Source organism: Kaistella gelatinilytica, from assembly GCF_015679325.1.
Classification (GTDB): domain Bacteria; phylum Bacteroidota; class Bacteroidia; order Flavobacteriales; family Weeksellaceae; genus Kaistella; species Kaistella gelatinilytica.
In genome coordinates this window covers 746,923-797,125 of record NZ_JADPVI010000002.1, presented here as the reverse complement: position 1 = coordinate 797,125, position 50,203 = coordinate 746,923, and the positions used below count along the sequence as shown (strand labels likewise).

Genomic DNA, 50,203 nt, shown 5'->3' with positions numbered 1-50,203 from the left:
TTGCGATTCTTCCGCACTATTGCCAATACGATGTTATCTGCATTCTATTTTATTTGTAATGTATGACTTTGTCAATTTCCAGGGGATTGTTGTATTTGCGAATAATAGATTGCATACTTTTTACTAGAGTATTCAATTCTTCAATATTATGTGCTTCTTTGCCCCCAATATTGATTTTTAAATCCGTATTATTTTTGAAACTTTCCCTTTCAAATGCGAAAGGATCGTTGTAAAAATTTAATAATAGTTTTCTTTTTTGTTGTTCATTTATTGGTATCGCTTTATTTCCAAAATTGCTTTCCACAAAGCTTTCTGTTGAAATATTTTCTTTTAAATTTTGATTTTTTACCAATTTGTAAATAAAATTTTGTTTGTCGTCCATAATTTCAAATATCAATCCTGGCAATCCGCAAAATTTGTAAGGACCTTCATTAAAGGGAATGTCTTTATTAAACCAGGCAATCCATTTTCTTCCTCCAAAATTTCCGGTTGCCTTTTGAAGTGTATATCCGTTTTCGCTTTTTGTTTCTCGAAGAATATTCCATGTTATAGGATCACTGGTAATGAACGAATAATATTCAAATTTTATATTAATGAAATTTTCATTTTTTGATGTTCCGTTTTTTCGCTTAACAATTTGTCCTGTCATATCTACGTATCTATTATCAAGATTTCCGAACTTATTATTCAGTGAATCAGTGACTAGCAGATCTCTTCCATAGAATTTAGTATCCAATTGTCCAATATCTAAAACCATGTACGATTTTTGATATTCAATTTCCGTTGAGTCCATTTTTAGTTTAAGTTCGTAAATGTAACGATTAGTTTGCGCTCCTAAAATACTTGTTGCGAGTAAAAGAATAAGGGTAAGAAATTTCATTTATGATATTTTAATTTTAGATTGCAGATAACGGTTGGGTATTTCTGTTGGCGGGATTTTTTATAAATGGTCTTTGTAAATATAACAAATTGATCAATTAACAAAAATCTTTATGATAGAAACTTCCGACCCGCTAATAGAAATACCGTGTTACCAGCAGTACTTTTAGTCAATGATTCCAATTTCTAAAACTTTAATTTTTTTCCACTTTCCATTTATAAACTGAAATAAAACTGTTTCTAAATATTCTGAGTTTTGAATTTTTACAATTGCTAAATTAAGTCCTTTATTGAAAATAGGTTGATTAATAAACAGAACACATTTGTATTTTGAAAGAGTGTTTTTCCAACTTTTATCTTGTGCTTCATCAGTATTAGCAGTTGTGTCAATTTTAATTACTTTTTTATTTGCTAGTAAATTTTCTTTCCAATAAAATTTTTCGCGAGAGATTAATTGATTTTCTATGAAAGTTGAATCATTTTCCTTTAAGTTTCGCAAGAAATAATTTAACTCGCTTTCATCAATATTTTCATATATAAATCGTTTTGTTTCAAGAATATTTGGACATGATTTATAAACGCGATTTTCAATTAATGCACTATTTATAAAGTTGTAAATGATTTTTTCACTGACCGGATTTTGAATTATCTCTGCTTGAAATTTAGATTCATTCTTTTTACATCCAACAAAGAAGATGAAAACTATAAAAATGATGACTTTGAACTTCATACGATTTTATGATAGTATTGCTGGTAACGGTTGGGTATTTCTGTTGGCGGGGACTTTTTATAACAAGCCTTTGTAAATATAACAAATTGAACAATTAGCAAAAATCTTAATGATAGAAACTTCCGCCCCGCTAATAGAAATACCGTGTTAGCGATTGCCTTTTATTTACAGATCTCAATTTTCATCATCTGGCTCATCTAATTCAGGTGTTGCCATTACTCTCGATATTGTCCAAATTGTTCCTTTGCCTTTCCATGCTTTAGTTGCCCAAATTATTCCTATGACAAGTCCTAAAGTTGCTATTATAACTCCTAATACAAGTCGAGTAGAAGTTTGGTTAGGAAAATAAATAAAAGATCCAATACAAATTCCAATTAAAAAAGGTGATGCTACTATTTGTAACCAACCAATCGATTCAGTGATAAGTTCGAAGAATTTAGACATTTATTTGTTTTAATTTATTCAAAGGTTTTATTACTTAACCTGGTTTTAAGGTAGTCGCTAACGGTTGGGTATTTCTGTTGGTGGGGACTTTTTTTAAGAAGTCTTTGTAAATATAACAAATTGAACAATTAGCGAAAACTTTTATGATAGGAACTTCCGACCCGCTAATAGAAATACCTTGTTAGTAGCCGTTTTTATTTTATGTTATTTCTATAAAAATAACCAATGAAATTCTGTTTTAAGATTTGTTTTTGTTTCCGCGATAATTTTGTTTTTTGATAAAATGTTTCTTTAGACTCACAGTTTTTAAACGCATTAAATTCATCCGTTTGATTATTTTCCGAAATCTTATTTATGATAATCTGTAGTAAGGAACGGTCAGAATTTTTATCAAATTCTGGCAATAAAATATCTGTGGTAAAATACGAAGTTGTTCCCTTTGTGTAAAGGACTCTCTTGGATAAAATTTTATATAGTACTATTTTGTTTTCGTATTTGAGAGAATCAAACACGATTTCTTTACAGTCAATTGTCAAACTAACTTTTTGAGAGTAAACATTTATATTTAAAAGAAATATAAAAATTCCAAAAATCTGTTTTATATTTTTTTTCAAATCGTGAATTGTCGCTGGTTTTTAAAATGGCTACTAACGTCCGGGGATTTCTGCAGGCGGGGTTTAATATAACTGCGTTATCTATTTACGAATATAGTGATAATATCTAAAATCGTGGATTAAAAACTTCGTCCCCGCTTGTAGAAATCTTGTGTTAGCTGCAGTATTTCTTCTCCAAAAAGTTTTTAGTTAGACAGAAATTTTTATTCAGGTTGATAATTTTTAGAAAGGGTAGAAGTTTACCTCATTGAGTTAAGTTAGATTTAAATTTCTCCAATAAATTCCAAAATTCAAGGAAAAGTTTTCCAGTGTGGGTTTTTCCGTGATTCACAGTAAATTTCCATTCCTATAAATCTCCGCACGAAAATTACAGTCCATTCTTACAGGTGAGATTTCAGTAATTCTCAAGAATTTCGTAAAAAAATCCGATCTTAAAACTCAAAAAAAATTGGCTAAAAAAGCGGTGTGGAAATATTGCAGCTAACGGTTGGGTATTTATGCAGGCGGGCTAAAAATACGAAAACTTTATACTTGCTAAAAACTTAATTAATGGCTAAAATCTTCGATGAAAACTTCAGACCCGCTTGTATAAATACCTTGTTAGCGGTTCGTTCTTTTATCCTCCGCATTTTACATTGTATTAAATTCACCCGAATATTTCGTTGGATAAATAACCTCATAAAACCAGTCATCATTATCCACCAAAACTCTTCTACCTATTAAAACATTTTTGTCTAAATTATTTTGTTGCAAAACTTCACGAACAACTTGTAATGATTTATCAATGTCCGTTACAGTATAAAGCATATTTCCACCGCCTGGTCCTAAGTCACTAGCGAACCATTCCCCAAGTTTTTTATTTTCAAGAGCCTTACTCAATTTATCTTCAATTTCTTGTCGTTTGTCAAGTAGTTGCATTTCGTCCTTGAAACCTATAGGCTGAATTTGAACAAATAAAACTTCATTGCCTTTGAAAGTTGTCCAGTTGTACGTGCGGAGTAATTCAGTTTTTTTATTGTCAAGTTGTTGCTTCGTCAACTGTTGAAGAGAAGTAAAAGTCTGTTTGCCACTTTCAGGAGTTGATATGTTTAACTCATATAAATGCAAGTCAAACTTACCATTGCCATTTTTCAATGCTCTTGCAACATTAATGATATTGTCTGACTTTTTGTATAAACTGAAAATTTCTTTGTCCGCAACCAAAGTTGATTTCGTTTGTCCTTCAATTTGCTTGTTTGAGTTTTGATTGCAACTTGTCAAGCCAACAAATATTAGAAGTCCTAATGTGAATACTTTAAATGTCATTTTTATTTCTGTCGTTTATGTTCTGGTGGTCGTCCTTAGAATGACCGCTAACGGTTGGGTATTTCTGTTGGCGGGGACTTTTTATAACAAGTCTTTGTAAATATAACAAATTGAACAATTAGCGAAAGTCTTGATGACATAAACTTCCGCCCCGCTAATAGAAATACCTTGTTGGCAGAAGTTTTTTATTTATTTCCCGAGAAGATATTGATTATTCCTTTCCTAAAATTCGAATCTTTTTCTGATATTACAATATAGTCTTCATTCGTATTGATCATTAAAAAAAATTCGATATCATCTTTTGTTTTTTCAGTTGACACAATTTTTAATATTAGAACATCTTTGGAAGTTAGGTCTACTTTTCTGCGATTTTGATTGTAGCATTCAAAAGTAAAATTTTGAGGGATCTTATGAACCTGCATTTTTTGTTTTAATATTTCCGTAAATGCCTTAACAAAATTATCAGTTTCTTTTCCGATATTTGAAAAAACCAAAGGATATGAAACTGCTATTTCTTTTTCAAATACTTTATTGACTTTAATTTGAAAACCTACAATTTTCCCTTTATAAATTCCTTTTATTAAAAAGATGATTTCATCATCAATTTCATTTTTTGCGACTATATTAATTTTAATATCTGTAGTTGAAAATATATTTTCAGAAATTTTAATTTGTTCTACTTTACTGCTATTATCTACAATGTTTTTAGTGCACGAAAATATTACAAAATATAAGATAATTAAATATTGTAAAATTTTCATATATGATGTTTTAGTTTTTAAAATTTCTGCCAACTTACTTATATGCTCAACTTTATCGCAATTTATTGAGCAAATATAACAATATGCTGTTGTGTTTGCTCAACTATAGTTGAGTTTTATTTTTTTTATAAATCATCAAAAGGACTTTTAATATGCTGTAAATTTTTCGTGCTTACGTGCGTGTAGATTTCCGTGGTTCTACTGCTGTTATGTCCTAATAATTCTTGAATATATCTTAAATCTGTTCCGCTTTCTAACAGATGCGTAGCGTAACTGTGTCTAAGCCAGTGCAGCGTTACAGGTTTATTGATATTTGCTAATTTAATACTTTTCTTCAGAACCTCCTCCAAACTTCTTTCAGAATATCTAAAACCTTTTTGATGCCCTTCAAACAGAAAATTTGTTGGTTTGTATTCTTTGTAATAGATCCGCAGTAAGTCCAAAATTTTCGGAGATAGTGGCGTTATTCGATCCTTCTTTCCTTTAGACTGTCTTATAATAACAATGTTTCTTTTAGAGTCTATATCCAAAGGTTTTAAGTTGAGTAACTCGCTTCTGCGCAAACCACAACTGTAAATCAAACTCAACATCATTTTATGTTTGATGTTGCTGTGCGCGTTCAGAATAGATTTTACTTCTTCTTTGCTTAAAACATTGGGCAAGATTTTTGGTGTTTTCGGGCGGTGAATTTTTTCAATTTCTATTTTAGTTTCACGAATGGTTTTAAAATACAATTTTACAGCACTCGTTATTTGATTTTGATAGGAAGCAGAAAAATTATTTTTTAAAATATATTCCGTATTAAAATAGAGGACATCATCGTTTGTAATTTCTGAAATATTCTTTTTTCTGAAAAAAATAAAAAAAGAACGAAGTCCGGCAGAATAGGTTTTTATAGTATTTTGGCTATACCTTTTCGAAGAGAGCCACTGTATAAATATTTTAATTTGCTCAATACCATCATTGGAAGGAAGCGTATCTTCTTGTTGAATGATTTTAAACCGCTCCCTGTTTTCAAACGTATCCGGAATGTGCCAAAGCTTTTTTTGGGCGCTCCAGCGTGCATCCCCAATTAGTCTTATTTTGCGAATCAGTTCTTGATCCTTCTCGAATTCCACAGCAATTCTATCTAAATTATTGTGTTTAATTAGTTTTGCTTTCCAAATCATAGCAGGTTGATTTTGAGTAATAAAGATAACTAATGTAAAATAAAGTGACTGGAATGATAGCCGCGATCGAAACGGCATCCTTTTTTGAAGAGGAACGAGGAGAAAAAGACCTGCCCGTCGGCAGACAGGTACAGTGGGGAGCGGGACTGGTTTTGTAAGAAGCGAAAATCCTGTTGCTCCTAATAAAAACAGCAAGACTTGCCAACAAACTAAAAAGCACTGAAAAATCAATGCTTTTTATCCTTTCACTTTACTTTTTTCCCCTTAACCCGGGACAGGTTTTATGATAAAAAAAGTCCGGGAGATTTCCCCGGACTTTCTATTTTTTAAACGACTCCTTGAGCCAGCATTGCTTCTGCTACTTTCACGAAGCCCGCAATGTTTGCGCCTTTCACGTAATTTACATAGCCGTCTTCTTCTTTTCCGTAATCTCTGCACGCTTTGTGAATGCCGATCATAATTTCTTTTAATCGGGCATCAACTTCTTCTGAGGACCAGTTCAAACGAATTGAGTTCTGTGTCATTTCTAATCCAGAAGTGGCAACTCCACCTGCATTTGATGCTTTTCCCGGGGAGAATAAAACTTTGCTGTCCAGGAAATAGTTGATCGCATCCAGCGTTGAAGGCATATTTGCAGCTTCAGTTACACAGATCACGCCGTTCTCAACCAATTTCTGCGCATCCTCCAGGAATAATTCATTTTGCGTTGCGGCAGGAATTGCTACATCACATTTTACACCCCAAGGTCTTTCTCCTGCATGAAATTCAGCAGTCGGATATTTTTTTACATAATCTTCAGCTCTGTTGTTTCCGGAAGAACGAAGCTCTAATAAATAATCTATTTTTTCACCGGTAATACCGTCTTTGTCGTAGATGTAACCATCTGGTCCTGAAATGGTAATTGCTTTACCACCCAATTCTTCTACTTTTTTGACAACGCCCCAGGCAACATTTCCAAACCCGGAAACAGAAACGGTTTTTCCTTTAAAGGTTTCACCAATTGTTTTCAACATTTGCTCAGCGAAATATACAACACCATAACCTGTAGCTTCCGGTCTGATCAATGAACCACCGTAAGCCAAACCTTTTCCGGTCAATACTCCTGTAAATTCGTTGCGTATTCTTTTATACTGTCCGAATAAATAACCGATTTCTCTTGCTCCAACTCCGATATCTCCTGCTGGAACGTCGGTTTCCGGACCAATATGTTTGCACAATTCTGTCATGAAAGCCTGGCAAAAACGCATCACTTCCATATCCGATTTTCCCTGAGGATCGAAATCTGAACCTCCTTTTCCACCGCCCATTGGAAGTGTGGTCAAAGAGTTTTTGAAAGTTTGCTCAAAAGCCAAAAATTTAAGAACTGATAAATTGACGGTCGGATGAAAACGAATTCCACCTTTGTAAGGTCCGATCGCAGAGTTCATCTGAATTCTGAATCCTCTGTTAACTTGAATTTCGCCTTTATCATCAACCCAGGAAACGCGGAAAATAATAGTCCTTTCCGGTTCTGCCATTCTTTCCAGCAGTTTCATGCCATTATATTGTGGCTTGTTTGCAATAAAAGGAATCACAGTGACTGCAACTTCTTTTACAGCCTGAAGAAACTCGGGCTCGTTAGGATTTTTAGCTTCAATTTTAGCAATGAATTCTTCAATTTTTTGCTCTACATTATAGTGCTCCATAGAATGGTGATTATTATTGTTAACAAATTTAATTTTTTTTTCAAAACTTACAAGTAAAAATTTGTAATTTGATAAAATATTAATAAAATTCAACTTTATTTTTATTAAATCGATAATTTTAACACTTATCGTATTAATTATTGAATGTTAAGTGAATATTAATAGATTTTTAAAAACGAATAAATGCTAAATGGCAAGATATTGTCTTCCCGAAAGTGCTTTGATGTAACCCGAAATTTCCAGTTGCAGTAAATCTGGCAATATTTTATAGGTAGCGGTTTCAATTTTTTCAGAGAGCTCATCCAAAGAGATGGGTTGGGTTTTATCAATCGCGTTTAAGATATTTTGCTGACTCTCCGATAGATGGATCCGTACTTCGGATCGTGGGAAAAGTTCACCCGTTTTTTCAGAATCGCCATGAAAACCAAGTTGTTCAGACATCGCAGAAATCATAGAAATAACGCCCGCTTTATTCTGAAATATCAACTGGTTGCAGCCCTGACTGTATTTATCTGAGATTCTTCCCGGCAATGCAAACACTTCCCGATTATAATTGAGGGCAAAAGTTGCGGTACTGATGGAGCCACCGCCAAAAGCAGTTTCTACAACGATCGTTGCCGGAGATAATCCTGCAATAACCCGGTTTCTCTGGATGAAATTTTCGCGATCAGGTTTTTGAGAAGAATTAAATTCTGAAAAGAGGACGCCGTTTTCTTCCAGTATTTTTTCGGCTAGTTTTTTATTTTTGGAAGGGTAGAGGGTGTGAAATCCATGCGCTAAAACTGCCACGGTAGGGATATTATTTGTAAGGGATATTTGGTGGACTTCTGTATCAACTCCTAAAGCCAAACCACTTACGGTGATTATATTTTTGTTTTTCACCTCCTCTAAAAAATCTTGAATGAAGTGTTTTCCATAAGAAGTAATATTTCTGGTTCCGACTAAACTGAGTGGTTTTAAAGAAGGATCATAGATTCCTTTTTGATAGAGAATTGCGGGTGCATCGTCACACTCGTTCAAAAAAGCAGGCAGATCATTTTGATGGCGAAGATTAATTTTGATGTTATTTTTCTCGCAGAATTTTAGTTCTTTCTCCGCAAAATCTAAATGGTCGGGATTGCCAATTTCCAGAGAAATTTTTTTGCCAATTCCGTATATATTTTTTAAACCTGATTTTGAAAGATCCCATACTTCTTTTGCAGAACCCACTTCACCAACCAGTTTACGGAAAATAATATCGCCGATCAAAGGGCAATGTCGAAGAGCAACAGAATAAAGCGTTTCTTCCGAAAACATGGTTAATTTTTATCAAATTTATAGAAAATTAATCATTTCTTTCGAATTTCATCTAAGTGATCCCACAGATCTTCTTTTTTACGGTAAGGTAATTCTAAGAAGTCGTCTGGATGATTTTCTTTGTATTCCTGCCACAATTTATCATCCTTTTCACTGTAATAATTCGGGAATTCCCAAATGAAATGGATATTTTTCTCCCCATTTTTTCGGAAAACGAAAGCGATAATAACTCCTACCACGGCGCCGGAAAGATGCGATTGCCAGGAAATTCTGCTTGGTTCCGGGAGATGAGAAAATAATTCTTCGGGTACCACGCCCCAGATCAAACTTCCATAATATAAAGCGACGACAAGCGAAACAGTAAGCAATTTCATATTCCACCGGAAAATCCCACTGAAAAAAAGGAAAAATGCCAAAGTGTAAACAATTCCACTTGCGCCAATAATGCAGACATGGTTAATTTCGCCCGTAAAAATATCAACAGGCGGAAGAAGCCAGACCAAAAAGGCCGAAACAAACCAACCCAGAAAAAATACCTTTTTACCAATAAATGGATAAAACTGGAAAAGAAGAAAGATGAGGACGAAAATAGGAACGGAATTTCCAAATATATGTTCAAGACTGCCGTGCAGAAAAGGAGAAAGGAAGATGCCTTTTAATCCAGCCGGATTGAGGGGAATAATTGCGCCACTGCAACCTTCAAACCAGCCGACATGCTGCAGAAGAAATCCGATCCACATGGCCGAAACCATTGCTGCTGCGTATAAAACTGCTTTAAAACTGAGGGATTCCTTAAACATAAATACAATTTTGTCAAAACTGTTGCCAAAAAAATTAATAAGTAAATATGGCTATAACTTTTTAATTGAAGTTAAGAATTCAGACAAAAAGTTCTAATTGTTTGCATTTAATTTTAGAGATTTCAGGGTTTATCATAACTTTGTACGCTATGAGAAAGTTTTTTTTAATCGCTATTTTTTTAATTACTTCGGGAAATTTTTTAGCGCAAATCCGTACAAACACTTTAAAGGAAATCGATTCTATTTCTCAGAAAAGGTGGGATTCTGTTGCGTTGGATCTTGACAGTTTGGCGAATCCAAAGTTGGTGAACTTTGACATCCATTTTAAAGATACCATCGTTATTCGCGATAAAATAGTCATGGCAGATCTTACGGAAAGCATTCCCATCACGCCCTACAACATTATGAAGTTGACCACCGCAAAAAGATGGTTCTATTTCGGACAAAATAATTTTGTTTTTAATCAGTCTTCTTTCTCTAACTGGAATTCTGGGGGAAATAATAATATTGGCATCATCGGAAAAATAAACTATAATTTTAGTTATAAAAATGGCAAGCATTTTCTGGATAACACGCTTCAGCTTGGGTACGGTTTTGTAGCCTCGCAAGGGGAGCAATCCAGAAAAACCGAAGATTACATTAACCTCATGACCAACTATGGTTATGATATCGGGAAGAATTTTTACCTCTCCACAGGTTTTCAGTTTTTATCGCAGTTTTCTCCCGGTTATAATTTTTCCACAACACCGAATCCGACTTTTGAAGACCGTATTTCCCGTTTTATGGCACCGGGATATTTGAACGCAGGTTTGGGTATATCGTATAATCCAAATGAAAATTTTCAGGTGATTTTCAGACCGATCAATGGTAAGTTTACTTTTGTGCTCGATCCTTATCTGCAAAAAGAAGGAAAATATGGGTTGGAACATGATGGGCAAAGTGTTCGTGCAGAGTTAGGTGCTTTGGTGAATATTCTCTACCGAATTAATATTTATAAGGACATTAATCTGGTGAACAGGATCAACTTCTTTAGCAGTTATACAAATCAACCTCTAAATGTTGATGTTTCCTATAATGGAACACTGAACTTTCGATTCAATAAATTTATTTCTACGGTCGTAAGTTTAGATCTGCTTTACGATCATGATCAGATCGAGAAACTTCAATTGAAGCAAACGTTGGGAATTGGCTTTTCCTACAATTTTGGTTATGAAAACAGGGAGAAGAATAAAAAACTGATCAAGCCTTTTATCACGAATTAATGGGAGGTAGCGAAGATTTAAAAGTTGTTTTTCTTAATTCCTAAAAATTGGTGGCACGTGAATTGAGACTTTGTTCATCATAACTTAATATTATGAAAAAGTTTTTTTTATCAGCAATTATTTTAGGTGCTTTCTCTTTTGGATATTCACAATCAACGTATTATAATGATTATTCGAACAGTGTAAACACGATGAATTGGGAATCGGTTGCCTCAAGTTTGGTTCTCAACGCCACTCAGAAACAGCAGTTATCGAATTTGAACAACCAGTATCCAACCTACGATTCCTGGAATGCAAAATATGCAAATCAGCCGGAAAAATGGTCGAGTGATCGATACAGTTCGATGCAGAGGATTTTGGGTAATGATAAATACAAAAAATTCAAAAATAAATATTACAAAGGTCAAAATCCTGTAGCCGTTTACAATAAAAACAAGCACCACGATTCGAGAAAGAAACATATGGAGCATAAATCCAAACACAGAAACGAATCTTACAAAGCGAGAGATTACGAAAAAAGTAAAAAACGTGGAGATGGAAGTCACCTTTGGGTGAAAGGTCACAGATAATGTGCTTCGTTTCTAATAAATAGAAAAAACCGACTCAGGATAGAACTTGAGTCGGTTTTTTAGTGTTTGATTGTTACACAGCGAATTTCAATTTGAAAATATTTGAATTGGTCTTCAGAAGAAACGCGATCTCACCAAAAAATTTCAATAATTATACACTCCAGAATTCACGGTCGAGACTTCGATACTGAATGGCTTCTGAAATATGAGAGGAATTGAGCGTTTCGGTAAGTTCCAGATCTGCGATCGTACGGGAAACTTTTAGAATTCGATCATAAGCCCGCGCAGAAAGATTCAACTTTTCCATGGCGATTTTGATGAGGTTTTTTGAAGTTTCATCGAGTTCACAAAATTTTTCTATTTCTTTCGGACCCATTTGAGCGTTGTAGTGGATTTCTGTGTCCTTATATCTTTCGGTCTGAATTTCGCGTGCTTTCAAAACCCGGTTTCTTATCCCATCGCTTGTTTCCCCTTTTCTTTTGTCGGCAAGTTGTTCAAATTCTACTTTCTGAACTTCGATGTGAATATCGATCCGATCCAGAAGCGGTCCTGACAATTTGTTCATATACCGCTGCATTTCAAACTGTGAAGAAGTATTGTTCGGGTCATCAGGAAAATAACCACTCGGACTTGGATTCATGCTTGCGACCAGCATAAAACTCGCGGGATAATTCACGGTGAATTTTGCGCGGGAAATGGTGACTTCGCGATCCTCCAAAGGTTGACGCATGACTTCTAAAACCGTTCTTTTAAATTCGGGCATTTCATCTAAAAACAAAACACCGTTGTGCGCCAGGGAAATCTCTCCCGGTTGCGGGTAACTTCCTCCGCCAACGAGCGCAACATCGGAAATCGTATGATGCGGACTGCGAAAAGGTCGAACCGTCATCAAAGAAGTTTCTGTACCAATTTTCCCCGCAACAGAATGAATCTTGGTTGTTTCTAAAGCTTCTTTCATGGTTAATGGCGGCAAAATACTTGGAAGTCTTTTCGCGAGCATTGTTTTTCCACTTCCGGGCGGTCCGATGAGAATGATGTTATGTCCTCCTGCAGCCGCAACTTCCATGGCTCGTTTCGCGGTTTCCTGCCCTTTAACTTCAGAAAAATCAAAAGGGAAAAAGTTTATTTTGTCTTGAAATTCTTTTCGAGTATCCAAAATCGTTCTTTCCAAAGGAATATCTTCATTAAAGAAATCAATGACTTCTTTTATATTTTCGATGCCGTAAACTTCGAGTTGATCTACGATCGCTGCTTCCCGAATATTTTGTTTTGGTAAGATAATTCCTTTGAAACCTTCTTCTCTGGCTTTGATGGCGATGGGTAAAACTCCTTTGATGGGCAATAAGCCTCCATCTAAGGACAATTCTCCCATAATAATATATTCACCGATATGTTCAGCTTTTATCTGATCAGAAGCCGCTAAAATACCCAAAGCGATACTAAGGTCGTAGGCAGAACCTTCTTTGCGCAGATCTGCAGGAGCCATGTTGATGGTGATTTTTTTGCCCGGGATTTTGAAACCTACATTTTTGAGCGCGGCAGAAATTCGGTAACTGCTTTCCTTAATGGCATTGTCTGGTAAACCGACCAAATGATAGCCAACGCCGGAAGTATCCACATTTACCTCAATCGTAATTGTTTGTGCTGAAACTCCAAAAATGGCACTTCCATAAACTTTTACTAACATAATCTGTGTTTAATGAATAAAAGTAGGGAAATTTGGCGGATTGATAGAAAATTTATTTGAGTTGATCAGTTCTGTCATCAAAGATCCACATCAACACTGGTTTTGAAGCTTTCTGCAGCATTGGGTCAACTACTTTAAAACTTGCATTAGAAATAGTGGGACAACCCCAACCTTCGGGAGTTCCATTAGGAAAGACCTCTTCATCAGAAACGGCTTCCCAGGAATGAAAAACGATAAATCTTTTTAGTGCATTACTATTTGATTCCTCCAGACCATGCATCAAATATTTAATGTTCACACCCCACTCACTGTAGGCTCTTGCTCCAATTTTGTATTTTCCGAGGGAAGAACGGTGACTGTCTTCTACGTTGCTGAAAGTCGGATTATCTTTTGTGGTAGAAGTGCTCCAGGCATTATCTCCACAACCGTGACCTACTAAGAAACGATGGGTTATTTCATTTTTTTTAAAATCCCAGACGAAGAATCTCTTTTTTCCAGAGTGAATTTCCATATCAATCAGAATGCAGAAATCCTCACTCATTTTATTTTTTTTACAGAATTCTAAAGCTTCGGTCGCTCTTGATGTATAAGTTTTCACCATTGTTTTCGATAATGGAGCAATTACTTTACTTGATTTTTTAATTGAGTTTTCCTTGGTTTTATTGCAACTCAATGTCAATATAAAAAGGGCGAAGATGCAAATTATGGAGGAAATTTTACAGAGCATAAAGGATTGAATTTGGAATTGAAAATATATGAAATTTTCACAGATCATTTTTTGGAATTTATATTGAATTTCATTTGGTAAAAACCATTTTGTTTGGATTATTATATTTTAGGTCTGACTATTGCGTACCAATTACTGACTTTAGCGAATTAAGCAAAATTCGGTCGAAAACAACAAATACATAAAATTTAAAACCTTTAAAATGAAATTTAATATCATCATAAATAGTGCTTCAACCATCGAAGAAATCAAAGATTACTGGAAAAATGAAGATTATACCAACCTTTTAGAATTGTTTAATTTCCCAGATGCAAATACCATCAAACCGGAAAATTTGAGAGAAATGCTCTTTATGGCAATCACCGATTTTGAACCCAATGAAGCGGCGAAAATACTGCTGACTTATAAATTATCAGCGTTTTTAAATGAAGGGCAGATCGATCAAATGTCCAATGATATGTTACTGGATAAAATTTCTGAGGAGTACCCGGAGATCGATCTCCATTATGATCTGTTTAATATCAACCAATTGTTATTTAAAGCCTACAATGGCAAATTTCCCAATGCGAAAGCAACAATCGTTAATTTTACAATGAGCGCTGTCGATAAATTTGATGGAGAAATAACAAAAGAAATAGTTTTAAAATCGCTCGATCGCGGAATTTCCGACAGCAATATTATCAAACGACTATTTTCTGAGAAGATGTCTACAGATCTTTCCTTTGAAGAAGCTGAAAATATTTTATGGAAATTAGACAAGATCAAAGACGGTGAGTTTACCTTAATTACTTCAGAATACTGGTTAAATAAAGACGAAATTATCGGAGCAGAATTTGAAGGAGAATGTTTGCTGGCAGAAAGTAATGAAGGGTAAGATTTCAACTTAAATTTAAAAAAAATATAAAAAAAACTCCTCAATTTCTTGAGGAGTTTTGGGTGGGCCCTGAGGGATTCGAACCCCCGACCCTCTGGGTGTAAACCAGATGCTCTGAACCAACTGAGCTAAGAGCCCGATACCGTATTTGATTTCTCAAATTTTGGTTCGGCAAATGTACAAAAATTTTCTACTTCTCCAAATTTTTTTCTAAAAATTCTCCCACGACGAAGTTGCTGCCACCAATAAAAATCATTTCATGCTTTTTAACATTCTGTTTAGCAGAAAGATAAGCCTCCTGAACTTTATCAAAAATTTTATAATTTATTTTCGATTTTTTTAATAAATCTTCATAATCTCGTGGATGACGACCGCGATTGTTATTAGGTTTGGCAAAATAGTAAGTGGAATCGGAGGGAAGGATCTGTAAAACTTCATCAATTTTTTTATCATTCACAAAGCCCAAGATAATATGTTTGAATTTTGGGATTGAATTCAGTTGTGCAAAAACTTCTTTTAAACCTGCCTGATTATGAGCGGTATCGCAAATTGTTAGGGGCTCAGATGAAAATTCATACCAGCGGCCAATGAAATTGGTATTTTTTTGAACTTTTAAAAGGCCTTCCTCGATATCTTGAGTAGAAATTTCAATTCCGAGATTTTGCAATTGCTGGATGATTGCCAGAACCACTTTAATATTTTTTTTCTGATAATTTCCTTTTAAATCTGAATTTAATGTTGTTTGAAGGCCAGTTGCATCAATAAATGTTGAATTCATCTTTATTGCCTTTTCTTTAAAAATATTTTTGACAACATCATTCTCATCACCTGAAATTACGGGCACGTTTTGCTTGATAATCCCCGCTTTTTCTCCCGCGATTTCTTCAATAGTATTTCCCAGTAAATCCTGGTGATCAAGAGCGATATTGGTTATTGCCGAAAGGAGCGGAGTAATGATATTGGTGGAATCTAATCTGCCACCTAAACCGACTTCTATGATGGCATAATCAACATTCTTTTGGTAAAAGTATTCGAAGGCCATGATGGTCGTAAATTCGAAAAAGGAAGGCGTAATTTCTTTTGGGAGTTTTTTTAGCTTTTGAATGAATTGATAAACAAATTCTTTATCGCAATTGATACCGTTTATTTTTATTCTTTCTGTAAAGTCGATAAGATGAGGTGAATTGTACAACCCAATTTTGTAACCCGCTTCCTGCAAAACCGACGCAAGCATATTACTGGTAGAACCTTTGCCGTTGGTTCCGCCGATATGGATGGTTTTTAAATGATCTTGCGGATTACCGAAAAACGCACAGAGTTTGATGATATTTTCGAGTCCAGGTTTGTAGGCTTGTGCGCCATCATTTTGGTAATTGGGAATTTGACTAAAAAGCCATTCTACTTCTTTTTGGTATTCCTGATTGGTCATGGTGCAAAATTCTCAAAAGTTTTTGAGATAGCGAAGAAATTGAGTTGTTAATTTTAATCTGGGGAAGAAACGAAAACTGCGCCCCTGATCGAACGGCATGTTTGAGCTCTTTTTATAATTTTTTCTCAGAAAAATTATAAAAAAGCGAGTAGTGAAAGCAGGAAATGTGCGCCCAAATACAAGTGACCAATTTAGAAAGTGATCTGGTAAACGCCTGTTGATGAAGTGTTTGCTTTCTCCGCTTTTACATATCGTTTTACCCACGCCACCGAATTTGTAGCCACACAGGCATCGGAAACGCCACCCAAACGACGGGCTGAAATCACGTTTCCGGCTTTATCGACGGTGTAAGAAATACTGATCGTGCCGCTCGCGGAACAATTGTGCGTAGGTTGCGCGCCGCCACGACCCATGGTTCCCGGAATAAAGCCAATCAATTTTCGGTCAACACCAATTTTGCTGTCACCGTTACTATCGCCGCCAAGAGGATCTCCCGCGTTTCCAGTGGTGCCGTTTGTTCCCTGACTTCCGGTTTTTGTGCCTCTTCCTTTGATCAAATTACCGATTGCTGCGGTTCCTTTTCCATCGCCGTTTCCTGTTTTAGAATTGGGCGTGGTCGCTTTCGCAGCTGTAGTTTTAGAAGGAGTTGATTTAGCGGGAGTTGCTTTAGTAGCCGTTTTTGTCGTTTTCGATATCTTTTCTACTTTCGGTGCGGAAACCTTGGTATTGTTTCCGGTAAGAAGTTTTTCCTTAACTACGGGTTTTGCGGGTTCTACTTTCGGTTCTGGCTGGGTTTCGGGTACTGCTTCTGGAACGGTTTCCGGAACTACGGTTTCTGTATTCGCAGCCAAACTTCCTTCCTGATTTGCTGGCTCTTCTAACTGAGCACCGTTTTTCTCATCCCCAAAATTGATGAGCATTGTGGTAATTTCCTCTGGCTTTTCTGTAATCTTCGTGAATTTATAATAGAAAATCCCTAAAAAAATCAACAGCGAAACAAGGAAAGTAAAAAATGCACTTTTCCTTCTGTCCTTTTCCTGATTTTTTTTATGTTGAATCGTATAATCCATATTGTTCTTAAAATCCTTTAATTAAAGAATTAAAGCAAAATTTTAATTGTCTTCCTGAGTTGTCGCAATGGCTAAATTGAAATGGTGTGTTTCTGCGATTCCCATTACAAAAACAACGTCTTTGTGTTTCGAATTTCCATCGGCGCGAATGGTAAAAGAAGGGTTTGTCTCTCCTTTCAAAGCATTCACCAATTGATTTTCGAGTTGTTCTTTTGGAATCTCCTTATCGTTTACAAAATATTTGCCATCTTCTTTGATGGTTACTGTTGAAGGGTCCTGAACAGTTGGATTGGTAGCATCAGCTTTCGGAAGTTTTACATCAATGGCACTTTGGCTGATGGCGGAACTTGTGATCATAAAAAAGATCAGCAACAGAAAAATAATATCTGTCATTGAAGCCATGCTGAACTCGGCGTTGACTCTGTTTCTGCGTTTTAATTCCATTACAAAGGTTTATTTAAAGCATCCAAAAATTCATTCACGTGGGTTTGAATTTTCAAAACCAGACGATCGACATTCGTTACCAAAATGTTGTAGAAAAAATAGGCTGGAATACCGATGAACAAACCAACTGCCGTTGTTGCCATTGCCGTATAAATCCCGGAAGCAAGCAATTTCGGACTCACCGCACCGGTTACGTTTGAGATTTCGAAGAAAGCCATGATCATTCCAACTACGGTTCCCAGAAATCCTAACATCGGCGCCGCTCCGGAAGCTGAAGCTAAAATGTTCAGATTCTTTTCCAGTTTTGAAACTTCAAGTTGTCCCTGGTTTTGCATCGCGTTGGAAATGTCGGAAATGGGTCTTCCAATTCTCGCCAAACCTTTCTCGATCATTCTGGCTTCAGGCGAATCGATTGTTTTACAATAATCAACTGCAGTTTGTATTTTACCTTCCTGAACGAAATCTTTGATGTTTTCGAGGAAATTTGGCGTGGCTTTCGAAGCTCTTTTAATAAAGAAATATCTTTCTAAAAAGATATAAAGGGCTAAAATTCCTAAAAGAAAAATAGCGATCATGATTATATTTCCGACAATTCCGCCACTGAAAAGAATTTCCCAAAGAGAGAATACATGTTTTTCGGTAGTCGTGGTAATAACTGAAGTTGGTGTTTGTAAAAACATTTTTTAGTTTTTGATATTAAAATTGAACGGCGAAATTACCTTAATAGTATAGATTTTAAGGCGATTCTCGAATTTGTAATGAATTTGCGGAAATTAATCTTCTTCTACTTCAATAACATCGGGTTTGAAATGACATTTCATTTTGAAGGGAATTGGTTCACCCGAATCTGTGTAAAAATCATCAATGGTCCCTTTCCAGAAAAGTTGCAGTTCACCTTCAGCATTTCTGTCAAAAGATAATTCACTGTCGTAAAGATAAGCATCTTCATCATCGAAAAGATCTACTTCGGTGTAGTGGTCGTCGGAAGTATCCGTAATTTCGAAAGTTTTTCCGACAAGTTCCTCTTCTTCAATCGGGAACTCAATAATATTCAATGACAGTTGAGGGAAATTGTACTGTAAAGAATCATCATCAACATGGTCTAAAGAATCATCGGTAATGATTTCAACTTCCAGAAAATGTTTTTTGTTGCTGTAAACTGCTTTGCAGTAAGTGCTCTTGATGTGATATTTAAGGGTTTCTTCAGGGTGGTAGATTTTTAAAATCCCTTTCATTTTTTAAGAAAAATAGTTAAGTAATTTGTTTTGAACTGGTTCAACAAAGATAAAAAATTGATTGATTGCGCAAAGTGTTTTGGGATATTTTTAAAGAAGTTAAGGCAAAAAACGTACAATCAATAATGTTTCCAAACAATCCGCGTTTCGAATCTAATTAAGATGGAAACTTTAGTCAAAATAATTTAAATTAGCTTTCTCAAAATATACGCATGAAAAACATCCTTTATAAAACGCTTTTCGGATTGCTGATCTTTGCAAGTGTGCTCTCCTGCAAAAAGTCTGATTCTCCCGTCACCAAAATTACTCCCGTCGATCTAGATTCTATTGCAGCTAATTATTATGAGCAGTATTTAAAATTATATCCCCTTGAAGCAACGGCTCAAGGTGATTTAAGATACAATGATCAGTTGCCCATCAATATTGATAAAGATTTCATTTCCGGAGAAATTACCTTTTATAATTCGGTTCAGAATCAACTGAAAAAAGTAGATTATAAATCACTGAGTGATAATGATAAAACCGTTTATGATGTTCTGGATTATACTTTGAAAGATAAAATTGAACGGTACGCTTATCACCCGGAATACATTCCTTTTACCCAGTTTAGCGGACTTCCTCTCGATTTTCCTTTGCTTGGAAGTGGACAGGGAAATCAACCTTTCAAAACTGAAAAAGATTACAGCGACTGGTTGAAAAGAACTGAAAATTTTCCAGCGTGGATGGATGCCGCCATTGATAACTTTAAAGAAGGAATGACGAACCAATATGTTTTGCCCAGAAAATTGGTAGCGAAAATGGTCGTACAAATGAAATCTGAAGAGATCACCACCTCAGATTTTAGCAAAAATATATTTTACGGACCGGTCAATAATTTTCCGAAAAACTTCACTGCAGCTCAAAAAGAAAAATTTACGAAGGAGTTTAAGACGATGATTACGAAAATCATTATTCCGTCTTATACGAAAATGGGTGCTTTTTTAGAAACAGAATATTTACCAAAAGCAAGAGCTACCGATGGTATTAATGGTTTGCCTAAAGGAAACGAGGTTTATGCCTACTTTGCAAAAAGCTGGACTACTACTGCAAAAACCCCGAAAGAAATCAATCAAATTGGTTTGGATCAGGTGGCAATGCTGCGTGGCGAAATGGAAAAAGTAAAACAACAATTAGGTTTCAGTGGTTCGTTGGAAGAATTTTTGATCCACTTAAAATCTGATCCGAAAGCCATGCCTTACAAAACCGACAATGAAGTAATAAGTGCTTTCAACGGGATTTTAACCAAGATCACTCCGAAATTAAAAACCATGTTCAGCGTGACGCCAAAAACGCCTTTTGAGATCCGACAAACAGAAAAGTTTCGGGAGAACACAGCAAGTGCGGAATATATGCCTGGAACTCCGGACGGGAAAAGACCCGGGATATTTTACATTCCGCTTCCTGATCCTACCAAATTTAATGTGACTTCCGGCATGGAATCTCTCTTTTTACACGAAGCAATTCCCGGTCACCATTACCAGGTTTCTCTGCAACAGGAAAATACGAAGCTTCCGAAATTTATGCGTTTCGGCTGGTTCGGAGCTTACGGTGAAGGTTGGGCGCATTATTGCGAAACACTCGGTCCAGAACTAGGGCTTTACACCGATCCTTATCAAAAAATGGGTTATTTGAGCGATCAAATGTTGCGTGCAGTTCGACTTGTTGTAGATACAGGTTTGCATACGGGAAAGATGAACAGAGAAGAGGCGATCGCTTACTTTTTAAAGAATATTTCATATGATGAACAGGGTGCAACCGCCGAAGTAGAAAGATATATGGCAACTCCGGGTCAAGCGCTTTCTTATAAAATTGGCGCATTGAAAATCAGGGAATTGAGAGATTTGTATCAAAAAGATCTTGGAGCAAAATTCAACCTCGCTAAGTTTCATGATGAGATTTTAAATCAAGGTTGCCTTCCTTTAGATGTATTAGATCGCAAAATGGAAAACTGGGCAAAAAGACAGTAATTATTTTAAAAAATAGTAGAAGCAGATCCGTTGAGTTACTCAGCGGATTTTTTTTAATCGTACAGCTGTTCAGCAGTATTATTAAAGATCATAAACCGAAGCTGATCATTACCGATCCACTCATGTCGGGTTACAATAGGCGAACTTTAACAAAGGAATTAAAAGGAAATTCCGAGACAGAAAACATCAAAATTATGACGATGTCTGTACATCCTGATGAAAAAAAGCTGAGTGAGAAAGCCGGTGTCGATGATTTTTTAACCAAACCATCTGAAATTGATGATCTCGTGAGTAAAGTAGAATTTCTGTCGAAATAATTTAATTTTTACTTCCCGATTCGATGCTTGTTACTTCTTTTTTTATCAGTCAATAAACAGCATTTTTTGCAAAAACTCTCTCTCTTTATTTCCTCTCGCCGGAGAATATTCTCTGCCATAAAAAATAATTTGAAGGTGTAATTTGTTCCAGGTTTCTCGCGGAAAAAGTTTCTTCGCATCATTTTCAGTTTCGACCACATTTTTTCCGGATGTTAATTTCCACTGCGTCATCAACCGGTGAATGTGAGTGTCAACGGGGAAAGCAGGAACACCAAATGCCTGACTCATCACCACGGAAGCAGTTTTGTGACCAACTCCGGGAAGATCTTCGAGTTCTTCAAAAGTCTGCGGCACAATACCGTCATGTCTTTCTACCAGAAGTTCTGCCATTTTTTTTAGATTCTTCGCTTTGGTATTCGCAAGACCAATTTCTTTAATTAAAAATCTAATTTCCTCCACTTCCAGATCTTTCATTTTGAAAGGATCACCTGCAACTTCAAAAAGTTTTGGTGAAATCTGGTTCACTTTTTTATCGGTCGTTTGCGCCGAAAGTGCAACCGCAACCAGCAATGTAAATGGATCATGATGATCAAGCGGGATCGGAACTTCGGGATATAATTTTTCCAGTTCGGTTATTACAATTTTAGCTCTTTGCTTTTTTGTCATTTTAAAAGTAAATTTGAACAAAATTAAACATTATGTTGAAAGTAGGCGATAAATTACCAGAATTCGAAAGTGTAAATCAAGACGGAGAAACTGTGAAGTCAACCGATTTTTCAGGAAATAAATTGATCATTTTCTTTTATCCAAGAGCAAATACACCCGGTTGTACTGCAGAAGCTTGCGACTTAAACGACCATATTTCAATTCTTAAAAAAGAAGGCTATCAATTGTTGGGAGTTTCCGCTGATCCTGTAAAAGCTCAAAAGAAATTTCATGAGAAATTCGGCTTTCAGTATCCGTTAATTGCGGATGAAAAGAAAGAGATTCTGGAAAAATTTGGAGTTTGGCAACTGAAAAAATTCATGGGTAAAGAATTCATGGGAATTGTGCGAACCACTTTTATTTTTGATGAAAATGGAACTTGTATTCGTGTGATCGATAAAGTAAAAACGAAAGAAGCGGCAAGTCAAATTTTAGAAAATTAATCACAATTTTTTTAACCACAAAAGTCACAAAAGTTTTAAAGTAAAAATTTTCCTGTCGAAAGTTCAGAGAGGATGTGCGCAATCCACGAAATTTGCGAGAAATAGAATTAAAATTCTTCGACTTTGTTAACTCAACATTCTCTGCGCTTTTTTCACGCCTTCTACCAAAATATCAATTTCCTCCATCGTATTATAGACGGCGAAACTCGCACGAACTGTTCCAGCGATATTGAAAAATTCCATGATGGGTTGCGTACAATGATGACCCGTTCTTACCGCAATCCCGAGTTTATCGAGGATCATTCCGACGTCAGACGCGATCCCAATTCCTTCCAAATTAAAGGAAACAACGCCAGTTCTATTGGCTTTTTCCCCATAAATTTTGAGACCTTCAATTTCTAATAATTTTTTCTGCGCGTAATCAAGCAAAGCACTTTCGTGAGATTGAATATTTGATTGACCTATTTGATCCATGAAATCGATCGCTGCTCCCAAAGCGATATTCCCACCTACATTTGGGGTTCCGGCTTCAAATTTAAAAGGTAGATCTGCATAAGTAGTTTTTTCAAAAGAACACGTTGCGATCATTTCTCCGCCACCATGAAAAGGCTGAATTTTTCTCAAAATTTCTTCCTTGCCATAAAGAATTCCCGTTCCCATCGGCGCGTAAATTTTATGTCCGGAAAACACGAAGAAATCGCAATCCATTTTTTGAACATCGATTTTGAAATGGGGCACAGATTGAGCACCATCAATAACTATCATTGCATCGGAATTCGCTCGGGTTTTCGCAATAATTTCTTCTATAGAATTGATCACTCCCAAAGCATTTGAAACCTGATTTACAGAAACGATCTTTGTTTTTTCACTTAAATTTTTATCAAGAAAATCGAGTTGAAGTATTCCGTTTTCATCCATCGGAATTACTTTCAGTTTTGCGCCTGTTCTTTCACAAAGCATTTGCCACGGAACAATATTCGAGTGATGCTCTAAATAGGAAATAATGATCTCATCATCTTTCTTGATCAAATTCGTGATTGCATAAGCGATGAGGTTAATTCCTTCCGTTGTTCCTTTTGTAAAAATAACTTCGAAATCATTTTTCGCATTGATGAATTTTTGAACTTTTCGTCGGGAAACTTCCATTTCCTCGGTCGCTAACTGACTCAAAGTGTGGATCCCGCGATGAACATTCGCGTTGATTTCAGAATAATATTTTTCCCAACTTTTCAGCACGGACATAGGTTTTTGAGAAGTTGCGGCGTTATCGAGGTAAACCAGATCCTTACCGTTTACTTTTTGAGAAAGAATAGGAAATTGGCTGCGAATATTTTGAATGTCGAACATGTTTCTTATTTAGAATCCCTCAAATTTACGGAATTTTAAATTGAATAATCCACACCAAAAAACTTTTACTAATATAGAAGAAGACTATTAAATAACAGCGGTTTGTCGCTCTTTAATTATAATTTTTCACCACTTCATCCACATAGAGCTCGACTTGTTTTGGACGGTGCTTCTCATCGAAAGTTTCCCTTTTATCCATTCCTGTGCGTACGATGATCATTTGTTTTTCTGGAATGATGATGATATATTGTCCATAAATTCCCCGGAAATAATAATGCTTGATCGATGAATCGTTATTGATCCAGAGACCCATTCCATAAGCTTCTTTTGACAATTTGGTAGGAGTTCGCATTTCTTCTATGAAATTTGAATTCAGGATTTGCTTACCATTAAATTTACCATCATTTAAAAAGAGCTGGCCGAGTTTCGCAAAATCTCTTGAACTTGAATTGAGACAGCAGAAGGTTTTTTCCATGCCGAAATCATCAGTGTTCCACTCTGCATTTTGTTCCATTCCAAGTGGTTGCCATAAGTTATCAGAGGCATATTCCGCTATCGTTTTATTGACTGATTTTCTCAAGGCAAAACCCAAAAGCTGCGTTGCACCTGATTGATATTCGAACTTCGTTCCGGGTTGATCTTTAAATCCACGCAGAAGAACTGCTTCTTCCAAGGATTTGCCGTAATACGCTTTCGCATTGGGAAGAAAAGGATTGTTGTAATCTTCATTCCAGTTTAATCCGGCTTCCATTTCTGCTAAATTATTGAGCGTCAAATATTTTCCGAATTGTACGTTATCATAATTTTGAAAAAAAGCAGAGAATTTCTCATCAAAGCCTTTGATCTTTTTCTGCTCGATCGCTTTTCCTACAAGCATTACGGTCACGGCTTTTGCCATTGAGAAAGAATTGGTTTTGGAGTTTTGATTATAACCGTCCCAATATTCCTCATGCAAGAGTCTTCCGTTTTTTATAACTAAAAAAGAAGCCGTTTTTGATTTCTTTAAATCTTCAACTAAAGCTTTCGGCAAAGCGTTTTTATTATAAGCGGAGTCTTTTTCCCAAGGGATAGATTGTCCTTTTGCAACAGTATGTGAGGAAAAATAAGTGCCGTCATTAATGTTGGAACCCGTTTCTCCGCGCAAATAAGTTTCGCGAATTCCTTTGAACAAATAACTATAGCCGAACGTATAAGAAAGTGCAATTAACGCAGCCGATACTACTAAGACTCCTTTCAGAAATTTTCTAAACATTTCAAATCTTTGAAACAAATTTAATCATATTAATGGAAATGTCTAAAAAGAAAAAAGTTCCAGATTTCTCCAGAACTTTTAGTAAAGGTATTTCGTAAAACCTTAAATCTTAGAAAGCAAGTTTCTAAAATTCGTTTTCTCGTCGATAATTCTGCGCAGATCTGCAACAGCAACTCTTTCCTGTTTCATCGTATCCCGATCTCTTAAAGTCACCGTATTTTCAGTTAAAGAATCGTGGTCGATCGTAATACAGAAAGGTGTGCCGATCGCATCCTGACGTCTGTACCTTTTTCCAATGGCATCTTTTTCTTCGTAAAATAGATTGAAATCAAATTTCAGATCATCAAAAATAGTTTGCGCATATTCTGCTAAACCATCTTTTTTCATCAATGGTAAGATCGCCGCTTTATATGGAGCTAAAGCTGGAGGAAGGGAAAGTACTGTTCTTTCCGAACCGTCTTCTAAAACTTCATCTTTCAAACAGTTAGAAAAAATCGCCAGGAATAATCGATCTAAACCAACCGAAGTTTCTACCACATAAGGAACGTAGTTTTCATTTCTTTCGGAATCAAAATACTGTAGTTTACGACCGGAATGTTTTTCATGTGCACTTAGATCAAAGTCTGTTCGGGAGTGAATTCCTTCCAATTCCTTAAAGCCAAAAGGGAATTTAAATTCAATATCAGCCGCAGCATTTGCATAATGCGCCAATTTTTCATGGTCATGGAATTTATAGTTTTCTGCGCCTAATCCTAAAGCCAAGTGCCAGTTCAAACGTTTTTCTTTCCAGGTTTCATAAAAACCTAATTCTGTTCCTGGAGGTACAAAATATTGCATTTCCATCTGTTCGAATTCCCGCATTCTGAAAATAAACTGTCTTGCAACGATCTCATTTCTAAAGGCTTTTCCGATTTGGGCAATTCCAAAAGGTAATTTCTGACGGGAAGTTTTCTGAACATTTAAAAAGTTCACGAATATTCCCTGTGCCGTTTCCGGTCTCAAATATAAATCTGTTGCAGAATCTGCGGAAGCGCCTAATTTCGTTCCGAACATCAAGTTGAATTGACGAACATCTGTCCAGTTTTTAGAACCGGTTTCCGGATCAGCAATTTCCAACTCTTCAATTAATGCTTTCACGTCGCCAAGATCCTCTTTTTCAAGAGATTGCGCCATTCTCGAAAGAATCGTTTTCTGCTTTTCTCTATATTCTAAAACACGTGGATTCGTGCTCTCAAATTCTTTTTTATCGAAAGCATCCCCAAATCTTTTGGCAGCTTTTTCAATTTCTTTATCTGCTTTATCTTCTAATTTTGCGCAGTAATCTTCAATCAAAACATCGGCTCTGAAACGTTTTTTCGAATCTTTATTATCGATCAAAGGATCATTAAAAGCATCAACATGACCCGAAGCTTTCCAAATTGTTGGATGCATAAAAATCGCAGTATCAATTCCCACAATGTTGTCATTGAGCTGTACCATTGCTTTCCACCAATATTGTTTGATGTTGTTTTTCAGTTCCGCTCCATTTTGTCCATAATCGTAAATCGCCGAAAGACCGTCATAAATTTCACTTGAAGGAAAAATAAAACCATACTCTTTCGCGTGCGAAATTATTTTTTTGAAAACATCTTCCTGTTTAGCCATCTTTTTTAGAATTTGTGCAAAAATAAGGAATTTAAATCTATTTTCTTTTGAGCTTAATCCTGCTCTCCACTCTATCTTTTACTTCACTTCGTTCCGCAAAAGGATGCCGTTTCGATGGTAAGTTTGTATTAATAAAAATAATTAATAATTTGGTTAATAATATTAACCAAAGAGTAAAAGCAGCAGGATAAAGGCCGACGTTGCGTTGATACTAAGATATCGCCCCTGATTTTATTCCCCTGCTGCTGTTTTCTTCCAAATCCGGATAGAACATTGTTGGTAAGAACTTTTACCATGGTGGATCAGAAGAAAGCCTCTTTTTAAAAAATCATTGTATGTCAAATTTATTAAAAAAAGTGATTGGTGTCGATGTTGGAGCAAAATTTTTAACGGTAAGTTTCAATGACCACTGTGATAAAGATCAAGTGCATAATATTGAAAATAATCAGCGCTCGATTTTAGTTTTTCTGAAGAAAATTTCTACTGAAGATTATTGTTTCGTTATTGAAGCGACAGGTAATTACAGCAGTCGTCTTCTTCATCTCTCGTTGGAAAAAGGTTTTGAATCCAGTTTGATCAACTGCATGTCTGTAAAACATTTTTCCAGGATGAAAAACATCATTACCAAAACCGATGCGGAGGATGCTAAACTCATCCGGCTTTATGGAGAGATGTTTCGGCCAGATATTTATGTACCCAAGAGTATTCAAGTTGAACATCTGGATCAGGAAATAAAATTGCTGAATGATCTTGAGGAAGAAAAACGTCGGTATGCTGTAAAGCTAAAAGCAATCCGTTATAACCCTCATCTTAATCCTAACACTGAAAAGCATTATGAGAAAAGACTTAAACAGTTGGGAAAAGAGATTCAGGAAGTAGAGATGCGTCTTCCACAACTTCAGGATGAAGAATTTAAAGAAATAAAAGATTTATTACAAAGTGTTTCGGGAATTGGGGAGAAAACTTCTCTTCAGCTAATGACGGCAACTTCTGGTTTTAAAAATTTTCATTCCGCAAAATCATTAGTTAAATACTTTGGACTTGCTCCTCGAATTTATCAATCAGGTAAAAAATCCTACTCTCCGGGTAAGTGCAGAACTTCCAAAACTCATATTAGAGGTATGTTGTATGTTTGTTCCAGGACGGCTATGAAACATAACGCACCTTGCAAAGAACTTTATTTGCGACTATTGGCAAAAGGGAAACCAAAAAAAGTAGCATTGATCGCTGTTTGTAATAAACTCTTAAGGATTTGTTTTGGTGTTGTGAAAAACAAAATTGCATATCAACAAGATTATCAAAAAAACTTAAAAATTTTAACCTAAATAATTTGCAAAGTAACATAGAACATCAGGGCTGGTTACGATTTGGTTTTATAAGAAAAGTTTTGCTGTAAATTGATTGACTTTTAAAAGCAAAAAAATAAAGAAAAAGACTGAAATCACATTCCGCCTTTATTAGTATTTAAATTAAATGTTATTTAAAAATTATAACTCAGAGCCAAACCATTTCCCGCCGTTTGTATTTTAAAATATGGTGTAAAAGCACTGGATTCTCCGTTCTCAATCTGGATAGCTTCATTTACTTTTTTCTTACCAGCGGCCGATAGAGGAATTGCCAGCACGATTGCTGCAGCACCTGCACCTGCTAATATCCAGGCATCGTTATTATCAGGTTTAATGGTGTATGGATTTCCGAAAATGTCGTACGCTGTTCTCGTTGTTCCACTAGCAATAAGTTGAGCGACCCCAAATCCGAGAGATGCCCCGCCACCGAACCCTAAAATACTGGCTACCGTATTATTGGATCTGGCTTTTTTCATACTTTCAAGCGCTTCTGACTTTTGAAAAACCTGCTCATACTGAGACATTTTATAAGTCTTACCATCTTTTATTAATTTATTACTAGATAAGGCAACTTGGGAAAATAAACTTTGAACGCAAAGCATTCCACCTAAAAGTAGAATTTTATTCATAATATCTTTTTTTGCTAAAATATCAAAATTATTTGAACCTGATCGTTATTTTCAACCTTTATAAAATATTTGAATTTCTTATATTTGTCAAACTCTTTTTTCATGTACAAATCCTTTATTCGTCCAATACTTTTCAAATTTGATCCGGAAGAAGTACACTATTTTACTTTTTCTGTTTTAAAGAATTTTCCTCTTTTATCAAAACTGTTTCTGCCAAAACCGATTGAAGATAAAAGACTGGAAAGAGAAGTTTTCGGTTTGAAGTTTAAAAATCCGGTTGGTTTGGCTGCAGGATTTGATAAAGACGCGAAAATGTTTAATGAACTTTCAGACCTCGGATTTGGCTTTGTAGAAATAGGAACTTTAACACCGAAAGCACAGGAAGGAAATCCTAAAAAACGATTGTTTCGATTGAAGGAAGATTCTGCGATCATCAACCGAATGGGTTTTAATAATGGTGGAGTAGATGCGGCGGTAGAACGATTGAAGAGGAATAAAAACGTTTTGATTGGTGGAAATATTGGTAAAAATAAAGTGACGCCGAATGAAGAAGCGGTCAGTGATTATATCATTTGTGTCGAGAAATTATTTCCAGTTGTCGATTATTTTGTAGTGAATGTTAGTTCGCCGAATACGCCGAATCTTCGGGAACTTCAGGACAAAGAACCTTTAACTAAATTGCTCGGAACTTTGCAGCAATTAAATTTAACGAAGAAAAATCCAAAGCCAATTCTTCTCAAAATTGCACCAGATTTAAGTGATGATCAACTTTTAGATATTATCGATATTGTAAAAGAAACGCAAATTGCTGGAGTGATCGCAACAAATACCACACTTTCGCGGGAGAATTTAAGTTCAGAAAATAAAAAAGAAACAGGCGGACTTTCCGGGAAACCTTTAACAAAAAGATCCACAGAAGTTATTCGATTTCTCTCCCAAAAAAGCGGAAAAGCTTTTCCAATTATCGGTGTTGGTGGCATTCATTCTGCGGAAGATGCTTTAGAAAAATTGGAAGCTGGCGCAAGTTTAGTGCAATTGTATACCGGATTTATTTACGAAGGACCGCAATTGATTCGGGAGATTAATAAAAAGATTTTAGAGAAAGGTTTGTAAAAGTTTCTAAATGAAAAAATTTGCCACGGTATAAATTACCAATCCAACCAAACCACCCACAATTGTGCCGTTCACACGGATAAACTGCAGATCTTTTCCGACTTCGAGTTCCAGTTTTTCGCTCAGCTGTTTTCCTTCCCAGTTTCCGACGGTAGAACTGATCAATGCTCCAAATTGATGTGTATTTTTTAAAATATATTTATAAGCAGTTACCCGAATCCAGTGATCGATCTTATTCTGAAATTTCTCGTCGGTTTTTAAATTTTGAGAAAGTTCGGCAAGATTTCTTTGGATGTAATTTTTCAAAGTAGAATTTTGTTCCTCTAATTCTTTCGTTAAAGATTTCTTGATAGAATTCCAGATGTCTGTGGAGTATTGATTGATTTTTTCTTCTTTCAGAAAATCGTTTTTAATGTCTCTGAATTCTTCAACCCATTTTTCCTCTGTTTTAATTTCTGTAGAAAAAGAATAAAGTTTCTCAGTGATCTCATTTCTCAAAGGATGGTCTTCATCCAACTCAACTTCTTCAAAATATTTAGACAGACCTTTCGTGATCTTATCCGCGATGCCATCATCAACAAACTTCGGGACCAAAAAATAACTTTCCTTCTTAACTCTGTTTTTTACCATTTCCTGATTATTTAAAACATAATCCTTGATCTGTTTGGAAAGATTGGTGATGAATCTTTGATGGTCTTTTTTATCGAGGATATATTCAATTCCGTTTCCGATAATTTCGTTAATTTTCAGATCATTAGACATTTCTTTTGCCTTTTTACCAATGAAATTTACCACTTCGGTATCATCGAGTTTATTTAAAATGTCTAAAATAATTGTGGAAACCTCTTTCATTAAATTTTCCTGATTCCGTTCTTTCGAAAGCCAGTCTCCCACGAAATTTGAGATCTTAATTTTCTGAATATAAGGTCGAATATTTTGTGGCGACAAGAAATTCTCAACCACAAAATTTCCCAGATTATCCCCAATTCGTTCCTTGCTGTTTTCAATTAAATTCGTGTGTGGAATTTTTATTCCAAGTGGATAATTGAAAAGCGCAGTCACCGCAAACCAGTCTGCTAAAGCTCCGACCATCGCAGCTTCTGAAAAAGCCCGAATATAACCGATCCAGTGCGCATGATTTTTCTTTTCCAAAATCGTCATGACTACAAATAGAATTGCCATCAAAACAAAAAGTCCTGTGGCAAACATTTTATAATTCCGTAGTTGTCGTTTTTTCTGCTCGTCGTTCATTCAGCCAAATTAGTGAATTTTAAATTTTTTCAAGACGTAACATCTGATTTATTTGTTTTTCTCTTTAACAAAATAGAAAATTACCTCATTCATGGCAAACCTTTTGTACTCAAAAATCGTATTTTATTTGGTGTCACTTTCTCTTTTAAATTAAAGAATATCAATTTAAAAGCTATTTAGTAATTCAAATTAAAATATAAAATAATGTCAACATTTATGAAACCACTAGTCTTTTTACTATTCTGCATTTCTATGCAAATGTGTTCCCAAGTTAAACAACCGCAAAAATCGAACTCAACCGAAAAATCAAAATCAATGGAAAATTCAAGTACGAAAAACAACCCATATTATTCCAGAACAGACCATACGAAACTAAATGTTGCTAATTCTGAATGGAAAAAAATTCTAAGTCCAGAAGTTTATGCGGTGTCGCGTGAAGCTGAAACTGAAAGACCGGGAACGGGAAAATATAACAATTTCGACGCGTTGGGTGAATATTACTGCGCAGTTTGCGGAAATCACCTTTTCCGTTCAGACTCTAAATTTTCCTCAACTTGCGGATGGCCAAGTTTTTTTGAAGCAGAGAAAGACGGAGTTATTTATAAAAGAGATTCCACTTACGGAATGGAAAGAACTGAGGTCCTTTGCAAACGTTGTGATTCACATTTAGGCCACGTTTTCAATGATGGACCACCACCAACAGGAACGCGTTTCTGTATGAATTCTGTCAGCTTAGATTTTGTTGCAGATAATAAAACAGCTGCGAAATAACAATCGCCTTCAAAATAATATTGCTCAACGATGGATTTTCTTTGAGCAATTTTTATTTAGATTAGTGAAGATTATCTAAAAATAATTCTTAGATCATGTTAGAACATTTTTATACCTGTCCCTACTGTTGGGAAGAAATTTCCGCCTTGTTGGATCCCTCCGTATCTAATCAAACGTACATTGAAGACTGCGAAGTTTGCTGCAATCCTATAGAATTGCAGGTAAGTTTTGAAGGTGAAGAGTTGGTTGGATTTGAAGCGCGGGATATAGAGCAATAAATTTCAAGAGATTTAAAAACAAAAAATGCAGCCATTTACGCTGCATTTTTTTATGTTTAAAATTGAGATTTATTTACGTCAAAGGTGCACCAACCTGTAAGTCACATCGGTGATGAGGCTCTCCGTGCGCTGGGTTTAATGCGGGTTTCGGACCTGTTGCCTGTGGTTCAGAAACTGGTGTAGCAACCGGACCAGACATTGATGGTGACATTGGATTTGTATTAAAATTGGTAGTACTGGTTTGCATTTGCGGTGAAGCAACTTGTGGCGCAGCATTTTGTTGAGGTGCACTGTCAATCGGTGCTCCCACAGGAATTTCGCAGCGGTGATAAGGTTCTCCGTGTGCAGGATTCAGAGCCGGTTTTTCTCTGGGAGTATTTGCCGCAACTGCATTTGCAGGAACTTGTGCAACTAATTCTGCGTTTTGATCGATGACATTTGCCGAAGCAGTTTCTGTACCATTTGCAGAATCAGTTTTCGGTGCGCTTATTTCTGAATTTTCTTTTGAAGTTGATTCTTTTTTATCGCACGAGTAAACAAGTGCCGCGCTTGCTATTATTAACGGAAGTATTTTCATATTTTCTATTTTTTCAAAAGTAAGGATTTTTATTAAAACTTAAAATCAAGACCGAAATATACATTTGCGCCCATAATTGGTGCGTAAACCATTCCTGCATCAAAGTAATTTCCAAACGGATTTTGTGGATCGATAATCGGATTGTTTTGCGTGTAGCCTGTCAAGTTTTCTCCACCTACATAAGCGCGAATATTTTTATTGAAATTTCTGGCGATTTGTGCATTAAGAGTCGTGTAACTTTTAGAAAATTCCGGTAATCTGTATTCTTCAGGATTAGAATTGAGGTTTGGAAGTTTCTGTTTTCCAATTAATTGAAGCGTAGAATCAAAACTCCAGAATGCTCCTTTTTCTGTTTTTTCTGTAGAATAAGAAGCGTTGAAAAATCCTCTGTTTTTTGCCATAAACGGAATTTCTCTTTTCCCACCGATGAAATCTGCTTCTACATCGTAATATTTGTAAGCCAATCTAACCTCTAAATTTTTTAAAGGAATCAGATCCAGTTGAGTCTGAAAACTGTTCGCAAAAGATTTTCCGCTGAGGTTATAAAAAACCAGTTTTTGTGGCGAAACATCCAAATCTGTCAAAACTTGATTTTGGAAATCTGTTCTAAAGAAATCTGCAACTACGCTTGCTTTTCGATTAAACAATTTAAATTCCTGTTGAAGACTTGCACCGTAATTCCAGGCGATCTCTGGTTTTAAATCATAAATTTTCCCGCCGTTTCCTAAAATCTCAATTTGTCGGTTTGATCCGAAATATTGCTGACTTTCTGCAAAAATATTCGCAGTTCTAAAGCCTCGTCCCGCAGAAAGACGAAGAATTGTTTTTGGCGTTAGATCATATTTAAAGTTAACTCTTGGTGTAAACTGCGTTCCTGCTAAATTGTGAAAATCGGTTCGAACTCCTGCAACCAAAGTATATTTTACGCCTGTCAAAGTATATTCGAAAAATAACCCGGGAACTGTTTCTGTTCTTTTATAATTTTGAGTCAGATAATCTTCGTCATATTTATCGTATAAGAAACTCGCTCCGGTTTTGAATTTATTGTTGGTGTTCCCAATAATACTTTCGAAAATTAAATTAGAGTAGAACGTATTTTGATTCCCAAAATAATTCCGCTGACCAAAAAAACTATCCTGTTGATGTGTCGTAAACTGGTTCATCCACCCGATACTTTGGTAAGGTTTGCCTTTGAAAACATAGCCGGTTTTATTCCAGATCTCAAATCGGGAAAGATTGATGCCAACTCCGTAAGCATTTTGTTGTGAGCGATCTATTTTTTTATCAAAAGCAGTTTGTCCGCCGAATCGTTCATCTTTCACAAAACTGATTCCGAAATGAGAACCTAATCCTGAATGCTCTAAATCATTGTAATTCAAAAGATAAGCTGCGTTGATTTGATTTCCAGTTGGCTGATCTAAAAAACCATCATGATTAGAATCTTTTTTTGTTAAAGTGGCGTTTCCATGCAATAAAACCGATTGATTCCAGTGTTCGTTGAGTTGTGAAGTGGAGGTAATATTAGTTTCTACTCTTCCATTGACGTCTGCAAAAACATTCAGTGAAGTTTCTGGTTTATCCTGAAGTTTTAAAAGTTCGGTATTGATTTGTCCTGTAATGCTTTCATACCCATTAACAACAGTACTTCCACCTTTAGTCAATTGAATTCCGCCAATCCATCTTCCGGGAATTAAATTCAATCCGTAAGGTGCGGCTATACCACGAATCGATGGCAAAAGTTCTTTGGTCAAAGACGTATATTTTTGGTCTAAACCAAGCATTTTTAGTTGCTTCGTTCCTGTTACCGCATTAGTGAAGGAAACATCGACCGTTGCGTTGGTTTCAAAGCTTTCAGATAAGTTACAACATGCAGCTTTCAATAATTCTTTGCTGCTGATATTGAAAGTAAGACCGGTTTCTTTTCTGTTCAACGCAGTTGCATCGGCTAATTTAGTCACTCGAACTTCTTCAATTGATTTATTAACATGATCTGCATCATCTTCAATTTCAATTTTGGCTTCCGGATTTTCATCGTCATGAACAAGGGAACTTTTCACTCCAAACGGTAGTGTTCGGTCATAGAGACAACAATCAGGAAGTTTTTTATAGACATCATCTTTCGCCAGAAATTTCTCATTATCATGACCAACTTCTGCAATTTTTTTCAAAATTTGCTCTGCTGAAGTTTTCGAAGGGTCAAAATTAAGAGTCACTATCTGAGTTTGTGGATCCCAGATTGAGGAATCAGCACCTGCAGTTGAAGCAGCCTTTTCAATTCTCGCTTTACATGAACTGCAATTTCCGCGAACGAAATACTGATTTTCTTTTTTAATAGGTTGTTCTGAAATCGCATTTTTCAGGAAAGAAGGTTCTCTTTTGTAATGACAACAACTGGGAAGTTTTTCGTAAACATCATCTTTTGCTTTGTATTTTTCGTTATCGTGACCAACTTCGGCAATGTTTTTTAAAATTTGGTCTGCTGAAATTTTCGCAGGATCAAATTCCAGATCGAGTTTTTGAGAATCAACATTCCAAACTGCGGTTGTCGCACCTGATTTTTTAGCCGAGGTTTCGATCCTTTCTTTACAAATTGTACATTCGCCTTTCACGAGGAAAGTAGATTTTGTGATGGTTTGCGAAAATAGGAAGGACGTAATTAGAAAAGAAAAAAGTAAGAGACTTTTAAATAAAATTTTCATTTTTTAAATTAAGTTTAATGACAATAAGGAATTCCAAAAGAACATTCTTTTGGCTGTTATTTAAGGTATTAAACTAATTTTGGCGGTTGCCAGATGTTTTGAAAAGAAGATGAAAAATAAAAATTTCTATACTCAAAACTCAATATTTGGGAGTGAAAATGCTGAGTTAGAAAGGTTTTTGATTCTGGAGAAATAAAATTAATTACAAAATGAACGGAGCAGGAATGACATTGCGTGCAATCGTCACCACAATTATTTTTCTCGGACTTCGTTTTTGAATTTTCTGAATGACAAGTTTTTGTTTTTTCAGTTTTGCAGCAATCGTCTTTCGTTGATTTCTGGTCGCAACATTCAACTTTAGTTTGAGCAAAAATCATCTGTTTGGGAAGAATAAAGATACTCAACCCCATGACAATTAAAAATATTTTCAAAGTTCCTGACATGCTTTTGCAAAATTAATGAATATAAATTGAATAACAGCATTGTGTTAAACCTTCTTAAATTAAGTTAAAAAATATCGATTCAATTGCTTGACAGTTAATTAATTGTATTTTTGCCCAGTCAAAATCATTTAACATAATATAGAATGAAGAAAGTCCTTTTAACATTAATTTCTGTTTTTTTAGTTTCAACATCCTTCTACAGCCTTGATTCAAAAACCACTAAAACAGAAACTCATCTAAAAGTTGAACCCGCAAAATCAATCTCAAATTCCGAAAAAAAATCCTCCGCAGAAATTGCAACGGAGATTTATACTGATCTATCTTTCGAGAACATCAATATATTGAAGGAAGAAGTCTTTCTAAAAGCTTTTTTAGGTTTTGAAAATCTTAAAAAAGCCGGAAAATTAAACGAAGATTCTCATTTACTGACCATTTGCGATTTCTCGATTTCCTCTACAATAAAAAGACTTTGGGTAATTGATCTCGATCAGAAGAAAGTTCTTTTTAACTCTTTGGTAGCACACGGAAAAAACACAGGAGAAGAATTTGCACAAAAATTTTCAAATACTGAAAGTTCTTATCAAACAAGTCTTGGTTTTTATATAACAGAAAGCACTTATAACGGAAATAATGGGTATTCATTGAAGTTATCAGGAATGGATTCTGGATATAACGACGCCGCTTTACAACGTGCGATTGTAATGCACGGTGCAGATTATGTAAGCGACGACTTTATCAAAACACAACATAGAATTGGTCGAAGTTGGGGTTGTCCTGCCGTTCCCAGAGCTTTGGCAGAACCAATTATCAACACAATTAAAGGAAAGAATTGTCTTTTTATTTACTATCCAGACGTTCAATACCTGTCGAGTTCAAAATGGCTGAAGACAGACGAAACTATTTAATATAAAAATCCCGGTTAACAATTGCTGACCGGGATTTTTTATGATTTATTTCAGTTCTATCGGGTTGTTATTTTTCTTTGCTTCGTCTTTCAAGCGGTCCTCCATTTGTTTTCTTTGATCGGGATCGGTAGTTCTTGTCGGTCCAAATCCTCTTCCTGAAGTCATTGATGCTTGCATAAAGGAAACCGGATCTTTCTTAAATAAAGCATTCTGCTTCTCAAAATCTTTCCTTTTAACTTTTATGAGATTACCGGACTGGGTGAAAGTCTGCATTTCCGGTATTTTTTTAGTTTCTTTCAAATCAAAGGAATAGTCGTTTTTGGAATCTTCTGCTTTTATGATCAATCCCGGAAGTCCCGAAAATTTGTAAGGTCCGTCCTGAAAAGGAATTTCTGTTGTAAACCACGCGTACCAGGTTCTACCTGCAAAATTTGTTTCTGCTTTCTGGGTTTTGTATTCTCCTATTTTTGCGGTTTCAGGAAGAATTTTCCACTCCATGGGTCGGTCTTCTTCGTAAGAATACTGGTCTCTTGCAATTCTTGTGTTAAAGGTTTTAACTCCGGTCTTTCTATCTTTTTCAATAGTGAAATCGATGTCAGAACGTAAATTTTGCATTTGACTTCTATCAAAATTAAAACTACCGGTTTGGCTAGCTCTTCCAAAGATCGAATCCCTTTTCACGCGCTTTTCACCGTAGAAAATTGATTTTTCGGGGTTAATATCAAGGTAAGCAATTTCAGTTTTTACGTCGTTTCGGTTCGTCGAATCCCTCTTCATTGACACCTGATAAATGAAACGCGTGGCTTGTGAAAATACCAATTGAGAAAAAATCCCTAAAAATAAAATTCCAATTTTTTTCATAAAAGTTGATTTACGATTTTGATTGTTAATTGCGAAAAAAGTTAAAATCTTCGTCTATAAAGCAGATAGATAAATATACGGCTACAAATTTGATTTTCATTATATTATTAGTAATTTTGCAATCTAAATTCATTCTAAATAAAAACAATGATAAAAGTAAGCGATCATGCAAAAGAAAAAGCCATTCAGTTAATGACTGAAGACGGCTTCAAACCTTTTGAAGATTATATAAGAGTCGGCGTTAAAAGCGGCGGTTGTTCCGGTTTGGAATATGTTCTGAAATTTGATAACGAAAAAACAGATTCAGATCAGGTTTTTGAAGATAATGGTATAAAGATCATTATTGATAAAAAATCAATACTTTATTTAGCGGGGACAATATTAGAATTTTCCGGGGGATTAAATGGGAAAGGATTTGTATTCAACAATCCGAATGCAAACAGAACTTGCGGTTGCGGGGAAAGTTTCTCGTTATGATCGAAGGTTTAATGCTCAAAATTTAAATTTATGGCAACTGTTACAAAATATACTGAAGACGATTTAAGAGTAGATCTAGAAAATCAAAAATACGAATACGGTTTTACGACAGATATCGAGTATGAGGATTTTCCCATCGGTTTATCTGAAGAAATTGTGCGGATGATTTCTGCTAAAAAAGAAGAACCGGAATGGATGACGGAGTGGCGTTTGGAATCTTACAGGATCTGGTTGAAGATGGAAGAGCCAAATTGGGCGAACGTTTCTTATGAAAAACCTGATTTTCAAGCAATTCAATATTATTCAGCACCGAAAGTAAAGCCTGAATTAGCAAGTTTAGATGAAGTTGATCCTGAATTATTGAAAACATTTGCGAAGCTGGGTATTAACATTGAGGAGCAAAAAAGACTTTCAGGAGTTGCAATGGATATTGTGATCGATTCGGTTTCTGTAAAAACGACTTTTCAAAAAACATTAAAAGAAAAAGGAATTATTTTCTGTGCGATCTCTGAAGCAATCAGAGATTATCCCGAATTGGTTCGTAAATATATCGGTAAAGTTGTTCCAAGAGGAGATAACTATTACGCAGCTTTAAATTCAGCAGTATTTTCTGACGGAAGTTTCTGTTATATTCCAAAAGGCATTAAATGTCCGATGGAACTTTCAACTTACTTTAGAATTAACCAATCCGGAAGTGGACAGTTTGAAAGAACTTTACTCATCGCTGATGAAGGAAGTTACGTTTCTTACCTCGAAGGTTGTACCGCACCTGCAAGAGATGAAAACCAATTGCACGCCGCTGTAGTAGAACTTTTTGCTATGGATGATGCTGAAATCAAATATTCAACCGTACAAAATTGGTATCCCGGAGATTCAGAAGGAAAGGGTGGCGTTTTCAATTTCGTAACAAAACGAGGAATTTGTGAGAAAAACGCAAAAATCTCCTGGACGCAAGTTGAAACAGGTTCTGCTGTAACCTGGAAATATCCTTCTTGTATATTGAAAGGTGATAACTCAGTCGGAGAATTTTATTCGATTGCGGTTACGAATCATCATCAATATGCTGATACTGGAACGAAGATGATCCACATCGGGAAGAATACCAAATCAACGATTATTTCTAAAGGAATCTCAGCCGGAAAATCAAACAATTCTTATAGAGGTTTGGTGAAAATGATGCCTTCTGCAAAAGGAGCGCGTAACTTTTCACAATGTGATTCTTTATTGATGGGCAATGAATGTGGTGCGCATACTTTCCCTTATATCGAAGTTAAAAATACGAGCGCACAACTCGAACACGAAGCCACCACTTCAAAAATCGGTGAGGATCAGATCTTCTATTGTAACCAGCGGGGAATCAGTACAGAAAAAGCAATTGCTTTGATCGTCAACGGTTTCGGTAAAGAAGTTTTGAATAAATTACCGATGGAATTTGCCATCGAAGCTCAGAAATTATTAGAAATATCTTTGGAGGGAAGTGTGGGATAAATTGTTTGTTTCAATTCGGACATCAATTTAAATAACGCACTTTGTTTTAAAAATTTATAGATCATAACAGTAAAAAAACAGGAAGTAATTATCATTTAAATTATCTAATTACCTCATTTCATATTATGTTAAAAATTAACAACTTACACGCAAGAATCCAAGACGGAGCAGAAATCTTAAAGGGTATCAATCTACAAATAAATCCAGGCGAAGTTCACGCGATCATGGGACCAAACGGAGCAGGAAAATCAACCCTCGCTTCAGTCGTTGCCGGAAAAGAAGAGTACGAAGTAACTGACGGTGAAATTCTTTTTGAAGGAACCGATATTTCAGAAGATGCGCCGGAAGAAAGAGCTCACAAAGGAATTTTCCTTTCTTTTCAATATCCAGTGGAAATACCGGGAGTTACGGTAACCAACTTTATCAAAGCAGCCATCAACGAAAACCGAAAAGCAAAAGGTTTAGAGAATATGCCGGCAAAAGAAATGTTAGCTTTGGTAAAAGAAAATTCTGAAAAACTGAGCATTAAAAGAGATTTCTTGAATCGTTCGCTCAATCAGGGATTTTCCGGTGGAGAGAAGAAACGTAATGAGATCTTTCAAATGATGATGTTAAATCCGAAATTAGCGATTCTTGATGAAACCGATTCTGGTTTAGACATCGACGCTTTGAGAATTGTTGCAGACGGAGTTAATTCATTCAGAAAAGAAGGAAACGCAGTTCTGTTAATTACGCACTACCAAAGACTTTTAGATTATATCGAGCCAGATTTTGTTCACGTTTTAGCCGACGGAAAAATCATTAAAACCGGCGATAAATCATTGGCTTTAGAACTTGAAGAAAAAGGATACGATTGGCTTTTGAATTAATTTGAAATTTGTAAACCACAAGTTTCCTGTTAAAATGTCGAATTTCAAATCAATACAATGGCTTTATTAGAAAATATACAAAATAATCACGCTGCTTTTTTAGATACGCTTCAACACCGTTTTCTGGATGAAAATCGAAATGCTTCCCTGAAAAAATTCTTTCAATCAGGCTTTCCAACTAAAAAAGACGAAGAATATAAATACACAAATTTAAGAGAGATCACGGAGAAAAATTATAATTTTTTCCCGAACGAATCACATACTATTTCTAAGGAACAAATTGCAGAACTTCATTTAGGTGAAGAAAATTTTGACTGGATTGTCTTTATTAATGGGCAATTGCACAAAGAATTGTCTAAGATCTCTATTGAAAATGTAGAGTTACTTTCTTTCAATTTTGCTTTAAACGATCCGAAACATAAAGATGTTTTTGATCACTATTTTAATAGTATCGCTGATCAAAATTTGGCGTTTACGAACTTGAATACTGCTTACTGTAAGCAAGGGTTTTTCTTGAAAGTTCCAAAAAATGTAGTGATTGAAAAACCGATCCACGTTTTTTATATCTCTCAGAATCAAGACGAAAACACATTTTACAACACGCGAAATTTATTGATTGCAGAATCGGGATCAAAAATTGAAGTGATTGAAAGTCATCATAATTTTGATGAAACTTATGTGTTCACCAACTCTGTTACTGAAATTTTTTCTCACCAAAATGCAAAAGCAGATTGGCACAAAATACAAAATGACAGCGACACTTCTTATATGATTGATCATACTTTTGCGAAACAGGAACGCGACAGTTTAACCACTGTGAACACCTTTACTTTTGGCGGAAAATTGGTTCGAAATAATTTAGATTTTATTCATAACGGAGAAAATATCAACTCCTTTATGAACGGAATTACGATCATTGATGATGAGCAACTGGTCGATCATCACACCGCAGTTCATCACAAAACGCCGCATTGCGAAAGTTACCAAAATTACAAAGGAATCTACAAAGGGAAATCTCACGGAGTTTTCAACGGTAAAGTTTTCGTGGATAAAATCGCGCAGAAAACCAATGCTTATCAGCAAAATAACAATATCTTGCTTGACGAAGGTGCAACGATTGACAGCAAGCCGCAACTGGAAATTTTCGCAGATGATGTGAAATGTTCGCATGGTTGTACGGTTGGTCAGCTCAATGAAGACGCGCTTTTTTACCTTCGCGCACGTGGAATTTCCAAACAAAAAGCGATGGGAATGTTGCTTTTTGCCTTTGCAAATGATGCCATGGAAAATATTGATATCGAACCTCTGAAAGGCAAAATTTCAAAACTCATTGCCGAAAAATTAGAAGTAGATATTTCTTTTGAAGAGATTTTTTAGGGCGACAAATTCCGCCTTCCGTTCCCGCTTTTTTAATTGATGGCTTCGACAAGCTCAGTCACCAATAAAAAAGAGCTCCACTCAAGTCGGGTCGCAACTGGGATTAAAAATATGAATTTGTTATAACAACAAAACCATCAATAGGAACGGGCTTTAGCCCGTTTTTTTATTGTAGAAAGAATTTGGCTTTAGCCAAAACTTATTTTATAATTAGGATTTAACGTCACTTTTATTTCTTTGCATATTCCCTCGCACCTTTGCGAAAAAAACTTAAAAAATGAACCTAGACCAAATCAAAACCAATCTCACCACCTTCAAAGCAAATGATCAAATCTTTGAAGCCGCCCATTTTCTCATTGAAACCTTTGGTTTAGAAAGTAAAAACTTTGCAGGCTTCGGTTTCCGTCCGGAATTAGAACCCAACAAAATGTTGCTCACTACAGAAGGAGAACTCGGTGAAAAACAAATGGTCATGATTCCAAGAAATCTTTTTGATTTTGATTTGAATTTAGTCGCAAATATGGTTGCTCACGAAATGTTACACGTTCGACAGAAAGCACCAGAATCTTTAGTAGAAGATAAGAACGAAAGAGAATTTCAGGCGTATCGCGAAATGCTTTTCCATAAAGAATTCCCGCGTGTTCCCGATGTTTCCGATTTTCATAAAAAATTCTTCGCAGAAAAGGCTTTGGAATATTATAAGAGAATGGGTGAACATTCAGAACTTCAAAATAAATATGCAGAGCAGAAATTAGAATTAGAGAATTTCATCGCCGCTATTTGAATCATATAATTTCTCTTTTCTTTGAAAAAGATTTACAAAAAATAGAATCTGATCTTGTAAACTATTTGTAAAGTATTTTTAAGTCGCTGTATTTCATAATGTTATGTTTTACTAGGCTTTTACATGTGTTTTTCAAACAGAAGTTTTTAATCTGGGATAATTTTACCTCATCGAAAATTAACCAATTAAAATCAGCAAAATGAAAAATCTTATTCTATCGATCGTAACCGTTTTAAGCTTCATTGCTTGTAAAAAACAAGAAGGCGTTTCTACCAGTGCAGAATCGAGTTCTTCTATTACAAATGGAGATTCCTTATCCATGAATAATTCTGCGGTATTTGACAGTACGCAAAATTCTATGAGAAAAAATAGTGATTCTCTAACTTCTTCTGTAAAGGATACTGCTGTTGCAAAAATTCAAAAATTAAATAACGAGAAAAAACTGCTTACAGAAAAGGTCGCAAAAGAAATGGATTCTTCCACTAGGTCTGCCATTATCTCTGAAATCAAGATTACCCAAAAGAAAATTGATTCCGTACGAAATAATGTGGCGTTAAACAGGAAAAAACAGATAAACGCACCAAAAATTGTTCGGGAAACGAAAATCATTTATCGCGAAAAGCCAAGTCGAAAAGAAGTGGTTGTTACTCCAAAAATAACTAAAAAAGGTACTTTGGAAATTGAAGTCGAAGATATGGAAACTGCGCAATATGCCACTAAGGAGCAAGTATCTAAATATAATGGAACGGTAAAAAGCGAACAAATTTCAAGCGATAAGAATCAGCAATTTGATTTTCTGACAATAAACGTACCGCTCGATAAATCGGAATATCTTATAAAAGATCTGGAAAGTAATGTGGGAAAAATAAGCGCTAGAAATATTCAAATTACGGGGGAAGAATACGTGAAAAATTCAGTTTGCCATTTGGAGGTCACACTCATAAAGAATTCTAAAGATGCGCTCGTTGCCGGTGCTCCAAAAACATTTGGCGGCAGAACTTTGGGCGCAGTCGGAAGTGGCTGGAATGTTATTCAGGAAATATTTCTCTTTATGTTACCCTTTTGGCCACTTTTCTTAATTGGAGGCGGCGTTTATTATTACTTTAAAAAAAAGAAAACAGCAGAAGCTAATCAATAATTGATAATGAAAAAGGAAACCTGAATGGGTTTCCTTTTATTTTTTAGTTGATGAGCATTTTTTCTAAAATCTCACAGGCCGATTTAGGTAAATTCGTTCCTGGTCCGAAAATAAAATCAGCACCATTTGCATAAAGAAACTCATAATCCTGTTTTGGAATTACGCCCCCAACAACGATCGTAATATCTTCTGCGCCGAGTTTTTTCAATTCTGATACAACTTCCGGAACGAGGTATTTATGTCCGGCCGCTAAAGAAGAAACGCCCAAAATATGAATGTCATTTTCTACAGCCTGTTTCGCTACTTCTTCCGGTGTTTGAAATAATGGAGCGACATCAACATCAAATCCCATATCTGCGAAAGCCGTTGCGACTACTTTTGCACCACGATCGTGACCGTCTTGTCCCATTTTCACGACCATAATTCTTGGTCTTCTTCCTTCGTGCTCTTCAAACTTTTCAGTTAGAGCAAGAGCTTTCGGAAAATATTCATTTTTGCTTGCATTCATGGCGTAAACTCCTTGTATGGTTCTGATATTCGCTTTGTATCGTCCGAAACTTTCTTCCATCGCATCGCTCATTTCTCCGAGTGTCACTCTTCTTCGAGCTGCTTCGATGCAGATTTCCAGCAGATTTCCTTCTCCGGATTTTGCAGATTCTTTTAATTTATTTAAAATTTCTACCACTGCTTCAGGATTTCGATCTCTTTTTATTTGATGTAATCTTTCGATCTGTTTACGTCGAACTTCAGAATTATCGATATCTAAAATATCCAGTTCCATTTGTTTTTGAGTTGATTTGAAAGAATTAACGCCAATGATGAATTCTTCACCACTATCAATTTTTGCCTGTTTTTTAGCGGCAGCTTCTTCGATCCTCATCTTTGGAATTCCAGCCTCGATTGCTTTTGTCATTCCGCCTTCTTTTTCCACTTCATCGATGAATTTCATGGCTTCATCGATCATTTGTTGAGTCAGACTTTCTACCAAATGACTTCCGCCCATTGGATCTACAACATCGGTAATTCCGCTTTCCTGCTGTAAAATGATCTGTGTGTTTCTGGCAATTTTTGCGGAATAATCTGTTGGTAAAGCGATGGCTTCATCCAGAGCATTGGTGTGTAAAGATTGTGTTCCTCCTAAAGCAGAAGATAATGCTTCAATCGTAGTTCTGGTGATATTATTGAAAGGTTCTTGTTCCGTTAAACTCCAACCTGAAGTTTGAGAATGTGTCCTTAAGGCTAAAGATTTCGGATTTTGCGGATTAAAAGGTGTTAAGAGATTTGCCCAAATATATCTTGCAGCTCTCAGTTTGGCAATTTCCATGAAGTGATTCATTCCGATTGCCCAAAAAAACGATAGGCGTGGTGCAAAATCATCGGTCTTCATCCCCGCTTTCATTCCTGTTCTAACATATTCTAAACCATCTGCTAAAGTATAGGCCATTTCTAAAACTGGTGTCGCTCCAGCTTCCTGCATGTGATATCCGGAAATTGAAATCGAATTAAATTTCGGAATATTTTTAGAGGCATATTCGAAAATATCGGCAATAATTTTCATAGAAGGAGTCGGCGGATAAATGTAAGTATTCCGCACCATGAATTCTTTTAGAATATCATTTTGAATCGTACCTGAAAGTTTGTCCTGAGAAACGCCTTGCTCTTCTGCAGCTACAATATAAAAAGCCAAAACAGGTAAAACCGCTCCGTTCATCGTCATTGAAACTGAGATCTCATCCAAAGGAATTTCATTAAATAAAATCTTCATGTCTTCCACGGAATCAATGGCAACTCCGGCTTTTCCCACATCGCCTTCAACTCGTGGATGATCGGAATCGTAACCGCGGTGCGTCGCCAAATCAAAGGCAACGGATAAACCTTTTTGTCCGGCTGCTAAATTTCTTCTGTAAAATGCATTGGATTCTTCTGCAGTAGAAAATCCTGCGTATTGCCTAATAGTCCAGGGTTTTTGAACATACATTGTAGAATACGGTCCACGCAAGTACGGCGCAATTCCTGCAGCATATTTTTTTTCTGTGAGAACTTTTGAATCATTTTCAGTATATGAAGATTTCATTTCCAAACCGTCTTTTTCGAAAAAGTAGGGAAGTGTTGGTTCCGATTTAAGGGAAAAGTCAGGATTTGTATTTTGGATTTTTTGACGCATTTTACTTGGCTTTGAAGAAAGTAAAGTTACGAATTTTTAAGAAAAGTTTTTTCAATTAAAAAACCCTTTCAGCCTTTTAAAGGCTGAAAGGGTTGATTAGTAAAATTGAGAAATGGAGTTAAAAAGCTTTCAGAAGAATCTGAAAGCTTTTTAACTATTTTTAAATATTAAGAGTCAATTTTTTAATAAGATATTATTCAGAACGTCTTAATTTCTGTTGAACATAAGAATATAAGTTTGGAATAAATTCTGAGCTACCAACTCCGAAATCTCTCATTTTAGGAAATATCCTTAAAATTTGTGGAAGAGACAACGCGAGAATAATCCCATAAGGACTTGTGCTATTTTCAGAATTGCTATCTGTTAGATATAAAACGACGATGCCTCCAACGAAAAGAAGGGTTAACAAAAAATTGATATTCTCAGATTTCATTTTCATTAAATAAAATTAAATAAATAAAATTAAAAACTCAGATTAATAATTATCTTCCTCACCTTTCATTTTCTCAGCATTTTCTGCCATAATCACAGCGTCTATCATTTCCTGAAGATCACCGTTCATGTAAGCATCAAGGTTGTACATTGATTTGTTTACTCGGTGGTCGGTAACTCTTCCTTGCGGATAATTGTAGGTTTTAATTTTTGCAGAACGGTCACCGGTTGAAACCATCGATTTTCTTTGTGCTGCGATATCTCCAACTGATTTTTGAACCTCGATGTCGTATAATTTTGTACGAAGCATTTCCATGGCCAATTCACGGTTAGCTAACTGAGAACGTGCCTGTTGACAAACAACCACCATTCCGGAAGGTTTGTGTGTTAACTGTACTTTTGTTTCTACTTTATTTACGTTTTGTCCACCTGCACCACCTGATCTGGAAGTTTGCATTTCGATGTCGGCAGGATTTAATTCAAAATCGATTTCTTCGGCTTCCGGAAGAACTGCGATCGTAATTGCAGAAGTATGGACTCTTCCTTGAGATTCGGTTTCCGGGACACGTTGTACACGGTGAACTCCGGATTCGAATTTCATAATTCCGTAAACGCCGTCGCCTTCTATTTTTAAAATTAATTCCTTGTAACCTTTTGAAGCTTCGTTGGCATCGGTGATCTCGTGTTTCCAGCCTTTTGTTTTGAAGTACATTGCATAAGCTCTGTAAACATCTTCAACAAAAATGGCAGCTTCATCTCCTCCAGTTCCAGCGCGAAGTTCTACGATGACGTTTTTATCATCGGTAGGATCTTTCGGGATCAATAAAACTTTGAGCTGTTCTTCAAATGCCGGGATTTTATCCATGGCTTCGTATTTTTCAGCTTTTGCCATCTCTACAAATTCTTTATCAGAACCGTCTGCAATAATTTCGTCGGATTCCTCGATCGTCGTTAAAGCCTGTTTATATTGATCAAAAACATCAACAATTTTCTTTAAATCGCTGTATTCTTTGTTGAGTACTGAATATTTTTTCTGATCAGAAATGATATCGGGCTGAATAATTAAGTCTGCTACTTCGTTGTAGCGTTGTTTTATGGCTTCGAGTTTGGGTATAAGGGACTTTGACATTTCTGATTTTTTGTAGTGTGCAAAGATAGTGAAAAGTTGGAAGATTGAAGTTGAGAGCGGAAAGTTGGATATTAAATAAAAAATCGATTTCTTAATTTTATTTTTTTAGGATTTTAAAACTTTCGGGAGAAGAAATGAACTTTATTTTAGCCCGGATCGTAACGGCATCCTTTTTCGGAACGAAGTGGAGAAAAAGATAGAGTGGAGAGCCGGTACGATTTTTTAAAGAAGCGAAAATTGTGTTGCTCCTCAACAAAAAAATCAGTTCCTAAATAATTAGAAACTGATTATATATATGATTTTGCTTTGCGATCGCTTTTCCCGGAATTAAAGTGGGAAAGCAATGACATCAACTAGTGATGACCGTGATTGTCGTGGCTGTGAAGAAATGGACCGGACCCTTTTGGATCGCTGAAAAGCAGTTCAACTCCTTCTTGCTCAGTCATTATTTTTCTTCTTACCTCTTCTGGATCGAATGGTTTTGTTTTACCGAAATATTCTAATAATCCGGAAGTTAACCAGACCGGAATTACATATCCGAAGAACATGAAAATACACCAAAAACCAACGAGGAACATGCATATGAAATAGATGGTCCAAAGGAATTGATAGAAAGGCCAGAATGATGAATATAATAATACTAACATTGCAATAGATTTTAGGCAAAAATAGGATAAATTTCGGTTGCTACAAAAGATTTATCGCTGATTTTTGTTATTTAAAGTGATTTTAAATTTCTTAGTGTGCGATTGATTCGAAGAAGTCGTTTCCTTTGTCATCTGAAATTATAAAAGCGGGGAAATTTTTGATCTCTATTTTACGAACGGCTTCCATGCCAAGTTCTTCGAAATCAACAACTTCAACAGAAGTTATATTTTCTTTTGCTAAAATTGCCGCAGGTCCGCCGATGGATCCTAAGTAAAATCCGCCGTGTTTGTGACAGGCATTTGTAACGTCTTTGCTGCGGTTTCCTTTTGCGAGCATGATCATACTTCCGCCATTTGCCTGAAATTCGTCAACATAGACATCCATTCTCCCCGCAGTTGTTGGTCCGAAACTTCCGGATGCCATTCCAGCTGGAGTTTTTGCGGGACCTGCGTAATAGATCGGATGGTTTTTGAAATATTCTGGCATTGGTTTTCCGCTGTCTAAGAGTTCTTTAATTTTTGCGTGAGCGATATCTCGGGCTACGATTAAAGTTCCGTTGAGACTTAATCTTGTTTTAATTGGATATTTTGAAAGTTCTGCTAAAATTTGAGGCATCGGCTGATTCAAATCGATGGAAACTGCTGCTTCTAAATGCGGTGGTGTTGAAGGTAAAAACTGTTTCGGATTCACCTCTAACTGTTCTAAAAAGATCCCGTCTTTGGTGATTTTTCCTTTAATATTTCGATCTGCAGAACACGAAACACCCATTCCAACCGGACAACTTGCTGCGTGTCGTGGAAGACGAATTACGCGAACATCGTGGGTTAAATATTTTCCGCCAAACTGCGCTCCGATAGAACTTTCCTGGCAAATTTTCTGAACTCTTTTTTCCCATTCCAGATCACGGAATGCTTGACCGCCCATATTTCCTTCTGTCGGAAGATGATCATAATAACCCGCACTTGCTTTTTTGACCGCAGCTAAATTGGCTTCGGCAGAAGTTCCGCCAATAACGATCGCCAAATGATAAGGTGGACAAGCCGCGGTTCCCAGATCCATAATTCTTTCGCGCACAAATGCATCTAAAGAACTTTCGTTCAGCAAAGATTTGGTTTTTTGATAAAGGAAAGTTTTATTGGCAGAACCTCCACCTTTTGCTAAAAATAAGAATTTGTATTCATTTCCAGTCTCTGCGTAAATGTCAATTTGAGCCGGAAGATTTGAGCCGGAATTTTTTTCCTCGAACATGGTTAAAGGAACGATTTGAGAATATCTTAAATTTCTTTCCTGATAGGTGTTGTAAATTCCTTTTGAGATCCAGGCAGCATCTTCAACGCCCGTAAAAACATTTTCTCCTTTTTTTGCAACACAGATCGCAGTTCCCGTATCCTGGCAAGAAGGAAGCGCACCTTCAATTGCAACGGCTGCATTTTGTAAAAGATTATAAGCCACAAAACGATCGTTATCGGTTGCTTCGGGATCGTCGATAATGTTTTTCAATTTCTGTAAATGAGAAGATCGAAGCATGAAAGAAACGTCGGCTAAAGCATTTTCTGCTAAAAGTTCTAAGGCTTTTGGATCGATAGTCAAAATTTCGCGGTCGCCCAACATTTCTGTTTTTACGTATTCAGAACTCAATTTTTTGTACTGAGTTTCGTCTTTTAGAATTGGAAAAGGTTCTTGGTAGTGGAAATCCATTGTTTAATTTTTGAAAAGCGTAAAATTAAGCAAATAAAAAATTCTTCAGTCAGGAATTTCCTACTATTTAGAAAACAGAAAAGGTGAAGAACATGTCTTCACCTTTTTCAGAAGGATAAAATTATCTTATTCCTCTTTCATCATTTGTGTATACAAATATAATGCATAACATTGTCATTTATTGTCAATCATCTACAACGGTCGGAAAGAATTGTTGGAAACGATCCCAGCGTCCTGTTCATAAAGGTTTACCATTTCAGTGTATTTTTCAACAACCAACTCTTTCAGAATTTCTGGTTTTATTACTTTAGCGTTTGACATCCAGTGAAAAATCCATCCGATAAGTTCTCGGTTGATGCCGCAAGTCATTTTCATCATGAAATTTTTGTTTTCCAGCTTTTCAAATTCCTGGGAGTCATTCCAAAACTGTTT

General features: G+C 35.9%; 49 protein-coding genes and 1 tRNA gene (1 of these 50 cut by a window edge). 17 read left to right on the top strand and 33 right to left on the bottom strand.

The window, feature by feature from the left end; translation table 11 throughout:
* Positions 1-49: 49 nt before the first annotated feature.
* From IV494_RS10820 to IV494_RS10775, 10 genes are all read right to left on the bottom strand, one after another.
* Complete coding sequence (locus IV494_RS10820) at positions 50-880, bottom strand: GLPGLI family protein (protein WP_196080148.1); 831 nt, start codon at positions 878-880, stop codon at positions 50-52.
* A 165-nt stretch (positions 881-1,045) separates the two neighbouring features.
* Positions 1,046-1,609, bottom strand: a complete 564-nt coding sequence (locus tag IV494_RS10815; protein ID WP_196080147.1) for a hypothetical protein — start codon at positions 1,607-1,609, stop codon at positions 1,046-1,048.
* Positions 1,610-1,783: 174 nt separating this feature from the next.
* Complete coding sequence (locus tag IV494_RS10810; RefSeq protein WP_196080146.1) at positions 1,784-2,053, bottom strand: hypothetical protein; 270 nt, start codon at positions 2,051-2,053, stop codon at positions 1,784-1,786.
* A 194-nt stretch (positions 2,054-2,247) separates the two neighbouring features.
* Positions 2,248-2,667 (bottom strand): hypothetical protein, encoded by a 420-nt coding sequence (locus tag IV494_RS10805; protein ID WP_196080145.1) that lies wholly within the window; start codon positions 2,665-2,667, stop codon positions 2,248-2,250.
* 630 nt (positions 2,668-3,297) lie between these two features.
* Positions 3,298-3,972, bottom strand: a complete 675-nt coding sequence (locus IV494_RS10800; protein ID WP_196080144.1) for a hypothetical protein — start codon at positions 3,970-3,972, stop codon at positions 3,298-3,300.
* A 185-nt stretch (positions 3,973-4,157) separates the two neighbouring features.
* Complete coding sequence (locus tag IV494_RS10795; protein ID WP_196080143.1) at positions 4,158-4,733, bottom strand: hypothetical protein; 576 nt, start codon at positions 4,731-4,733, stop codon at positions 4,158-4,160.
* A 125-nt stretch (positions 4,734-4,858) separates the two neighbouring features.
* Positions 4,859-5,902: a site-specific tyrosine recombinase/integron integrase gene (xerA, locus tag IV494_RS10790; RefSeq protein ID WP_196080142.1), complete on the bottom strand. Its 1,044-nt coding sequence runs from the start codon at positions 5,900-5,902 to the stop codon at positions 4,859-4,861.
* A gap of 326 nt (positions 5,903-6,228) precedes the next feature.
* On the bottom strand, positions 6,229-7,587 hold the full coding sequence (gene gdhA, locus IV494_RS10785) for an NADP-specific glutamate dehydrogenase (RefSeq protein WP_196080141.1): 1,359 nt from the start codon (positions 7,585-7,587) through the stop codon (positions 6,229-6,231).
* 186 nt (positions 7,588-7,773) lie between these two features.
* Positions 7,774-8,883: a DNA-processing protein DprA gene (gene dprA / locus IV494_RS10780; protein WP_196080140.1), complete on the bottom strand. Its 1,110-nt coding sequence runs from the start codon at positions 8,881-8,883 to the stop codon at positions 7,774-7,776.
* A 32-nt stretch (positions 8,884-8,915) separates the two neighbouring features.
* The gene (locus IV494_RS10775) at positions 8,916-9,683 is read right to left on the bottom strand and encodes a rhomboid family intramembrane serine protease (RefSeq protein ID WP_196080139.1); all 768 of its coding nucleotides are present in this window, start codon (positions 9,681-9,683) and stop codon (positions 8,916-8,918) included.
* Positions 9,684-9,832: 149 nt separating this feature from the next.
* On the opposite strand from IV494_RS10775, the gene IV494_RS10770 reads away from it, so the two are divergent.
* The gene (locus IV494_RS10770) at positions 9,833-10,945 is read left to right on the top strand and encodes a DUF3078 domain-containing protein (protein ID WP_196080138.1); all 1,113 of its coding nucleotides are present in this window, start codon (positions 9,833-9,835) and stop codon (positions 10,943-10,945) included.
* Positions 10,946-11,037: 92 nt separating this feature from the next.
* Complete coding sequence (locus IV494_RS10765; protein WP_196080137.1) at positions 11,038-11,514, top strand: hypothetical protein; 477 nt, start codon at positions 11,038-11,040, stop codon at positions 11,512-11,514.
* Positions 11,515-11,665: 151 nt separating this feature from the next.
* On the opposite strand, the gene IV494_RS10760 is transcribed toward IV494_RS10765, so the two are convergent.
* Both IV494_RS10760 and IV494_RS10755 read right to left on the bottom strand, forming a co-directional pair.
* Positions 11,666-13,201: a YifB family Mg chelatase-like AAA ATPase gene (locus IV494_RS10760; RefSeq protein ID WP_039350656.1), complete on the bottom strand. Its 1,536-nt coding sequence runs from the start codon at positions 13,199-13,201 to the stop codon at positions 11,666-11,668.
* A 52-nt stretch (positions 13,202-13,253) separates the two neighbouring features.
* Positions 13,254-13,802 carry a murein L,D-transpeptidase catalytic domain-containing protein gene (locus tag IV494_RS10755; protein ID WP_230380077.1) on the bottom strand — a complete coding sequence of 183 codons (549 nt, stop codon included), beginning with the start codon at positions 13,800-13,802 and terminating at the stop codon, positions 13,254-13,256.
* A gap of 328 nt (positions 13,803-14,130) precedes the next feature.
* Between IV494_RS10755 and IV494_RS10750 the strand changes: the two genes are divergently transcribed.
* Positions 14,131-14,802 (top strand): hypothetical protein, encoded by a 672-nt coding sequence (locus IV494_RS10750; protein ID WP_196080135.1) that lies wholly within the window; start codon positions 14,131-14,133, stop codon positions 14,800-14,802.
* A gap of 63 nt (positions 14,803-14,865) precedes the next feature.
* Here the strand turns inward: IV494_RS10750 and IV494_RS10745 are convergent.
* The 6 genes from IV494_RS10745 to IV494_RS10720 form a co-directional block, all read right to left on the bottom strand.
* Positions 14,866-14,940, bottom strand: a tRNA-Val gene (locus IV494_RS10745).
* A 52-nt stretch (positions 14,941-14,992) separates the two neighbouring features.
* Positions 14,993-16,231: a bifunctional folylpolyglutamate synthase/dihydrofolate synthase gene (locus tag IV494_RS10740; RefSeq protein ID WP_196080134.1), complete on the bottom strand. Its 1,239-nt coding sequence runs from the start codon at positions 16,229-16,231 to the stop codon at positions 14,993-14,995.
* A 191-nt stretch (positions 16,232-16,422) separates the two neighbouring features.
* Entirely contained in the window at positions 16,423-17,301 is an 879-nt protein-coding gene (locus IV494_RS10735; protein WP_196080133.1) for a ferric siderophore ABC transporter substrate-binding protein, read from the bottom strand.
* A 42-nt stretch (positions 17,302-17,343) separates the two neighbouring features.
* Positions 17,344-17,745, bottom strand: coding sequence for an ExbD/TolR family protein (locus IV494_RS10730; RefSeq protein ID WP_196080132.1), 402 nt, complete (start codon positions 17,743-17,745; stop codon positions 17,344-17,346).
* Positions 17,745-18,425: a MotA/TolQ/ExbB proton channel family protein gene (locus IV494_RS10725; RefSeq protein ID WP_039350673.1), complete on the bottom strand. Its 681-nt coding sequence runs from the start codon at positions 18,423-18,425 to the stop codon at positions 17,745-17,747. Before IV494_RS10725 ends, IV494_RS10730 begins: the two co-directional genes overlap by 1 nt.
* 93 nt (positions 18,426-18,518) lie before the next feature.
* Positions 18,519-18,980: a hypothetical protein gene (locus tag IV494_RS10720; protein WP_196080131.1), complete on the bottom strand. Its 462-nt coding sequence runs from the start codon at positions 18,978-18,980 to the stop codon at positions 18,519-18,521.
* Between the two features lie 212 nt (positions 18,981-19,192).
* Between IV494_RS10720 and IV494_RS10715 the strand changes: the two genes are divergently transcribed.
* Both IV494_RS10715 and IV494_RS14875 read left to right on the top strand, forming a co-directional pair.
* Complete coding sequence (locus IV494_RS10715) at positions 19,193-20,986, top strand: DUF885 domain-containing protein (RefSeq protein ID WP_196080130.1); 1,794 nt, start codon at positions 19,193-19,195, stop codon at positions 20,984-20,986.
* Complete coding sequence (locus IV494_RS14875) at positions 20,929-21,303, top strand: response regulator (protein ID WP_196080129.1); 375 nt, start codon at positions 20,929-20,931, stop codon at positions 21,301-21,303. Before IV494_RS10715 ends, IV494_RS14875 begins: the two co-directional genes overlap by 58 nt.
* Before the next feature lie 45 nt (positions 21,304-21,348).
* On the opposite strand, the gene nth is transcribed toward IV494_RS14875, so the two are convergent.
* Positions 21,349-21,969, bottom strand: coding sequence for an endonuclease III (gene nth / locus IV494_RS10705; protein ID WP_196080128.1), 621 nt, complete (start codon positions 21,967-21,969; stop codon positions 21,349-21,351).
* 32 nt (positions 21,970-22,001) lie between these two features.
* Here nth and bcp point away from each other — a divergent pair, with 32 nt between their 5' ends.
* Positions 22,002-22,451: a thioredoxin-dependent thiol peroxidase gene (gene bcp / locus IV494_RS10700; protein ID WP_196080127.1), complete on the top strand. Its 450-nt coding sequence runs from the start codon at positions 22,002-22,004 to the stop codon at positions 22,449-22,451.
* A gap of 126 nt (positions 22,452-22,577) precedes the next feature.
* Here the strand turns inward: bcp and IV494_RS10695 are convergent, their stop codons facing one another.
* The 3 genes from IV494_RS10695 to IV494_RS10685 form a co-directional block, all read right to left on the bottom strand.
* Positions 22,578-23,798 carry an aminotransferase class V-fold PLP-dependent enzyme gene (locus IV494_RS10695; protein ID WP_196080126.1) on the bottom strand — a complete coding sequence of 407 codons (1,221 nt, stop codon included), beginning with the start codon at positions 23,796-23,798 and terminating at the stop codon, positions 22,578-22,580.
* A 112-nt stretch (positions 23,799-23,910) separates the two neighbouring features.
* Entirely contained in the window at positions 23,911-25,050 is a 1,140-nt protein-coding gene (locus tag IV494_RS10690; RefSeq protein WP_196080125.1) for a serine hydrolase domain-containing protein, read from the bottom strand.
* A 102-nt stretch (positions 25,051-25,152) separates the two neighbouring features.
* On the bottom strand, positions 25,153-26,694 hold the full coding sequence (locus tag IV494_RS10685) for a glycine--tRNA ligase (RefSeq protein WP_196080124.1): 1,542 nt from the start codon (positions 26,692-26,694) through the stop codon (positions 25,153-25,155).
* A 335-nt stretch (positions 26,695-27,029) separates the two neighbouring features.
* On the opposite strand from IV494_RS10685, the gene IV494_RS10680 reads away from it, so the two are divergent.
* Positions 27,030-28,019: an IS110 family RNA-guided transposase gene (locus tag IV494_RS10680; protein WP_196080123.1), complete on the top strand. Its 990-nt coding sequence runs from the start codon at positions 27,030-27,032 to the stop codon at positions 28,017-28,019.
* 155 nt (positions 28,020-28,174) lie between these two features.
* Here IV494_RS10680 and IV494_RS10675 read toward each other — a convergent pair whose 3' ends face one another.
* Entirely contained in the window at positions 28,175-28,669 is a 495-nt protein-coding gene (locus tag IV494_RS10675; RefSeq protein WP_196080122.1) for a hypothetical protein, read from the bottom strand.
* 102 nt (positions 28,670-28,771) lie between these two features.
* On the opposite strand from IV494_RS10675, the gene IV494_RS10670 reads away from it, so the two are divergent.
* Positions 28,772-29,782: a quinone-dependent dihydroorotate dehydrogenase gene (locus IV494_RS10670; protein WP_196080121.1), complete on the top strand. Its 1,011-nt coding sequence runs from the start codon at positions 28,772-28,774 to the stop codon at positions 29,780-29,782.
* Positions 29,783-29,788: 6 nt separating this feature from the next.
* On the opposite strand, the gene IV494_RS10665 is transcribed toward IV494_RS10670, so the two are convergent.
* Positions 29,789-31,033, bottom strand: a complete 1,245-nt coding sequence (locus IV494_RS10665; RefSeq protein WP_039350711.1) for a DUF445 domain-containing protein — start codon at positions 31,031-31,033, stop codon at positions 29,789-29,791.
* A 258-nt stretch (positions 31,034-31,291) separates the two neighbouring features.
* On the opposite strand from IV494_RS10665, the gene msrB reads away from it, so the two are divergent.
* A complete protein-coding gene (gene msrB / locus IV494_RS10660; protein WP_230380104.1) occupies positions 31,292-31,804 on the top strand; it encodes a peptide-methionine (R)-S-oxide reductase MsrB in 513 nt (170 codons plus the stop codon).
* A gap of 95 nt (positions 31,805-31,899) precedes the next feature.
* Positions 31,900-32,082 (top strand): CPXCG motif-containing cysteine-rich protein, encoded by a 183-nt coding sequence (locus tag IV494_RS10655; protein WP_039350714.1) that lies wholly within the window; start codon positions 31,900-31,902, stop codon positions 32,080-32,082.
* A 73-nt stretch (positions 32,083-32,155) separates the two neighbouring features.
* On the opposite strand, the gene IV494_RS10650 is transcribed toward IV494_RS10655, so the two are convergent.
* The 3 genes from IV494_RS10650 to IV494_RS10640 form a co-directional block, all read right to left on the bottom strand.
* Positions 32,156-32,659, bottom strand: coding sequence for a hypothetical protein (locus tag IV494_RS10650; protein WP_196080119.1), 504 nt, complete (start codon positions 32,657-32,659; stop codon positions 32,156-32,158).
* Between the two features lie 32 nt (positions 32,660-32,691).
* A complete protein-coding gene (locus IV494_RS10645) occupies positions 32,692-35,358 on the bottom strand; it encodes a TonB-dependent receptor domain-containing protein (protein ID WP_196080118.1) in 2,667 nt (888 codons plus the stop codon).
* A 202-nt stretch (positions 35,359-35,560) separates the two neighbouring features.
* Complete coding sequence (locus IV494_RS10640; protein ID WP_196080117.1) at positions 35,561-35,728, bottom strand: hypothetical protein; 168 nt, start codon at positions 35,726-35,728, stop codon at positions 35,561-35,563.
* A 216-nt stretch (positions 35,729-35,944) separates the two neighbouring features.
* Here IV494_RS10640 and IV494_RS10635 point away from each other — a divergent pair, with 216 nt between their 5' ends.
* Positions 35,945-36,706, top strand: a complete 762-nt coding sequence (locus tag IV494_RS10635) for a murein L,D-transpeptidase catalytic domain family protein (protein ID WP_196080116.1) — start codon at positions 35,945-35,947, stop codon at positions 36,704-36,706.
* A gap of 45 nt (positions 36,707-36,751) precedes the next feature.
* Here IV494_RS10635 and IV494_RS10630 read toward each other — a convergent pair whose 3' ends face one another.
* Positions 36,752-37,567, bottom strand: coding sequence for a GLPGLI family protein (locus IV494_RS10630; protein WP_196080115.1), 816 nt, complete (start codon positions 37,565-37,567; stop codon positions 36,752-36,754).
* 147 nt (positions 37,568-37,714) lie between these two features.
* Between IV494_RS10630 and IV494_RS10625 the strand changes: the two genes are divergently transcribed.
* The 6 genes from IV494_RS10625 (at position 37,715) to IV494_RS10600 (ending at position 43,700) form a co-directional block, all read left to right on the top strand.
* Positions 37,715-38,044 carry a HesB/IscA family protein gene (locus tag IV494_RS10625; protein WP_196080114.1) on the top strand — a complete coding sequence of 110 codons (330 nt, stop codon included), beginning with the start codon at positions 37,715-37,717 and terminating at the stop codon, positions 38,042-38,044.
* Between the two features lie 30 nt (positions 38,045-38,074).
* Positions 38,075-39,532 carry a Fe-S cluster assembly protein SufB gene (gene sufB / locus IV494_RS10620; protein ID WP_196080113.1) on the top strand — a complete coding sequence of 486 codons (1,458 nt, stop codon included), beginning with the start codon at positions 38,075-38,077 and terminating at the stop codon, positions 39,530-39,532.
* Between the two features lie 125 nt (positions 39,533-39,657).
* A complete protein-coding gene (gene sufC / locus IV494_RS10615) occupies positions 39,658-40,401 on the top strand; it encodes a Fe-S cluster assembly ATPase SufC (RefSeq protein WP_196080112.1) in 744 nt (247 codons plus the stop codon).
* Between the two features lie 57 nt (positions 40,402-40,458).
* Positions 40,459-41,778, top strand: coding sequence for a Fe-S cluster assembly protein SufD (gene sufD / locus IV494_RS10610; RefSeq protein WP_196080111.1), 1,320 nt, complete (start codon positions 40,459-40,461; stop codon positions 41,776-41,778).
* A 277-nt stretch (positions 41,779-42,055) separates the two neighbouring features.
* Positions 42,056-42,562, top strand: a complete 507-nt coding sequence (locus IV494_RS10605; protein WP_196080110.1) for a hypothetical protein — start codon at positions 42,056-42,058, stop codon at positions 42,560-42,562.
* Between the two features lie 199 nt (positions 42,563-42,761).
* The gene (locus IV494_RS10600) at positions 42,762-43,700 is read left to right on the top strand and encodes a DUF4349 domain-containing protein (protein ID WP_196080109.1); all 939 of its coding nucleotides are present in this window, start codon (positions 42,762-42,764) and stop codon (positions 43,698-43,700) included.
* 43 nt (positions 43,701-43,743) lie between these two features.
* Here the strand turns inward: IV494_RS10600 and scpA are convergent, their stop codons facing one another.
* The 5 genes from scpA to IV494_RS10575 all read right to left on the bottom strand — a co-directional run.
* Positions 43,744-45,864: a methylmalonyl-CoA mutase gene (gene scpA, locus IV494_RS10595; protein WP_196080108.1), complete on the bottom strand. Its 2,121-nt coding sequence runs from the start codon at positions 45,862-45,864 to the stop codon at positions 43,744-43,746.
* 475 nt (positions 45,865-46,339) lie between these two features.
* The gene (gene prfA / locus IV494_RS10590) at positions 46,340-47,425 is read right to left on the bottom strand and encodes a peptide chain release factor 1 (RefSeq protein WP_039350750.1); all 1,086 of its coding nucleotides are present in this window, start codon (positions 47,423-47,425) and stop codon (positions 46,340-46,342) included.
* A 353-nt stretch (positions 47,426-47,778) separates the two neighbouring features.
* A complete protein-coding gene (locus IV494_RS10585; protein ID WP_196080107.1) occupies positions 47,779-48,072 on the bottom strand; it encodes a hypothetical protein in 294 nt (97 codons plus the stop codon).
* A gap of 91 nt (positions 48,073-48,163) precedes the next feature.
* On the bottom strand, positions 48,164-49,771 hold the full coding sequence (locus IV494_RS10580) for a fumarate hydratase (protein ID WP_196080106.1): 1,608 nt from the start codon (positions 49,769-49,771) through the stop codon (positions 48,164-48,166).
* A 192-nt stretch (positions 49,772-49,963) separates the two neighbouring features.
* A protein-coding gene (locus IV494_RS10575; protein WP_196080105.1) for a WYL domain-containing protein crosses the window boundary here: on the bottom strand, positions 49,964-50,203 show its 3' portion. 822 nt of this gene lie beyond the right edge of the window; only the last 240 of its 1,062 coding nucleotides appear in the window; the start codon falls outside the window, past its right edge — the gene reads right to left on this strand; its stop codon occupies positions 49,964-49,966.

Excerpts from the sequence above, each read along its gene's own strand:
- IV494_RS10760 (WP_039350656.1), bottom strand. The coding sequence starts at position 13,201 with ATGTTAGTAAAAGTTTATGGAAGTGCCATTTTTGGAGTTTCAGCACAA.
- dprA (WP_196080140.1), bottom strand. The coding sequence starts at position 8,883 with ATGTTTTCGGAAGAAACGCTTTATTCTGTTGCTCTTCGACATTGCCCT.
- IV494_RS10795 (WP_196080143.1), bottom strand. The coding sequence starts at position 4,733 with ATGAAAATTTTACAATATTTAATTATCTTATATTTTGTAATATTTTCG.
- IV494_RS10655 (WP_039350714.1), top strand. The coding sequence starts at position 31,900 with ATGTTAGAACATTTTTATACCTGTCCCTACTGTTGGGAAGAAATTTCC.
- bcp (WP_196080127.1), top strand. The coding sequence starts at position 22,002 with ATGTTGAAAGTAGGCGATAAATTACCAGAATTCGAAAGTGTAAATCAA.
- IV494_RS10630 (WP_196080115.1), bottom strand. The coding sequence starts at position 37,567 with ATGAAAAAAATTGGAATTTTATTTTTAGGGATTTTTTCTCAATTGGTA.
- msrB (WP_230380104.1), top strand. The coding sequence starts at position 31,292 with ATGTGTTCCCAAGTTAAACAACCGCAAAAATCGAACTCAACCGAAAAA.
- IV494_RS10755 (WP_230380077.1), bottom strand. The coding sequence starts at position 13,802 with ATGGTGAAAACTTATACATCAAGAGCGACCGAAGCTTTAGAATTCTGT.
- gdhA (WP_196080141.1), bottom strand. The coding sequence starts at position 7,587 with ATGGAGCACTATAATGTAGAGCAAAAAATTGAAGAATTCATTGCTAAA.
- IV494_RS10775 (WP_196080139.1), bottom strand. The coding sequence starts at position 9,683 with ATGTTTAAGGAATCCCTCAGTTTTAAAGCAGTTTTATACGCAGCAGCA.
- IV494_RS10625 (WP_196080114.1), top strand. The coding sequence starts at position 37,715 with ATGATAAAAGTAAGCGATCATGCAAAAGAAAAAGCCATTCAGTTAATG.
- IV494_RS10675 (WP_196080122.1), bottom strand. The coding sequence starts at position 28,669 with ATGAATAAAATTCTACTTTTAGGTGGAATGCTTTGCGTTCAAAGTTTA.
- IV494_RS10580 (WP_196080106.1), bottom strand. The coding sequence starts at position 49,771 with ATGGATTTCCACTACCAAGAACCTTTTCCAATTCTAAAAGACGAAACT.
- IV494_RS10720 (WP_196080131.1), bottom strand. The coding sequence starts at position 18,980 with ATGAAAGGGATTTTAAAAATCTACCACCCTGAAGAAACCCTTAAATAT.
- IV494_RS10645 (WP_196080118.1), bottom strand. The coding sequence starts at position 35,358 with ATGAAAATTTTATTTAAAAGTCTCTTACTTTTTTCTTTTCTAATTACG.
- IV494_RS10715 (WP_196080130.1), top strand. The coding sequence starts at position 19,193 with ATGAAAAACATCCTTTATAAAACGCTTTTCGGATTGCTGATCTTTGCA.
- IV494_RS10725 (WP_039350673.1), bottom strand. The coding sequence starts at position 18,425 with ATGTTTTTACAAACACCAACTTCAGTTATTACCACGACTACCGAAAAA.
- IV494_RS10765 (WP_196080137.1), top strand. The coding sequence starts at position 11,038 with ATGAAAAAGTTTTTTTTATCAGCAATTATTTTAGGTGCTTTCTCTTTT.
- IV494_RS10650 (WP_196080119.1), bottom strand. The coding sequence starts at position 32,659 with ATGAAAATACTTCCGTTAATAATAGCAAGCGCGGCACTTGTTTACTCG.
- IV494_RS10605 (WP_196080110.1), top strand. The coding sequence starts at position 42,056 with ATGAACCTAGACCAAATCAAAACCAATCTCACCACCTTCAAAGCAAAT.
- IV494_RS10690 (WP_196080125.1), bottom strand. The coding sequence starts at position 25,050 with ATGTTTAGAAAATTTCTGAAAGGAGTCTTAGTAGTATCGGCTGCGTTA.
- IV494_RS10815 (WP_196080147.1), bottom strand. The coding sequence starts at position 1,609 with ATGAAGTTCAAAGTCATCATTTTTATAGTTTTCATCTTCTTTGTTGGA.
- IV494_RS10685 (WP_196080124.1), bottom strand. The coding sequence starts at position 26,694 with ATGGCTAAACAGGAAGATGTTTTCAAAAAAATAATTTCGCACGCGAAA.
- IV494_RS10735 (WP_196080133.1), bottom strand. The coding sequence starts at position 17,301 with ATGGATTATACGATTCAACATAAAAAAAATCAGGAAAAGGACAGAAGG.
- IV494_RS10740 (WP_196080134.1), bottom strand. The coding sequence starts at position 16,231 with ATGACCAATCAGGAATACCAAAAAGAAGTAGAATGGCTTTTTAGTCAA.
- sufD (WP_196080111.1), top strand. The coding sequence starts at position 40,459 with ATGGCTTTATTAGAAAATATACAAAATAATCACGCTGCTTTTTTAGAT.
- IV494_RS10810 (WP_196080146.1), bottom strand. The coding sequence starts at position 2,053 with ATGTCTAAATTCTTCGAACTTATCACTGAATCGATTGGTTGGTTACAA.
- IV494_RS10695 (WP_196080126.1), bottom strand. The coding sequence starts at position 23,798 with ATGTTCGACATTCAAAATATTCGCAGCCAATTTCCTATTCTTTCTCAA.
- sufC (WP_196080112.1), top strand. The coding sequence starts at position 39,658 with ATGTTAAAAATTAACAACTTACACGCAAGAATCCAAGACGGAGCAGAA.
- IV494_RS10665 (WP_039350711.1), bottom strand. The coding sequence starts at position 31,033 with ATGAACGACGAGCAGAAAAAACGACAACTACGGAATTATAAAATGTTT.
- IV494_RS10680 (WP_196080123.1), top strand. The coding sequence starts at position 27,030 with ATGTCAAATTTATTAAAAAAAGTGATTGGTGTCGATGTTGGAGCAAAA.
- IV494_RS10600 (WP_196080109.1), top strand. The coding sequence starts at position 42,762 with ATGAAAAATCTTATTCTATCGATCGTAACCGTTTTAAGCTTCATTGCT.
- IV494_RS10820 (WP_196080148.1), bottom strand. The coding sequence starts at position 880 with ATGAAATTTCTTACCCTTATTCTTTTACTCGCAACAAGTATTTTAGGA.
- prfA (WP_039350750.1), bottom strand. The coding sequence starts at position 47,425 with ATGTCAAAGTCCCTTATACCCAAACTCGAAGCCATAAAACAACGCTAC.
- IV494_RS10730 (WP_196080132.1), bottom strand. The coding sequence starts at position 17,745 with ATGGAATTAAAACGCAGAAACAGAGTCAACGCCGAGTTCAGCATGGCT.
- nth (WP_196080128.1), bottom strand. The coding sequence starts at position 21,969 with ATGACAAAAAAGCAAAGAGCTAAAATTGTAATAACCGAACTGGAAAAA.
- sufB (WP_196080113.1), top strand. The coding sequence starts at position 38,075 with ATGGCAACTGTTACAAAATATACTGAAGACGATTTAAGAGTAGATCTA.
- IV494_RS10770 (WP_196080138.1), top strand. The coding sequence starts at position 9,833 with ATGAGAAAGTTTTTTTTAATCGCTATTTTTTTAATTACTTCGGGAAAT.
- IV494_RS10635 (WP_196080116.1), top strand. The coding sequence starts at position 35,945 with ATGAAGAAAGTCCTTTTAACATTAATTTCTGTTTTTTTAGTTTCAACA.
- scpA (WP_196080108.1), bottom strand. The coding sequence starts at position 45,864 with ATGCGTCAAAAAATCCAAAATACAAATCCTGACTTTTCCCTTAAATCG.
- IV494_RS10585 (WP_196080107.1), bottom strand. The coding sequence starts at position 48,072 with ATGTTAGTATTATTATATTCATCATTCTGGCCTTTCTATCAATTCCTT.
- xerA (WP_196080142.1), bottom strand. The coding sequence starts at position 5,902 with ATGATTTGGAAAGCAAAACTAATTAAACACAATAATTTAGATAGAATT.
- IV494_RS10670 (WP_196080121.1), top strand. The coding sequence starts at position 28,772 with ATGTACAAATCCTTTATTCGTCCAATACTTTTCAAATTTGATCCGGAA.
- IV494_RS10800 (WP_196080144.1), bottom strand. The coding sequence starts at position 3,972 with ATGACATTTAAAGTATTCACATTAGGACTTCTAATATTTGTTGGCTTG.
- IV494_RS10750 (WP_196080135.1), top strand. The coding sequence starts at position 14,131 with ATGAAATTTAATATCATCATAAATAGTGCTTCAACCATCGAAGAAATC.